Origin of the sequence: Gryllotalpicola reticulitermitis (assembly GCF_042651345.1) — a bacterium.
Taxonomy (GTDB): domain Bacteria; phylum Actinomycetota; class Actinomycetes; order Actinomycetales; family Microbacteriaceae; genus Gryllotalpicola; species Gryllotalpicola reticulitermitis.
Genome location: NZ_JBHSCN010000005.1, coordinates 395,707 through 453,377 on the forward strand (window position 1 = coordinate 395,707; position 57,671 = coordinate 453,377).

Here is a 57,671-nt window from a genome sequence, read left to right on the forward strand (position 1 = left end):
GATCAGTCGCAGCTCGCCGAGCACTTTGGCGATCGATATCGCCTGACCCGACGCGATGATCTTGGTGACGGCGGGCGAGCCCGGTGCGAGCTGGGTCATCGCCTGCACGAGCTCGACGATCGTCGCCGCGGCGTCATCGACGTAGATGTAGTCGCGCAGCGTGTCCATCGGCACATAGACGCCCAGCGGGCGATTCGTGACGAGGGAGAGGCAGAGCTGAGAGATCAGGCCCTGCGGCTTGGCGAGGTTCTGCCCTGGCCCGTAGAGGTTCGCGATCCGTCCGATGGCGACCCGAGTACCGGCATCCGTCAGGCCCGCGATGATTTGCTCGAGGGCGAGCTTCGTGTGCCCGTACGGGGCGAGCGGCTCAGGAGTCGTCGCCTCGGTGAACGGCGGGTGCGCCGAGCCTGCATATGCCGCGCCGGCCGAGGATGCGAAGAAGAAGGTGCCTGTGCGCGCCGCACTCGACTGTGCAACGTGGGCGGCGAAAGCCGAGAAGACAGCGATCTCTTCGTCGAAGACGGCCTGTGGAGTCTGGGTCACGCCCGCGCCCGCCGCCCAGAACACCGCCCACGGTCCCGCCGCAGCGGTGAGGGCGTGAAAGGCGCGCTCGAGGTCGCCCCGCGCGTCGGGCCCGCGCCACCGGATCGCCGGGCGCAGGGTGTGGAAGCCGCGCCGGTTCAGCTCGCGCGAGAGCGCCTTGCCGAGCAGCCCATGACTTCCTACGACCAGCGCCGGCGACGAGCTCACTTCGGGTGTTCCTCGTCTTCCGCCGTGGGGGTCGGCTGTTCTTCCCGGCCGAGGGGGCCGCGTGCCGGGTCGGAGATGATCAGGTACGGAGGTCTGCCCATCGCCTGGTTGACGGCGACGCCGACGTATTCGGCGATGACGCCGAGGAACAGGAGGATCACGCCGCCGATGACGAGCTCGGTGACGATCAGCGACGCCCAGCCCTGTGGCCACGAGCCGCCCATGATGTGCCTGACGATAAGGACGATCGCCGTGATCACACCCGCCGCGGCGATGATCGCTCCGGCGACGCTGACGACGCGCAGGCCGCGCGTTCCGCTGGTGAGGACGAGCCGCCAGAAGTGTGAGAGCAGGCGCCGCAAGTTGTACCCGGACGGCCGGTCGCCCTCATCGCGCAGCTCGATCGGCGCGGTGGCGATGCGCCCGGCGACCCAGCCCAGCGCGACGTCGAGGTACACGCCATGACCGGCATAGGCGGCTACGGAGCGACCGGTCTCGCCGAGCATGAGGCGGAACGAATGGTAGCGTCGCGCGTCCCGGCTGCCGCTCAACAGGTCGACGACCCGTTTCGAGCCGCGCGACGTGACGTTCCGGAAGGCGGAGTGCGGCGCCTCATTCGTCGGCTGGGCGTATACCAGGCTGGCCCGCTGATTGAGGGCGACATCAAGCATGATGCCGAGCTGACCGGGGTCGTACTGGCCGTCTTCGTCGATGGTCGCGACCCATTCCTCACCCGACGAAGCGATGCCTGCGAGGGTCGCCGCATGCTGCCCGAAATTGCGGCTCAGCCAGATCGCACGAACGAACGGGTACAGCCCTTCGAGCTCGCGCATCACGAGATCGGATGCGTCGGGGCCGTTGTCGTGGACCAGGATGACTTCGCCGACCCGCGCCGCCCGGCCGCCCGGCGTTGTGAAGCCCTCGGCGAGGGGCTGGATCTCGGCGACCAGGGCAGCCAGAGTGTCTGCGCCCCGGTACACGGGCACCACCACCGAGATCGAATGCGGCGTCAGGGCATTGGTCACCTCGCGACACTACATTAGGAACGATGTCACGAGCCGAACGCGCCGCCCGAGTGGTCAGTCGCGACGAAGTGTCGCCGGAAACCGAGGTTCCGGCGAACCGTCGCGGGCTGCTTTTTCGTGTCGTCACAGACCAGCGCGTCGCCTTCATGATGGTCGGCGGGGTCAACACCCTTCTCGGCATCGCCTGGTTCGCGCTCTTCCAGACCCTGTTCGGTCAGCACCTCGGCCGCTACGGCTACATGGTCTCGCTGCTGTGCGGGTACGCGGCATCGATCATCTGCGCTTTCTTCCTGCACCGGTACCTCGTGTTCCGCGTGCGCGGGCACTTCTGGCTCGATCTCGGCCGCTTCACACTGGTCAACTGCGCAGGGCTCGGCGTGAACGCGGTGCTGCTGCCCGTCGTCGTGGAGACCACGCACTGGCATCCGATCATCGCCCAGGCGGTCGTCGCGATCGGCGTAGCCGTGATCAGTTATGCCGGCCACAAGTACTTCTCGTTCCGCCGCGACAGGAATCACGGCGTCGACGAAGTCCGGTGACGCTGAGGCGCCGACCCGGGCGCTCTCGCCGTGGTTCAGATGCGACTCTTGCGCAGCGCAGCCACGATGTCGGTGACGAGATGCAGCAGCGCGCTGGGCACCGAGAGCCGCTCTTCCGTGCGGAGCACCTGCCAGACGGCGCGCACGGCCCGTTGGCGCTGGGCCGAGTGCGACCCCGGGGATGCCGCGCGGTACAGGGCGAGCGGTTCCGTGATGCCCACGGCGAGCCCGCCCTCGCGGAGGATCCGGAGCCATAGGGCCCAGTCCTCGGCACCCGGCAGGTCGGGCATCTGCACCGGCCCGGTCTGCCGTGTGTCCACCACCGCCGTGAGGCACCCGACGACATTGGCGCGCAGCAGCTGCGCATGGGTGAGTCGCGTCGGCGCCTCGACGACGCGGCCCTCGGACCGGAACCCTGCCACCGACCCCGCGAAATCGGCGTCCACTCGGTGGTAGCTGCTGTAGAGGAGCGCCGCACCCGTGGCCGCCGCGACGTCGAGTTGCCGTTCCAGTTTCGTCGGCAGCCACAGGTCGTCTGCGTCGCAGAAGGCGAGGTATCTGCCGCGTGCCGCGGCGATGCCGTCGTTGCGGGCAGCGGCCGGCCCGCCCCGCTCCGAGCGGCGGACGAGTCTCACGCGAGAGTCGCTCGACGCGAGCTCGGCGGCGATCGCCGCAGTGCCGTCGCTCGACCGGTCGTCGATCACGATGAGTTCAAGGGAATCCACTGACTGATCAAGTACGCTTTGAGCCGACTCACGCAGGGTCTGTGCGCTGTTGAAGGCCGGCATGATCACCGTCACGACCGGCCGCGCACCCTTTTCAGTCGTCACAGGGAACGATCGTAACGAAGCCGTGAGACGGGAAGATCCGCCCGCGCTCGATGAGAGGCCTGATGTGAACACACGTAGTGAAAGAGGAATTGAGCTTGGCTGATCCGAAACCGGGGCTGGTCGTCTCGCCGCGCCTGAGCTCAGAGGCGGCGGCAGAACTCGCCCAGCAGTCGGGTCTGCGCGAGATGGGCGTACGTCCACCGCTCGGTCACTACATCCAGGGAGTGTGGGGGAGGCGCTCCTTCATCTGGAACCTCTCGTCATCGCGCGCCTACGTCCGCAACCAGGGTTCGTATCTTGGCCAGGCATGGGCGGTGCTGAGGCCCGCCCTCGATGCGTCCGTGATGATCATCATCTTCGGCTTCATCTTTCATGGCAGCGCGCCGGGGATCCACAACAGGGCTGCGTTCATCGTCATCGGCTCGTTCGCGTACACCCTGTTCCAGCAGATCGTCATGGCCGGTATCGGCTCGATCCCGAGCGACCTTCAGCTCATCCGCTCCCACCAATTCCCCCGTGCGGTGGTGCCTCTGGCGGCCGTGATGACCGAGTCGGTCCTCTTCGGTCCCGTCATCATCGCGATGGTGGTGCTCGTCCTATTGACGGGATTCCTGCCGCATATGGGCGGCGTGGTGATTCCGCAGTGGTCCTGGCTGCTCCTGCCGTTCGCCGGCGCCCTGCTCGCCATCTTCTCCGCGGGTGGCGCACTCTTCTTCGCCAGGGTCGGGGCGCGTACGCCGGACATCGCGAACGTCGTGCCGTTCCTCCTTTCCCTCGGGCGCTACGCGTCCGGCGCGACGTTCTCGATCGTGGGCCTGACCGGCTCGCACAGCTGGTTCCGCCCCCTGTTGGAGTACCAGCCGCTGCAGGTCTTCCTCGAACTGTTCCGTTCGTGCTTCGCCAACGAGCCGAACATTCCGATGACCGGAGCCCTGTGGGCACAGGCAGCAGCGTGGGCGGTCGGCATCTTTGCGATCGGATTCCTGTTTTTCTGGGGCGCAGAGGAGACGTACGGACGTGACTGACGAGATCGATTACGAGATCGACGCCGAGGACCTGCCGAAGCGGATGGAGAGGAGAGAGCTCGGGTCTCCCTCCGTCATCGTCGACGACGTGCACATCACCTATCGCGTCTTCGGCGCGCGTCGAGGCGGCACCACCAGCTCGAAGACCTCGCTCATCAACCGCGCAATCAACGCTGGTCGGCCCGACACCGGCCCCATCACCGAGGTGCACGCGGTTCGCGGCGTGTCATTCGTCGCGCGGCACGGCGAGTCGATCGGGATTCTCGGCACCAACGGCTCGGGCAAGTCGACGCTTCTGCGGGCGATCGCAGGCGTCCTGCCGCCGAGCAAGGGCCGGGTCTTCACGAGCGCGGAACCGGCGTTGCTCGGCGTGAACGCGGCCCTGCTGCCCAAGCTCACGGGGGAACGGAACATCACCGTCGGCGGTCTGGCCCTCGGGCTCAGCGCGAAGGAAGTGCGTGAGCGCACGTCCTCCGTCGCCGATTTCGCGGAGCTCGGCGACTTCCTGTACCTGCCGATGAGCTCCTACTCGTCGGGCATGGGCTCACGCCTGCGATTCGCGATCTCGACGATGCAGACGCCGGACATCCTGATGATCGACGAGGCCCTCGCGACCGGTGACTCGTCCTTCCGCAAGAAGAGCACCGAGCGGATCGAGGAGATCCGCGACAGCGCGGGAACCGTGTTCTTCGTCTCGCACTCGCTGGGTTCCGTGCGTGCGATGTGCAGCCGCGTGCTGTGGATCGAGAAGGGCAAGCTGGTTGCCGACGGCGACGTCGACGAGGTCTGTGACGCCTACCACGACTTCGTCGCGGGCCGCAGCAACGCCTCGGCGGGCGCCAGCCTGAGGTAGCGCGGCTCAGCCGCGGTTCGTGACGCGCGAGCGCACGTGAAGCGCTGCGCGCAGCGTGAGGCGCAAGGGCCAGAGGTACCACGCGGAGTACTTCCGCGAGAGGTAGAGGTAGGCGCTGCGGTGGTGTTCGGCGCGCATCGCCTTCGCTCGGCCCCCCGAGGTCGAGTGGGCACCCGTGTGCGTGACGACCGCCTCGGGCACGTAGAGGTTGCGCCACCCGGCTTGCGTGAGGCGACGGCCCAGATCGACGTCTTCGAAGTACATGAAGTAGGACTCGTCGAAGCCGTCGATCGAGTCGAAGGCCGAGCGCCGGACCAGCTGACACGATCCGGAGAGCCAGCCGGTCTCGCGCCAGTGGCCGTCACTCGCCCGCGCCTCGCCTCGGTAGCGGCGAGACCACGGGTTGCCGAGCCACAGATTCGCGAACAAGGCGTGCCCGATGCCGGTGCGCAGGCTGGGGAGTTCCCGCGCTGACGGATACGTGCTGCCGTCGGGCTGAAGGATGCGCGGGCCGACGGCGCCGGCGGTCGGCTGGTCGGCGCCGGCGCGCAGGAGCGTGCCCAAGGCATCCGCCTCGAGTCGCACGTCGGGGTTCGTGACCAGGACCCACTCGACCTCAGGAGGCAGCGAACGGACGCCGAGGTTGATGCCGCCGCCGTACCCGAGGTTGCCTGGTGCCGGCACTACGCGCAGACCCGCGAGCTCCGGGAGCTCGAGCTGGTCGTCGAGTGCGTTGTCGACGACGACGGTGGCAGCGGGCGCGACGCCGCTCTCTGCGAGCGACTCGATGAGGCCCTCGAGCGCTTCCTGCGAGTGGTAGCTGACCGTCACGACGGCGAGCGATGCAGCGAGGCCGGAGCGGGGCGTGCCATGCGCGCTCATCACACTCGTCCTCTCTGGGTGCATCTACGTAGTTTACGTGCGCGTCACCTGAGCGCGGCGCTGGTGCGCGGCGCGGCCGACAACGGATGCCGGTTCGCACGGGGTGCCGCCCGCCGGTGTGGTTTGATGCTCCTGACCTGCGCAGCTCGCGCCGACACCGTGAGAGGAACACCTGGTGGAAGTTGGCACCGTCGCCGTCGTAGTGAGGACGAAGGACCGGCCGGCCCTGCTCGCCCGCGCCCTCGACGACATCGCTGCGCAGACCCTGCTCGCCGAGCATCGCGCGACCGTGCGCGTCGTGATCGTGAACGACGGGGGAGACGCCGGCGGTGTCGCGGGGCTCGTGGCGAAGCATCCGATCGCCGATCTGGTGACCGTTGTCGACAACGCGAGCTCGCGCGGTCGCTGGCCGGCTGCGAACCAGGGCATCGCGGCGGTCGACTCCGACTACATCGTGCTGCACGACGATGACGACACCTGGCAGCCCGGCTTTCTGGCGTCCACGACGTCTTTCCTCGACGAGCCGGCCAACGCCGACTACGCGGGCGTCGTCACCTTCACCGAGCTTGTCCATGAGACGGGCGGCGACGACGGGTATCGCGAGCTCAGCCGCGAGCCGTTCGCCCGCGAGATCGAGCACATCTCGCTGATCGAGCTGTGCCGCCGCAACCAATTCCCGCCGATCGCGTACCTCTACCGCAGGCGAGTGCATGACACCATCGGCGGCTACAACGAGGCGATGACGGTGGTCGCCGACTGGGAGTTCAATCTGCGCACCGTGCGCCGGTTCGACCTCGCGGTCCTGACCGAGCACCTCGCGAACTGGCATCTGCGCAGCGAGACCGCAGAGGGCACCGATGGGAACGTGACCCGCGCGAGCGACTGGCAGTACGACGAGCACAAGGTGCGCCTGTTCAACCGTCTGCTGCGCGAAGAGCTCGACGCCGGCGCGCTCGGCGTGGGCTACCTGGCCAACCTGCTTCAGGTGATCGACCGTGAGGAGCAGCAGCGCGACGCGAACGTGCACCTGCACATGCAGCAGTTGTTCGACCTGCTCCGCGACCGCTCCGAGCAGGGCGAGGCGGCGATCCTGGGGCGCGTCGACGGGGCGGTCGAGCAGCTGCTCGCCAAGCCGAACAGCGTGCAGCAGCTGCGGCGCAGCATTCGTCGGCCGCGCTAGGCGACGGCGCCGCTAAGCGCAGACGCCGAGCTTGGCGACCTGCGCCGTGAGAGCGGAGGTGCCGCCGAAGAGCGTCACAGTGGTGGCGCCCATGCGCAAGATCACCTGCCCCTCGGCGCTCGGCACGCACTGCCGCTGCGTGATGAGCAGCGGGCCCTTGGTGCGACCGGCCAGCACCGCGCCGGCGAGGGCGTCGGGGTAGGTGGCGCCGCTCGCGAGGTAGACGGTCGCCGCCTTCGTGTAGAAGGCGTTCGCGATCTTCGTGCTGGTGTCGTAACGGTCCGTTCCGGCGTAGCGGGTGACCGTAGCGCCGATCGCAGACACGCCCGAGATCGACGCGGCGGACACGGCATTCGTTCCACCCGCGACGTACACGCTCTTGGCGCCCATCGACTTGAGGCGTGAGGTGAGCGCCGAATCGGTCGAGCGGGCTGCGCCGTTCACGAGCAGTACGGGGGCGCTCATGGAGCCCGCCGCGGCGCCGGCCGCCAGAGCATCGGGGTAGTCGACGCCGGTCGCGAGGAACGCCTTCGTGCCGGTCGGGAACGCCGACTGCGCGATCATGAGCGAGGTCTGGTATCGCGTCGCGCCGCCGATGCGGGTGATGGATTTCTGGACCGACTGCAGTTTCGCGTACACGCTGGAACTCACGGCGTTGGTGCCGCCGACCACGACGATGCGCGCGGGCTTGATGCGCTGCAGCTCGGCGAGTGTCGCGCTCGGAATGGCGTTCTGCTGCACGAACAGGACGGGGCCGCCCTGCTTCGCGGCAGCGGGAGCGGCCGAGAGGCCGTCCGCGAACGTCTGACCGGAAGCGATGTATGCGACGGGCACGCCGGGCGTCGGGAAGGCGGCCTTCGAGATCGCGGCTGCGGTCTCCCAGCGCTCGACTCCGGCCAGGCGGGTCGTCGTCGGAGTGGTCGATGCTGCGCCGTACAGCTGGTACTTGCAGCCGAGGCTGGTGTTGCCCGAGCTGTTGATCGGTGACGCGACGGCGGTGACGCAGAAGCCGTACTGGCCGGTCGCCGCCGCCGGCATGGTGAGCGAGAAGCCGTGCAGCGTCTGGCCGGCGGAGTTCTTCGCATAGGGGTAGACGGCGCCGACATCGGGTCGGTTCTGGTTGGCGGTGACCGTCGTCGTGGTCGTCGTGCCGGCCGGATTCGTGATGCTGATCTGCATCATGAGCGAGCGCGTCGGGTCGACCGGGTCGATCGCCCAGCCGCTGACGGAGGCCACGCCGTTCGTCACGGCGCCCTGGTCGAAGGCGCCGAACGGCGGGTTCCCTGCGCCGAACCACGTGTTGTAGAACACCCAGAAGTTGCGGTTGCCGTAGGCGGAGCAGCTGTTGCCGACGCCGTACAGGTTCGACAGGGCTGCGGCATTCGGCGTGTACGGCGTGTAGTTGTAGAGCGCCGCGGTGGCCGCGTTCTGAACCAGCACGCGCAGGCTGCCGCACGACGCGTTCGGGCTGTACTGGATGTTCGACGTGCGGTTCGCCGCGAAGTTGAAGTAGCTCGGATTCGCCCGGTAGTTCTGGAACTGGTGGGCGGCGTTGTACAGCTGGTTGAAGATGCCGTAATAGGCCGTGTTGCACGGCGCGGTGTCCGGGCAGGCGTAACCCATCGCCGTCTGCAGCGCCCCCGCGGTCGGACCCGTGCTCGACACGAGCCCCTGCTCCTTCTCAAGCGTCGCGAGCAGCACCTTCGCGCTCACGCCGCACGCGACCTGCACCTTGTACAGAATCGCCGCGGTCGTCTCATTGCTCGCGCCCTGATAGGCCTTGCAGAGGGAGTCGGCCGCCTTGCTCGTGGTCGTCGTCTTGAGGATCGAGAGGCAGGAGGAGTTGGAGCAGGTCGGCTCCTTGCTGTTCAAGAACGTCTGGATCTGCGCCTGCGTCATCGCGCTGCCGTTGAAGAACGCGGCGTCGGAGATGATCGCGCCGGGCTGGAACTGGCTGCCCGACAGAGTGGCCGCCTGCGCCCTCTCGGCCGGCGCCGTCGCGACCGTCACAACACCGACCACTGCCGCGATCGCGAGCAGCAGCGCAAGAAAACGGGTGTAACAGTGTTGGTCGGACACCTGGGAACCCTAACAGGGCTGTTGTCCGGGCGCGCGGCTATCATTCCCGTGATGTCAGAAACGACCCGCGCAGTCCGTCTATCCCGGCTCGCGCACGAGGACCTGGTGACGGTGTCCGGCACGGGCGCGGCAGGCGGTACTTGGCATGCGATCGGCGAGATCTTCCGCCACCGCGAGATGCTCGACCTGCTGATCCGCCGTGACCTCAAGTCGCGCTACAAGGACAGTGTGCTGGGTTTCGCGTGGACTCTGGTGCGCCCGATCGTGCAGCTCGTCATCTATTTCGTGATCATCGGAAAGGTGCTGGGCGCCGCGCAGTCCGTGCACGACTACGCGGTCTACGTGTTCTCGGGCCTGATCCTGTACAGCTTCTTCAGCGAGATGATCACGGGCACCACGGGTTCCATCGTCGGCAACTCCGGCCTGATCAAGAAGATCTATCTGCCCCGGGAGGTCTTCCCGCTCGCCTCCATCGGCTCCGCGATCTTCAACTTCCTGATGCAGTTCGTGATCCTGATCGCCGCGACGCTGATCTCGCGCGCCTTCCCCATCTCCGCCGGCCTCATCTATCTGATCCCGTCGCTGCTGCTGATCCTGGTCTACGGCACCGCGTTCGGCCTGCTGCTCGCGGCCGTCAACGTCTACCTGCGCGACATCCAGTACCTCGTGGAAGTCGCCATGCTGCTGCTGCTGTGGGCCTCCCCGATCGTGTACTCATACACGATGGTGCACCAGCTCGTCACCAAGTCCTTCGGCGCCGATTCGTGGGTCATGCAGCTGTACACCGACAACCCGATCACGCTCGCCGTGCTCGGTTTCCGCAAGGCGATGTGGACGGCCGGTGCGCACCTTGGCGGCAGCGAGTACCCGGACCACCTCCTGCTGCGCACCGGAATCGCGATCGTGATCGGACTCATTCTCATCGTCGTGTTCCAGCGCGTGTTCGCGCGCCTGCAGGGCAACTTTGCGCAGGAGATCTGAGGTGGAGGAAGACGCACCCGTCGTCGTGAGGGTCGACGACGTCTCGAAGCGATTCATCATCCGCAAGGACAACTCGCTGAAAGAACGCCTCGTGACGCTCGGGCGCACAGGGCGCCGTCACCGCGAAGACTTCTGGGCCCTGAAAGACGTCTCGATCGAGATCCGCGCCGGGCAGACCGTCGCGCTCATCGGGCACAACGGCTCGGGCAAGTCGACGCTGCTCAAGGTGATCGGCGGCATCATCGACCCGTCGAGCGGCAGCGTCGCCCGCCGCGGCCGCATCGCCGCGCTGCTCGAGCTCGGCGCTGGTTTTCACCCCGATCTCACCGGCCGCGAGAACGTCTTCCTCAACGCGTCGATCCTCGGGCTGTCGCGTGAAGAGACGGAGGAACGCTTCGACGACATCGTCGCGTTCTCGGGCATCGTCGACTTCATCGACACCCAGGTCAAGTTCTATTCGTCCGGCATGTACGTGCGGCTCGCGTTCGCCGTCGCCGTGCACACCGACCCCGACGTGCTGCTCGTCGATGAGGTGCTCGCGGTCGGCGACGAGGCGTTCCAGCGCAAGTGCCTCGACAAGATCCGGTCCTTCCAGCAGGAGGGCCGCACGATCGTGCTCGTCACACACAGCCTCAGCCAGGTGCAGGAGCTCGCCGACCGCGCCATCCTGCTCAATCACGGCGAGGTCGTGGTCGACGGCGACCCGAACAAGGCCGTCTCGGCCTTCCGCGACATCCTCGAAGTGCGCCGCCAGAACGAGGCCGAGGCGCAGGCGGCGGTGCACGGCGTCGCTACCGACGAGCTGAGCCGCGTCCGCGACGGCCATGTGCACTCGGCCGTCGCCCACGCCGTCGGCCGGGAGCCGGGCGAGGAAGTGCACCCGGGCGACGACCTGCTCATCTCGGTCGTCGTGTCGCACGACACGGGCATCGACGACTGGGTGTGCGCTGTGCAGATCGACAACACCCTTGGCGCCGTCGTCTACGGCACCACGACGAAGCGCGTGGGCATCGCCCTCCCGCACCTCGCCGCGCCCCGCCGCGTCGACTTCCTGCTGAAGAACGTGGCGTTCGGCGGCGGCAAGTACTTCGTGCACGCCTCGCTGATGGACATGGCGGGGCGCCACCTGTTCGACCTGCCGCAGGCGACGAACTTCGACGCGCCGTCGCATCCCGACTACGTCGGCATCGTGCATGCCGAGCCGGTCCTCAGCGACGCGGGCGAGGTCGCGCTGCCGGTCGTCGTGTCGTGACGCTGCGCACGCAGCTCGCGCGGCTGCGGCCGGGGCGCATCGCGGCGGCGGCCGAGTGGCGGCGGGCGATGGCTCGCGGCCGGCGCGGGCAGTTCGCTCTCGAGACACTGTTCGAACGCCCGGGCGCCCCAGTGCGCACTGCCCAGCCCGCGCACACGCCGGCCGAGGCATCCGCCGTGCCGCTCATCATGTGCCTCTGGAACAGGCCCAGCCGCATCGACGATGTGCTGCGCATGCTCGACGGCCAGCAGGGGCCGATCGATCTCGTGCTGTGGAACAACCAGAAGGCCGACGACGCGCACTATCGGTCGCGGATCGCCGCGTTCGCCGCTGCTGCCGCCGCCGCTGCGCCAGGTGGGGCCGAAGCGGATGCGCCGAGCACGGGTGCCCTGCGCTCCATCCGCTTCCACACGAGCGCGGTGAACATGCGCGGCATCTGCCGCTTCTTCGTCGCCCGGCAGCTGTGGGAGGGCGGCTACCGCGGGCCGTTCATCATGCTCGACGACGACCAGGACGTCACCGGTCACTTCCTCGCCGACGCGCTCGCCGCGGCCGCCCCGCACGGCCTCGCGGGCTGGTGGGCCTGGCAGATGCACGGGGGCGGCTACTGGGACAGGCGTGCCGCGAGCGTCGGTGAGCGCGTCGACTACGCGGGCACGGGCGGATGCGTGTGCGACATCGACATCGTCGCCGACCCGGCGTTCTTCACGGAACTGCCGAGGTACTTCGCGCATCTCGAGGACCTGTGGATGTGCAGCTGGGCCAAGCGCCACGGCTGGGCGATCGGCAAGCTCGACACCCCGATCGAGTTCGTGCTCGACGAGACGAACCAGCACCACGGTCAGTACGACCTGAAGGCCGAGTTCTGGGACTATCTCGCACGGCTTGAGGCGGGCGCAGCCGCGTAGCTGCGGCTCAAGTGAATCATCGGGCGGTGCGCTACATTGACTCGCCGTTGCCCGCAGACTGAGGGGGAGTGAGCATGGCCGCCGGAGAGATGATCCAGCGAGTGGCCCGCGGAGGGATTCTGCGAGGTGCTCGGGTGCTGCCCGAGCCGATCAGGGAAGCGGGCCGGCGTGCCGTCGGCCGGCTGCACTATGCACGCCATACTCGCGGCCTCGGAGAGAACCCGCGGTGGCGCCAGTGGACGGCCGCGCACGGTCGGCCTGTGACGATCGTCATCCCCAGTTACAACGACTACGAGCTGTTGCGCACCTGTCTCGAGAGCATCGAGAACACCGCGAGCCACCTCGATTACCGGGTCATCGTGGTCGACGACTTCGCGGACGAGGCCAACGGCCAGAGACTCCAGACCCTCGCGAACGATCGCGTCGAGGTGATCCTGAAGCCCGAGCGCGAGGGCTTCGCGAAGGCGGTCAACCGCGGCATGAGCGCCGTGCCGACCGATCGCGACATCGTGGTCCTCAACAGCGACATCGTGACGCTGCCCGGCTGGCTCGACGCGCTGATGGCGAGCGCGTACGCGATCGACCCGAAGATCGGCATGGTCTCGGGGCGCCTGATCTACCCCAACGGCACGATTCAGTACGGCGGCACGTACTACGCGCGCGTGCTCGCGCCGCAGTGGTTCGGCCACCTCTACGTCGGTCGCAGCCCTCTCGATCCCGTCACCGGCGTCGGCGGCTACAACCGCTCGGTCTCGGGCGCGTGCACGTACGTGACGCGCGAGGCGTTCGACCGAGTCGGCGGTCTGCATGAGGGGTACTGGCTCGGCTTCGAAGACGTCGACTGGGGGCTCACAGCCTGGCAGCGTGGCATCCGCTGCTACTACCAGCCCGACGCGCTCGCGATCCATCACGAATCCGCGTCGCGCGGGTACAGCCAGGGCACTCGCGAGCTCGCGTCGATGCGGCTGTTCTGGCGTCGCTGGGAATCGCAGTTCCTGCGCCGCGAGATCGCGACGCCGTTCGAGGTCGACTTCCTCGTCTCCGAGCGCGCGGATGCCGTCTGGCGGCGCTATGTCGAGACGGTCGTCGCGCGGCTGGGGGAGCGTGGCATCACCGCCATGCTGCACGACGTGCCCGCGGAGCTCGTGAACGAGCGGGTGGTGGCCGAACTCGAGGGCCGCGACAGCATCAAGGTGTGCTGCGACTGGGGAGCGCAGCCGACCGCGTGGCTCGCGAGTCTCGCTCACGGCAAGCCGATCTACCTGCTGCCCGGTGTCGAGACCGCCCGGTACGCGCCGACCGCCCCCGAGCGGGCCCGGATCATCGCCGGGTATCGTCCCGAGTTCGACTACATCGCCTCTGATCGGCTCACGGCGCGCACGGTCACCGCGCAGAGCGCGTGGGAGGTGCAGCATCGCATCGTTCCGGCGCTCGCGCCCGCTCGCGACGGGGCACCGGCCGGCCCCGATGCTCCCGTCGTCGTTCTCGGCGGAACGCCCGCGCAGGCGGCCGCGGTGACGGCGGTCGCGCAGAAACACGCGCGCGAAGTCGTCCACCTTGACGACCCGCGCGGCAGCGTGGCGGCGCTCGACGCGCTCGCGGCCGCGGCGCCCGTCGCGGTCGTGTCGTTCGTGACGGATGCCACGAGCGCGGTCCCGCTGCTCGCGATGTCCCGCGGCGCCGTGTTCGTCGGGCCGGCCGAAGAGCAGACGAGGTACGACGTGCTCGACGGGCTCAACGCCATCACCTTCGACAAGAAGGCCGACCCGGCCGCTCTGCTCGACGGCGTGCTGTCCGACCCGCGGATCGTCAGTGAGCTCGCCGACAACGCCCTGCGCACGGCCGCACAGCTCTACGAGCGCGGCATCGCCGACTTGCTGGCTGCGTTCATCCATGCGGCGCGCACCGCGGTCTGAGCCGGGCCGCACAGGTGCCCGCCGATAGACTCGGGCGCATGCCAGCGGTCGCACCGGGAGTCGTGTCGGTCGTTCTCGTGAACTTCCGCGGCACCGATGACACGCTCGAGGCGATCACCCGCCTGCGCGAGGTCGATTGGCCGGCCGAGCGCCTCGAGATCGTTGTCGTCGAGAACGCGTCGGGCGACGGGAGCCTCGAACGGCTCCGCGCCGAGGCATCCGATATCGTGCTCGTCGAGTCGCGCGAGAACCTCGGTTTCGCCGGCGGCTGCAACCTCGGCGTCGCCCACGCGCGCGGCGAGTACCTTGCGTTCCTCAACAACGACGCCAAACCCGAGGGGGGCTGGGTGCGCGGGGCCGTCGCGCGGTTCGAGCAGCCGGGCGTCGGCGCGGTCGCGTCCCGAGTTCTCGACTGGGACGGCGAGCGGGTCGACTTCATCGGCGCCGCGATGACGTGGTTCGGCATGGGCTACAAGCCGCTCACCGCGCAACGGCTGCCGCGCGCGGAACCGGCCGCGCATGACGTGCTGTTCGGCACGGGCAGCGCCATGTTCGTGCGCCGCAGCGTGTTCGAGTCGCTCGGCGGTTTCGACGAGCGCTTCTTCATGTTCTTCGAGGACGTCGACTTCGGCTGGCGCCTCAACCTGGCCGGGTGGCGCTTCGTCTATGAGCCGGCCTCGACCGCGTACCACAAGCACCACGCATCGATGTCGTCGTACGGTGCGTTCAAGGAGCAGTACCTGCTCGAGCGCAACGCCCTCTACACGCTCTACAAGAACCTCGGCGACGAGCAGCTGGCGCACGCGCTGCCTGCGGCGATGGCACTCGCCGTGCGCCGAGCGACGGCCCGCGCCGGCGTCGACTCCGACCAGTTCGATCTGCGCCGCGGCGCGGACGACGGGGCCGACATCACGGTCCCGAAGGACCTGCTGGTCGGCACTTTCGCGATCGATCAGTTCGTCGAGCAGCTGCCCAGCCTGGTCGAGTCACGCGTCGAGATCCAGCACGCGCGCGTCGTACCGGATCACCTCATCTGGCCGCTGTTCGGCGAGACGGATGCCCCGAGCTTCGGGGCCGAGAACTACCTGAAAGGCTATGACGCGATCATGAGCGCCTTCCCCGTCGGGGGCCCTACGACGACCCGAGTGCTGATCGTCACGGGCGACCCCATCGGCAGCAAGATGGCCGGGCCGGCCATCCGCGCATTCAACATGGGCGAAGCGCTGAGCGCCGTCGCGCAGGTCACGCTCGCCTCGTTCGGCGGAGTGGAAGCCGGTTACGCGGCGCCGTTCCAGCTGGAGTACGTGCGCCTCGGCGACCAGGCGCACATGCGCAGGCTCGAGGAGCAGGCCGACGTCATCATCTTCCAGGGCCTCGCGATGGCGCTCTTCGAGGCGATCGAGAAGACGTCGAAGATCGTCGTCGCGGACGTCTACGACCCGATGCACCTCGAGCAGCTCGAACAGGCGAAGGGGCAGGGCGAAGAGGCGTGGAGCCGCGCGGTCTCGGACGCAACGAACGTGCTCAACCAGCAGCTCGCCCGAGGCGACTTCTTCCTTGCGGCGTCGGAGCGCCAGCGCCACCTCTTCATCGGGCAGCTCGCCGCGCTCGGCCGCATCAACCCGCTCAATTACCGCGGCAACCCCGACCTGTCGAAGCTCATCGCGACGGTGCCGTTCGGCCTCTCGAGCGAGCCGCCGGTGCACGAGAAGCAGGTGCTCAAGGGCGTGCTGCCCGGCATCGGCGAGGACGACAAGGTACTGCTCTGGTCGGGTGGCCTGTACAACTGGTTCGATCCGCACACCCTGATCCGTGCGGTCGCCGAGCTGGCGAAGACGCATCCCGATGTCCGGCTGTTCTTCCAGGGCACGAAGCATCCGCACCCGGGCGTGCCCGAGATGGAGATCGTGGCGACGTCGCGCGCGCTCGCGTCCGAACTGGGTGTCGCTGACAAGAACGTGTTCTTCAACGCGTCGTGGGTCGACTATGCGCAGCGGCAGAACTATCTGCTCGAGGCGGATGCCGGGGTGAGCACCCACTACGAGCACATCGAGACGACGTTCTCGTTCCGCACTCGGATCCTCGACTACCTCTGGGCCGGTCTGCCCATGGTCGTGACGGCGGGGGACCACTTCGCCGAGCTCATCGAGAAGGAGAAGCTCGGCGTCGTCGTCGGCGCGGAGGACGTCGAGGGTCTGGTGGCCGCGCTCGAGAAGGTGCTGTACGACGAGAGGTTCGCGGCCGCGGCGCGCCGCAATGTCGCGCGCGTGGCGAAGCGATTCCGGTGGCAGACCGTGCTGCAGCCGCTGGTCGATTTCGTGGCGGATGCTCGGCACGCGCCTGACCTGGTCGCGGCGGGTGATCTCACCGCCGGTCGTCCGGCGTCGGCACCGGTCGTCCACGTGCGCAAGCGGGGTCTGCGGCACGACCTGGAGCGTGCGGTGTACTACGTGCGCAACGGCGGTGTGCGCACTGTCGCCGACAAGGTGCTCACGCGCTTCGGCCGCAACTGAGCGGCCCTCCTCCAGGTGTTCGGGGACCGGTGACGGGTTCGTCCCCGTACCCGCGCAAGTCGAGTGTCATGTCGGGCGGCCATCACGGATGCTGCGGCCGTCGGGGTGTCTGCTCGAGTCAATCGGGTGGTAGGTCGCTGGCGCGTGCGCGAATGCGTGCAGCGGCGCCGCTGCCGGCGGGCGCCCACTCGTGCTGTTTCCCGACGGCGCCGTAGCGGGTCTGGGGTGTTCCGTCTCGCGTGCGGACGTGCCATGGCCCTGAGTCGATTTGTGCGTGGTGAAACCAGCAGAGGAGGACACCGTTATCGGTGTTCCCTAAAGCTGCCCGTTTGCGTCATCCGGCCTGCCGCGTGGGCCGGCACGCACCACTGCGCTCGGCGCGCCGCCCCACCCACGACGAACAGCAACGCAAGAGAAAGCTGCGGGCACGCCAATCGGGCCGCCGTGTTCAAATTTCCCCTACTTCATCAAGCGTGACCGCTTGAACCCTCGGTGAAGTGCGGAGCACCATCGCGCCTTCCAGCTCTCTGGAGTGGGTGCTCGGCAACTGGTCGGCAACCTGCCCCTCATACGCAGCGAAAACACCCGGGTCGCTGATCACGCGCAGTTGGTTCTCTTCGGGCGCCGACCGCACGTCGGCAAGATGTGTGGCGGCGCTGCACGCAGCCGCGAGCGTACGCGCGGAGGCGGCAGACCGTTCGTTCTCGAGTCCAAGTACCTCACGGCCCTTCTCCACTTACTCGTCCGCCCCTTCGGAGAAACCGTCCGCCACGCCCAAAGCGGCAGCCGCCGACACTCCGACTCGCGCGAGCGGAAAGGCAACTCGGACGCCCTCGAGGTCGACAAGCAGGCGAGGTCCGTCGACCGTCAGCCGAAGTGATCGACGCCCGTCTTTGGAGACGAGGTCGTCGGTACCGTCCGAGCAGAAGGCTGAGCGCTGACTAATTTCGCTGGCGACCGCACAGGCAGACAACGTCGGCGCTGTCCGCCCGTGCCACCAACCGGTCAACTCGATTGGGCCGGCCCACCCCTGTTCGCGCACTAAATTTCGCGTCTGCAACCAGGCGAGGATGTATGCCGCACACTCTTCGACGTCGTCGCCCTTTACCCAGTCGCCATACCCCTGCTCCACGATTACATACGCGCCATAGATTTTCCGCCCCGAGCGCGCGACAGTTAGCGGCTCCGCTTCCGCGTCGGCAACTAACAACGCTGTGAAGCGCCCCGGGTTCGGTGGGGGCTCTTGAACCTGTGAAGGATGAGAGTCATGGCAGCACCGAGGAAGTACAGCGTTGAGTTGAAGGAGCGGGCGACGNCGCTAGCCACTGAAGCCATGACAGCTGACTTGCGACCGATCGTGCCCGGGCACGTGTCCTGGCGCTGAATTTGCCAGTCAGATCCGTGTTGTCGATCGGATTGGTGGGGTAGATGTAGGGGTTGGCGTTGCCGCCGTATACCGGATCAGTGGTGAGGAACCGGCCAGTTTCGGGGTTATAGAGGCGAGCGCCCATGAGGAGTAGGCCGCCAAGGCTGTCCGCGGAGCGCTGGGCGGCTCCTTCCCACCCGTAGCCGGCGCTCGCTGCCGCGATCGCATCGGTCGCGGTGCCGAAGGGGCCGTAACTGGCGTAGCTGTTGGTGATGATGCCGGTGTCAGTCGTGGCGTCCGCGGCGGTGGCGACCTCGCTGCCGTCCAGGTTCGAGAGGTCTAGAGTCACGGTTCCGGATTGGCTGACGGTCCCATCCAGCTGCCCGTCCGGGCCGGTGATGTCTCTCGTCCAACTGCTGCCGGTGGTCGACCACGCGGGGCTGTCGCTGCTGTCGCCGTAGTCGTTGACGGTTTGCGTCGAGGTTGACCCGGTGGTCGCCGTCGCCGTCGCTACGCGGTCCTGCAGCGGGTCCAGCGTGTACTTCATCGACCAGGAGCCCTGTGCTTCGGTCGCGGCCATGTCGTTGTCGAAATACGTCAGCGATAGCGTGCCTGTCGCGCCTGGGAACGCCGTAGACGACGTCGCGTCCGTGGAAGGCACTGTCAGCGTGCGGCCGAGCGCGTCATACGTGTACCCGGTGTTCGTGATCCGGTCCGCGCTGTCGAACGTGCTCGACATGCTGCTCGCGGTCTGCGCGGTACCGCACCCGCCCGACGTCGGGGTTGAGGTGGTCAGCCCGGTGCGATTGCTGTCGGCATCAAAGCTGTACTGCGTCGTCGTGCACACCGGCGAAGATCCGCTGCTGTCCCCGGTCGTGGATTGTTCTTGCTTCAGCCGTCCATCCGCGTCGTAGCTGTAGGTGTCGGCCCCGCCCGGACTCGTCTCCGCGACCGTCTGGCCGCCCTCGCCCTTGGTCGCGGTGAACGTCATCCACGTCGAGGAGCCGAGTGTGTACGCCAGAGAGGTCGCCTGGTCGTTCTCGTCAAAGCTGGTGGCCGCCACGAGGCCGTTCGGGTAGGTCTCGCTGGTGAGGTTCCCGTTCCCGTCGTAGGAGGCGGTGAATGCGGAAGGTTGCCCGGACACGTTGATGTTCTCGCCCGTGACGACGTCCCGGTACTCCGCCGCGCCGCTGGAAGTGGTATCAGTGCCATAGGTGTACGTCGTGGTGCCGACTGGGCTGGTCACCGTCGTCGGGTTCCCGTCCACGTCATAGGCGGTCGTCGTCGTTTGCCCGTTCGCGTCGGTATAGCCGGTCTGCTCACCGAGCTTGTTATAGGCCTGGGTGATGGTCTGCGCGGTGCTGCCGCTCCCGGTCGTCGCGGCCGATGGCGCGCCGGTCGCGCTGTCGTACGCGTATGCGACGGCCGGCAGCGCGGCGCCGTCCTCCGGGGTCACCGACGTCTGCGACTTCGTGATCCGTCCCGCCGCGTCGTAGGTATCGGTCACGGTCCGGGTGATGGAGCCGGATACCTGCTTCTGGGTGAGCACGTTGCCGAGTTGGTCGTAGGTGTAGGTCGTCACCGGCAGCGACTGCCCCGTAGACGGCTGACTGGAAGGGGTGGTCTGGCATGCCTCACCGGCCTCGGCGGCGTTCACGCATGCCCCTGAGCCGGTGGCCGTGTAGTACGTCGTCAGCTGGGTCTGGGGTCCGGTACGTGCGGTGTCCGCTGGCAGGCTCGAGGCGATCTCCTCGCCTTGCGCGTTGTATTGGTCGGTCGTCACCAGATCTGCGGAGCTCGGAGCCGCACCCATCTGGACCGTCGTAGTGGTCGACTGGTTCAGCTCGTACCCTGACACGGTCATCGACCCGATGGCCGCGTACCCGTAGGTGGTGGTCGTGGTGTCCGGGTAGGCGAACGTGGTCGTGGGGCTCGACGGCTCGTATGCGGTGGCCGTCACGATCTGCGGCAGGTCGTAGGTGTACGAGTCGCCGGTCGTGGCATCCGTGCCGGACCCGGTCACATAGGTCGTCTGGGTCTCGTCCTGCCCCTCGATCTGCGTGCCGTCCGGCAACGTCATCGGGTGCAACGGGCCGAGCGTCTGAAGCTCCTCCGACGGGTCCTGCGCGTTATACAGATTCTGCGACGCCAGCACCGCAGCCCGCGCGCTCCCTGCGGCGTATCCGCTGGTGAGGGACGTATCCGTGGTGGATTGGGTGCCGAGAGCGATAGCCCGGTTACCGGCAGTGAGGGACCAGACCTCGTTGCCGCTGGAGTCGTACTGATCGGTGTCGACGAGCCACTGCGAGTCCCCATAGTTGGCGTCGTTGACCTGCTGGCCATTGATGTCCAGGTAGTCGAGGTCCGCCCACCGCCAGTCGGTGGCGGACACGCTCGATGACGTCTGCCCCGCCGGTACATGCGACGGCGGGAAGACTGCTGCAGCGGTCACCGGCACGTCCTGCGTCTCATCCCACGTCGGCGCCCCAGTCGACGTGTTCGTCGTCAGATCCGGCAGACTTGATCCCGACAGGGGCACCCCGTAAACCGCCGTCGTCGTGTCGGTGCCCCCCGCTGGGTCCGCGCGTGAGGCCGTGACGGCCTGGCCTGCCGCGTTGTAGCCGATCGTCCACGCGCTCTGCCCCGGCGGAGTCACCGTCAAAAGCCGGTTCGTGCCCGACAGGTACGTGTAGCTCATCGTCAGGCCCGTGCGGGGGTCCGTCGCGGACGCGAGTTGCCCGGCCGCGTTGTACGTGTATGTCTCCACCGGCACCTGGGATGCGCCGCTGGTCTGCGGGGCGGCAAGGGCCACCGAGGTGAGCACCTTCTCCGTGCCCGACCCGGCAGGCTCGGTGGAGTAAGTGAGTTCCAGGCTGCGGCACCCCACCGTCGTCGCCGCCGAAGCGGCGGCGCAGGTAATCCCGGCCGGCGCGGGCGCGGTGATCTGCGAGACCAGGACGCCGGAATAGTCGTAGGTCGTGTCGGCAGACGAGGATGCCGCCTGCACCGTTTGGACTGACCACGAGCCGGTCGTGCTGCTGTAGTCCCACACAGTCAGTGACCCGTCTGGGTCCTGCATCTGCACGCTGGTCGACGTGAGCAGTGTCACTATGTCGCCGCTGCTGGCCGCGCTGCCGACCGGAGCGAGCTTGGTTGGGTAGGTGATCGAGGATGTGCTGCCGACGACCTCGTACGCCGAGTCATCGCCGGAGGAATCCGTGAAATCGAGCGTCCCTGCAGCCGGCGTGCCCGTCACCGTTAAACTCGCATCGCCTACGGACGGTCCCTGCAGCGAGGCCGTCCAGCCGGGACCAAAGACTCCTGTCGCATCGCCGGTGGCCGCCGCGGGATGCAGCGTGGTGGCGGTACGTCCCAAACTCAGATCCCCTGTGCCGCCACTGACGCTCACGTCAGATGCGGGCACGGTGAGGTCGCCATCGCCGAGATCAACCGATCCCGGCCCGAACGCCGAGGACGCATCCCCGCCCGGCGAGTACGTCAGGTTTTGCGGCAGCGAGCACACTGTGCCGGGCGCGGTGGCCGAGGAGCCGAAGCACGCCTCCACCTGCACGGTCCCTGCCGTGTAGTCGAGCATCTCGCCGACGTTCCACTCATACGGCGCGAACGCGTACGCCGGTCCCGAGTTGATCGCCGCCACCGGCCACGAGGACGGCACCGGATCCGCAGAGTTGCCCGCCGAGACATCCGCCACCGGCACCGGCGCCCACGAACTGCCGGACGACCCGACCTCGTACTCATACGTCACATACTGACCGCCGCCGGATGCCTCGGTGCCTTGCAGCGTGACGGTGCCGTTGGTGGTGGTCTGGGCTGCGGGGATCGCGCCGCCGGCGTCCGTGTACCAGCCTTGGAGGTCGACGGTGTAGTCGGCGGCGGCGTTCGAGTTGTTGTAGATGTCGATCGCGCCATCCGTGCCGAGCTTCGTGACCTGCATGTTCGAGCGCACATCATTGTCGTAGCTCAGGTCATCCCCGGCCGGCATCGTCTGCCCGTCCGGCCACGCGATCGCCGCACCCGCCGCGGTCGAGTCCTGCACCGTTAAGGAGTACGCCAGGGCCGAGACGCCGGAGCCGAGCGGCGGGATGCCGGCCGCGCCGTCCACTTGCACCTTCACGCTGGAGTGCGCGCCCACGTGCGCGGGTGTCGTCGTGCGGGTGTCCAGCAGGCGCCCGGAAGCAGGCGTGAACGACCCGGCCGAGGTTCCCGGGATCGTGTACCCCTCCACCCACGCGCGCAGCAGCACCGACTGCGAACTGCTGGCCGAGACGGCGATGTCCATCTGCCCGGACGCACTCAGCTGCACGTCCGCCGCGTACGCAGTGACCTCACCCGAGCTCACCGGCTCGAAATACTCGACCCCCGGAGGCAGCGTGGTGGCATCGGCCGCATACGCCTTCAGCCCCACATTCGCGGACGTGGAGTTCCCGACCGTGAAGTCGATGAACACGTCCGTCGCATCCGCGGGGATCCCGTTCGTTCCGCCCACGTTCAGCGTGTAGGTCTTCCCGCCCACCAGATTGCCGGCCGGGATTCCCGATCCGGCGACCGGCGTCTCGGTGTCCGCGACCTTCACCTGGTTCATCGGCACGTACCCGCCCGGCGCCGTCGTCCCGTCACCGGCGGTGAAATACCCCTCCACGGACACCGTCAGATCCGTCTGCACCGTGGCCCGGAACTGGATCTTCCCATCCGACCCCACCGGGATGATCGCCGAGTTCGTCGCATCCGGAATCCCGCCCCCGTCATACGTCATCACCACCGTCAGCGACCCGTTCGAGGCCGCCGCGTCCAACCAGCCCGTGGACGTCGAGTTGTACGCGACGATCGACACCTCGACAGCCTCAACCCCCGACGACGGCAAACCCGCCGCACCCTCCACAGGCACCGTGCGGGCCGTGCTCGCCGGCATCGGCGTCGAATACCCGCCCGTGCCGTTCGTCGTGTTCAACAGACTGCCCGACGCGGGCACGAACAACCCCGCCGTACCGGTCACATGCGCCGTCGTGGCATGCGCCCTTTCCGGCGCGAAGACGCTCAAGAACCCCGGACCCGACGGCGCCACAGCCACCAGCAACCCGGCAACAAGAGCCACAACCAGTGGCACAGCCGCCCACCGAGCTCGCCGTCCCAGCGTGCGCAAGACGGAACCGAGCCGCCGCCGTGTCTTCGAGCGCACAACGCCCCCGCCCTGGAACTAGCCGAGCCCCGCTCAGTGCCACGTGCAACCACGCGCCGAGGCGAAGCTATCTTTTATCGAATTCTCAAAAACACTCCCCCAAACTGGGGTAGACGATCGTCTATCATCTTTCCTGGCGCGGACTATTCGGAAGCTATGCAACTGGGGCTGCTTCCGAACCGGTTCCTGCGGCCGTCTGGACATGGACGCATCCGCCAGCGCGACCCTGGATGCCTACGCCGACTCTGGCACCTGGGGTCATCGTTGCCGACTCGCAACTCACGATGAGGCGTGGTCGGACACGGAGTCAGCGCAACCTGCCTGCGCCGTCGGCGACGGGGGCGTCTTTACTGTGGAGCACCCAATGTACCCGCGGGGGTGCGACTGGCGGCAAAACACCGTACATTTGACCTATGAGCAAAAGCGAGCGGCTGGACCTTCGATTGACCGCCGAGCAGAAGGCGACCATCGAGCAGGCTGCCTCGCTTGAAGGCACCACGGCATCTGGTTTCACGGTGACCGCGGTCATGGAGCGGGCGTCGGAGGCGATCTATCGCTCTAAGACGCTGAGCTTGTCGCCCGAAGCATGGGACGAGTTCCTCACGGCTCTTGATACCCCCACGCCGGTGCCCGCACCGATCCTTGAGCTGCTGAGCGAGCCTTCGGTTCTCGAGCGTTGAATTTCGAGGGTCCGCGCCCCCTGCAACCCGGCGACGACGTCGCTGGGTTCAGTAGCGGCAAGCGCGCGCTCGACGAGTGGCTCAGCGAGCGAGCGGCAAAGTCGGAGCACGGCAAGACGGCACGCACGTACGTGGTCGTCGACACGCAGCCGGGCGCGGTGGCCGGCTACTACTGCCTATCGGCCCATTCGGTCGCCCAAGCTGAGATAGGAGGGGGCAGGCTCGGCAGGAACGCCCCAAATCCCGTGCCTGTGATCCTGCTCGGTCGCCTGGCGATCGACCAGCGATACCAAGGCGAGGGCCTCGGCGCAGCGCTCCTTAAAGACGCGCTGCAGCGCACCATCAGCGCCGCCCAGGTGGTCGGAGCCAGGGCGCTCATCGTGCACACGATCGACGATGATGTGGCCGGGTTTTACCTGAGATACGGCTTCCGAGCGATGCCCGCGAATCCGCGCACCCTCTACTTGCCGCTCGACGCTCTGGTCAATCAGGCGGGTTGACGGGTGTCGCGACGGCGACGAGATCGTCGCAATTAATCGCAACACCCGCTATCCCAACCTTCGTGTTCGTAGGGCGCACAACATCCCCGCTGCGCCCGACCGATGAATATCTTCATCTCTCGCAGCCCAACTCGATGGCCATGGCGCAAGCTTCGAAGCGACTGAGCCGATCTGCTCGGACAATGTGTGCGGATATGTGCCGAGAGCGAAACGCTACGACCTGGATGCCGTGGCGGAGCGCCTTAGATGAGGCAAGAGCCGGATCCATTGTTCTGAAATCCGTTGTGAAGTCGCATTTGTAGCAGGCAAAACAAAACCCCCGATGCCGGTAGAATCAAGACAATCGAGGGTTTTGTACCAACGCGGTACCGGTGGGATTTGAACCCACGGATGGCTTGCACCATCACATGTTTTCGAGACATGCTCCTTCGGCCGCTCGGACACGGTACCGGGGTCGAGTTTACGTGACGGATGCCTGAGAGCGCCAATCGGCCGTAGCCTCAGCCCGGGCCAACCTGTACGGCCCGGAAATGTCACGTTTAGGTAACGCTCAGGTCGGCACGTTTGGCTCGATCGAATGCAGCTTGCAACTGAGGAGCGAACTTCCGAGGCGGTGCCCCAGGCATCCGCTCAGCCCGCACCCCGGCCGGCCGGCCGCAGCCACCGCCCGCGTCTGTCGCCGCGAGCCCGCGCCGGACTCGACGCGGCACGTGCGTGCAGTGCGATCTACGTCATGCTGCACCACACGTCGACGACGCTGCCGATGCCGGCGCCCCTCACGTGGGTGCTGTCGTTCGGCGAAGAGGCCGTCATGGTGTTCTTCCTGCTCAGCGGATTCGTCATCTTCGCCAACGAGTCCGATCGCGTGGGCGACCTGCGCTCCTTCTATCTGCGCCGGCTGCGGCGGATCTACCCGCTCGTGCTCATCGCGATGGGCGTCTCGACGGCGGTGTGGGCCGTGGGCGTCGTGAGCAGGCCGCCGAATTGGCGCAGCGCGCTCGCGACCGTCTTGAGCCTCGACGACCTCACCGCGAAGCCGGGGATCGTCAGCGGAGCCTATCTGGGCAACGCTCCGCTGTGGTCGCTGTCGTACGAGGTGTTCTTCTACGCGATCTTCCCGCTCGTCATGGTGCTGTGGCGCCGCACGCCGCAGCTCACGCGGCATCTGGTCGGCGCAGTCGCGGTGGCGGCGTACCTCAGCTACATCGCGGCGCCGAATCACTTCTCCCTCGTGACCGCCTACTTCGCGCTGTGGTGGGCGGGAGCTGCGGCGGCGAAGGCGCACCTCGACGGCGGAATCCGGCTGGGTCGCATTCGGGTCGAAGCGGTGTGGCTCGGGGCCCTGACGCTCGCCGCGGTCGGCAGCTGGGTCGTCGAGGGCTGGCAGGGGCCGACCAACTATCCGTTCCTGATGGTGCGCCACTTCGGCGTCGCGCTCGGGCTGCTGCTCGTGCTGGCGACCCCTGTGCGCACGCGGCTCGCCACACTTGCCCTGCGCGGGGCGCCGGTCTGGGCCTGGGTCGCGTCGATCTCGTACGGCATCTATGCGCTGCACTACCCCATCGTCATCCAGACGTCGCGGGTGTTCGGGTGGGAGGCGTTCGCGCCGATGGTGGCGCTCACGGTTGCGTGCGCGTGGGTCGTCGAACGGCGCCTGATGCCGCTGATCCCCCGGCCGAAAGCGCGGGCTCGGGCGAACGCGCAGCCCCAGCTCGCACTGAGTGCTCGCGCATAGCCCACACCGTCGCGAGCGCGGCTCACCGCGAATGTCGGTGGCGCCTCATAGCCTTTCCGCATGCCCAAGACCGCGACTTCTTTTTCCTGCACCGAGTGCGGCTGGGCGACGTCGAAGTGGGTCGGCCGCTGTGCGGAGTGCGGCGAGTGGAACACCGTCGTCGAGGCCGCAGCTCCCACGGGCGCGCTACGAGCACTCAATCCGGTCGCGATCGGCGACGCGCGGCGCGCGCGACCGATCAGCGAGGTCGAGGCGGATGCGGCGAGCCACTGGCCGAGCGGCATCGCCGAGTTCGATCGGGTGTTGGGCGGGGGCATCGTGCCCGGGGCCGCGATCCTGCTGTCGGGCGAGCCCGGCGTCGGGAAGTCGACCCTGCTGCTCGAAGTCGCCTCGAAGGCCGCGGCGGCGTACGAGCGGGTGCTCTACGTCTCGGCGGAAGAGAGCGCGAGCCAGGTGCGGTTGCGCGCCGAGCGCACCGGTGCGCTGAACGACAACCTCTATCTCGCCGCCGAGACCGACCTCGGCGCCATCGTCGGCCAGCTCGACGCCGTGAAGCCGGGGCTCGTTATCGTCGACTCAGTGCAGACCGTGTCGAGCGCGCAGGTCGGCGGGCTCGCCGGCGGCCCGGCGCAGGTGCGTGAGGTCGCGGTCACGCTGATCCGGGTCGCGAAAGAGCGCAACGTTCCGGTGCTGCTCGTCGGCCACGTCACGAAAGACGGCAACGTCGCGGGGCCGCGGCTGCTTGAGCACCTCGTCGACGTGGTCTGCCAGTTCGAGGGCGACCGGCAGACGCCGTTGAGGTTCGTCCGCGCGCTCAAGAACCGCTTCGGCCCGACCGATGAGGTGGGCTGCTTCGAGATGACGGTCGACGGCATCGCTGAAGTACCCGACCCGAGCGGGCTGTTCCTGTCTCGCTCCGTGCTTCCCGTCTCCGGCACCTGCGTCACCATCGCGATGGAGGGCAGGCGCCCTCTGCCCGTCGAGGTGCAGGCGCTCGTCGTTCCGAATGAGGGCTCCAACCCGCGGCGCATCACGAGCGGCGTCGACTCCGCGCGCGTGGCGATGCTCATCGCCGTGCTCGATCGCCGCTACAAACTCGAAGAGCTGCGCAAGAGCGACGTCTACGTTTCGACGGTGGGCGGCGTCCGGGTCACCGAGCCGGCCGCCGACCTCGCGATCGCGCTCGCCATCGCGAGCGCAGTGACGGGCGGCACCGTGGCCAACGAGACCGCCGCGTTCGGCGAGATCAGTCTGGCGGGCGACATCCGACCCGCTCCTGCCGCACGACAACGCGCGAGCGAGGCGAGACGGCTCGGCTTCACGACACTGATCGATGCGGATGCCTTGCACGTGAGTTTCGCCGTGCCCCGCGCTCTGCACTTCGACGAGAAGGGCGGCGGGCCGACGGGCGTGCCGCCGTTCTGAGGCGATCACAGCGAAGAGCGCGTCACTCGTGCCCGATACGATGCGTAGAAATTTGCGCGGGGAGGCAAGCAGATGGCACAACGACTTGAGGTGAGCGCTCACACCGAGACCGGTCGCGTGCGGGCGATCAATGAAGACTCGTTCCTCGCCGCCGACCCGATGTTCTTCGTCGCCGACGGTATGGGCGGCCACTCCTTCGGCGACCGCGCGAGCCAGGCGGCCATCGCGGCCCTCGCCGCGCGCGTGCCTGCGGGAAGCGATCCGAGCCCTGACGACGTGCGCGAGGCCGTGGCATCCGCCAACTACGCAGTGCGCGATCTCTCGGAACCCGAAGACAGGGGCGCCGCTCGCGCCGGCACCACGCTCACCGGCGTCGCTCGGGTCGCCACCGACACCGGCCCTCATTGGATGGTCGTGAACATCGGCGATTCCCGCGTCTACAGCTGGGACGGTCGGGCCCTCGAGCAGGTGACCGTCGACCATTCCGCCGTGCAAGAGCTGCTCGACACCGGCGCGATCACTCCCGAGCAGGCGATGTACCACCCTGAGCGCAACGTCATCACTCGTGCGCTCGGGGCTGACGACATCGTCGAACCCGACGTGTGGGTGCTGCCCGCCACCGGCACGCGCACCTTCATGATCTGCTCAGACGGCCTCACGAAGGAGCTCAGCGATCAGCTCATCGCCAGCATTCTCGCGGGTGACGTCATCTTCGGCGACGAGCCGGAAGGATCGATCGCGCCGCAACTCGTCGAAGCGGCCGACGTGGCCGGCGGTCATGACAACATCACGGTCATCGTGCTGTCGGTGCACGCCGACCGCACCACCACGAACGGCGACGCCAACGACGCAGACGACGCCGAGGGCGACACCGACGACACCATCGAGCGCCCGTCTCAGCCCGCGCTCCGCTGACCGGTCGCCAGCACAGGTACGCGGCGGCTCAGTTCAGAAGGAACTGCTTCGTCGTCTTCGACGCGATGCCGTCGACGGCGACCGACAGGTGATACGCGGCGCCCCCGGCCGGCGCCTGCGGTCGCGTCGAGCTCTTGCACGTCGACTTCGACGAACGAGTGCGATCCCACGCGATCGGCACCGAAGTGAGCGTCTTCCGCGGCTCGAGCTTGATGACCGTGTGCACCGGGTCGGTCTGACAGTCGGTGGAGGTCCAGTACTGGTCCCGGCCGCTTGAGATCGTGAACACCATCGCGGCCGTGCCCGCGTCGATCGTGCACATCTGCGACCCGTCGTTCGTGAGCGAGAGCGACAGCAGCGGGCGCTGGGTCGCGCCGTAGCTCGAGGCATCCGTGATCGCCTCGACATCGATACTCGCCGGAGCGCACGGCTTGCCGGCCGCAACCACCGTCGCGCTCGGAGTCGGCGTAGCCGCCGCAGTCGGCCGAGCCGACGCACTGGGGGTGGCCGAGGCGGCGGGGCTGGCCGCGGCGCCTGTGCGCTGCGCGGCCGGCGACGATGACGCGGGTACGGATGCCGGTGCCGCAGCCGGCTTCCCCGAGCCGCGCCACGGCCGCACGATCGTGAGCACGACCAGCACGACGATGGCGACCAGTATCAGCAGCACCATGAGGCGACGGCGCCGGTACACGGCGGGCGAACGGCGGCCGACGGGGTGCTGAGGCGTCGACATGCATGCAGATTAAGGGGCGCCTCCGACCGTGGATTCGAGGCGCGCCGCGTGGTCGGCGCGGTCCCGGCTTGTCACGGGCGCGCGGCGCGGGCTAGGGTGTCGGCATGCACGCGCGTCTTGGCCAGAACTGGTGGCCCGCCTCCTAGGCGGGTCGACGCGCACACGTACAACGACCGCCTCACGGGCGGTCGTTTCGCGTATGCGGGGCGCTCCCCCGCCGGGCGGCAGACAGCTGAGGACCGCCATGAACTCCCTGCTCGACCGCATCGTCGCCTCCGCCGGCGCGCTTCCCTTCGCCTTGCTGCGCCGCCACGACGGCGCCGGCATCGAGGTGCTGAGCGGTGACGTCGTCGACGTCGACGTGCTCGCCGACATCCCGCTCGACGGCCGCCCCGTGCTCGCCGCCGTCCCGTTCCGGCAGGTGCGCGAGCGCGGGTTCGCCGTCCATGACGACGGCGCACCACTGCGCTGCCTGATCGTGAGCGAACGCGGGACCGTGCCCCTCACCGAGGCGCTCGTCGCATTCCCCAGCGAGCCGGCTCATGTCGAGCCGCAGGGCTTCGACACACCGGACGACGAGTACGCAGGCATCGTCCGCCGTGTCATCGACGACGAGATCGGCCGGGGCGAAGGCGCGAACTTCGTGATCGCGCGGTCCTTCCTCGGCCAGACGGATGCCCCGACCGTACCCGCCCTGCTGTCCTGGTTCCGTGCCCTGCTCACCGACGAGTCCGGCGCCTACTGGACGTTCGCCGTGCACCTTCCCACGCCGAACACCCCTCCGCTCTCCATGGTTGGCGCGACCCCCGAGCGGCACCTCTCGGTGCACGGCGGCGTGGCGCTCATGAATCCGATCAGCGGCACCTACCGCCACCCCGCGACGGGCCCGACGCGGGACGGCGTGCTCGACTTCCTCGCCGACGTCAAGGAGAGCGAGGAGCTCTTCATGGTCGTCGATGAGGAGATGAAGATGATGAGCGCCGTCTGCCCCGACGGCGGCCGCATCCTCGGCCCGTACCTCAAGCAGATGTCACGGCTCAGCCACACCGAGTTCCTGCTCGAGGGCCGCACCTCGCTCGACGTGCGCGAGGCGCTGCGCCTCACCATGTTCGCGCCGACCGTCACCGGATCGCCCATGCAGAACGCGTGCACCGTGATCGCCCGGCACGAGCCGCGGCCCCGCGGCTACTACGCAGGCGTGCTGGCTCTCTTCGAGCCGGACTCCGTGGGATACGAGCTGGATGCCCCGATCCTGATCCGCACCGCGTACCTGGAGGCCGGCGGACGGCTCTCGGTGCCTGCGGGCGCGACGCTGGTGCGGCACTCCACGCCCGAGGGCGAGGTCGCCGAGACGCGTGCGAAGGCGTCCGGCGTGCTGGCCGCGCTCGGACTGCTGCCGCGCCAGGCATCCGCCAGCCGCATCGACCTCAACGCGCAGACCGGCGTCGGCGAGTCGCTGGCAGCGCGCAACGAGCGGCTCGCGTCGTTCTGGCGTCTGGCGCAGAACAGCGGGGACCCAGTGGGTCGCCGCGCGCCAGACGCCGGTCGGGTCATGCCCGACCGGGCGCAGGCCGCAGACGATACGGATGCCTCGAGCTCGCAGCTCACGGGCAGAAGCGCCCTCGTCATCGACAACGAGGACCAGTTCACGACCATGCTCGCCCATCAGCTGCGACACCTGGGGCTCGAGGTGCGCCGCGCGCACTGGGCCGAGGTCGAGTCGGTCGCCGACGACGAGCTCGTGGTGTTCGGCCCCGGCCCCGGCGACCCGCGGGACCTCTCGCAGCGCCGCATCGCCCGACTGCGCGCCCTCATGCTCGAGCGTCTGCGCGCCAAGCGCCCCGCGCTCGCGGTGTGCCTCAGCCACCAGGTGCTCGCACAGCTCGCGGGTTACGAGATCGTCAGCCTGCCCGCGCCACGGCAGGGCGTCCGGCTCGATGTCGACGTCTTCGGCGAACGCGCAGCCATCGGCTTCTACAACACGTTCGGTGCGACGGCACGGCTCCGTGGCGCACGGTCCCCGCGAACCGAGTTCGAGCTCGAGGCATCCGTTGACGACGACGGCATCGTCACGGCCCTGCGCGGGCCCGGCGTCGCGTCGATTCAGGGCCACCTCGAGTCGGTGCTCTCCTCAGACGGCCTCGCGACGCTGCGCCGCCTGACGGAGTTCGCCCTGCACGAGGCTCAGCTCACAACTGCTTGATCATGCGCGTGTTGCCCAAGGTGTTCGGCTTGACGCGGGCCAGGTCGAGGAACTCGGCGACGCCCTCGTCGCTCGAACGCAGCAGCTCCTCGTAGACGACGGGGTCGACCGTCTCGGTGCCCATGTCGACGAAACCGTGCCGACCGAAAAAACCCGTCTCGAACGTGAGGCAGAACAGGCGCGAGAGGCCGAGCTGACGGGCATCCGTCTCGAGCCGCTCGAGGAGCGAGTGGCCGACGCCGCGCCCGCGCCACTCGCGCGCCGTCGCGAGCGTGCGCACCTCGCCCAGGTCTTCCCACATGACGTGAAGCGCGCCGCAGCCGATCAGCTCACCCGCGCCGGTCTCGGCGACGCGAAACTCCTGCACCGCTTCGAACAGCGTCACGGGCTGCTTGCCGAGCAGGATCCGCTCCTCGACGAGCGGTTCCATCAGTTCGCGGATGCCGCGCACATCGCTCGTGCGGGCGCGGCGGACCTGGAATGAACCCATTCGTCAATCCTAGGGACGCAGCGTGCGCGGCTCGGATCCGCCGCCTGCGCGTCGCGCGAGGCATCCGTGCGGCGCGCCGCACGCACACCCCCTGACGCCAGGCTCAGGGACTGGTTCTTGTCGAAGCGCTCGAGCGGGGCCGGAACTACTCCCAATCCGCAGGGAGCTTCAACGTTCGCGCGTCAGCGTGATCGCCCCAACGACGATCGACCGAACGACGCCGGCGGCAGCGGCGAGCACCCAGATCGCGCTGCCGGCGAAGATCCAGAGAAAGACCTCGGTCGCACTTATGTAAAAACGCGCGAGCGTGGTGGCCGCGACGATCCCCGCCGTGGCAAACACGGACGCGGTGAGCAGCGCTTCACACGTGAGGATGGTGGCAAGCGCCGCTCTTCGGGTTCCGGAGAGCCGGTACGCAGCCATCTCTCCGGACCTGGTCCACGTGAGCAGTGTCACGCAGAGGCCACCAGCGAGCCCGAGCGCGGGCGCGACGTACTGACCGGGCCGAGCTCGCCACTGCGCCACTGGATCCAAAGTGGGGGTGAGCCGGCGGATCGGCATGATGTCACCGCCGGTGACGACGAGTTCCGCCGCGAGGCTGCTGGCAAGCACGTGGGGTGAAGCGAACTGGTCAAGGACCACCGTGCAGGCAGAGGCTGCCGTTGTGCCGGCCGGAAGCGGGAAGATAACGCCAGTGTTGGTCGGGATGCCTTCTGGCTGCGCCAACCCCGCAACGAGAAGCCGTGTACCTGCACCTTCGATCGTGATTCGACGCGGCTCGTTGGAGCTGCCCAGAGCCACACCGAGGACGCCGTCAGCTGACCGAAGGCGGGGGAACAGGCTCGGGCTCGCTGAATAGGTACTGACGCGGGCGCCGAGCTCGGGGACATCGCGAATGCCGTCATCGATGAGGAGCCCGGCGCGCTGCACCCCGCCGTCTTGAGCCAGCGCCTCGCATGAGCTCCTCGTGATCAGGACTGTGGTATTCGGCGACGCTGATTCGAAGGAGACTACATTGCTGCCCATTGCCTGCAACTGCTGCAGCTGGCGATTGAACGCGTGCGCATCAAGCGCCGAGAATGCCGCCGTTGCAGAGCCGAACACTGTGGCGAGCAGGACCGAGCTAAACATGCGAGAACGCACATTCAAGACGTTGCGCGTCGCCTCCCGGAGCAGCAAAGGTAGCGCCCACCGTGCAGCTGTCGTCACAGGTCGCCCCGAAGTCGGACAACCGCGGACGCGGCTTCCACGATAACCGGGTCGTGCGTAGCAACGATGACGGTAGCGCGACCTGCGATCGTCGACAAAAGGCGCGCGATGCTGCGAGTGCTCGACTCATCCAAGCTTGCGCTGGGTTCATCGGCCACGATGAGCGGGCGATCCGATGCGAGCGAGCGGGCAATAGCGACGCGCTGTTTCTCACCACCCGACATGGTCCGGCAACGCTCGTTCATCAGGTGTGCCAGGCCGACATCCCGGAGGGCAGTGAGGGCGCGCTCTGAGGCCGCCGAGAACGGTGACCCGTCGCTGAGCGCGCCAACCAGGACATTGTCAAGCGCGGTCCGCGCTGCGAGAACGTTCGCGTCCTGCGCAATCCACGTCACTTGCTCAACGGACGGCCGCTTCCGCTGCCCGTCGGGATCGGCAAACCAGACGTGGCCGGCCTGAGGGCGCGTATACCCCGCGATCGCAGCCAAAAGGGTCGACTTACCACTGCCGGACGGCCCTACAAGCGCGGTCACGCGATTGCTCTCGAACCGCGCGTCAAACTGGTCAAGGACTTGACGGTTCCGGTACGAGAATCCCACACCTTCAACGATTACCTGCATCTTGCGAGCTCCGCAGCTTTGAGAACCGTCGGGTCACGAACGACGTGTTTGCCGATGAGCGACGCATCGACAAGTGCCTGTCCGACGCCCGCCGAATCAACCGAGACGGCCGACAACTGGACAGCCGACACCCTTCGATCCGACCGCTCGCGCCATTCGAAGACGCAGGAATGACCAGAGATAGCGGTGTAGACGGCAGTGGACGGGACAGAGCCGCGCTCCGTCGAGTGCCTCGCCTCGAGAAGAGCGCCTGTGAAGCGGCGGGTCAAGGTGCCGGAATCGCTTGAATCGACCGCAGTAATGATGCCGTTGCCCACACCCTCCTTCAGCGCGTCAACGAGGGGCCTGGCGTCGACGACTGCGGGCGTCACGGACGACAGACCGATCCGCTTCCGTCCGATGACGACGATTACCTCGCCGTTGACGCTGTGAAGCGCCCCGGGTTCGGTGGGGGCTCTTGAACCTGTGAAGGATGAGAGTCATGGCAGCACCGAGGAAGTACAGCGTTGAGTTGAAGGAGCGGGCGACGCGTCTGGCGGTCGAGGCGCGGCGGGACCCGGCGAGCAAGGTTGGGGCGATCAAGCGGATCGCTGACCAGTTGGGCATCAACCCGGAGGCGCTGCGGGGGTGGGTGCGGCAGGCGGAGGTCGATGCGGGTGAGGCGCCCGGGGTGACCACGGCCGATGCGCAGCGGATCGCGCAGTTGGAGCGGGAGAACCGGGAGCTGCGGCGGGCGAACGAGATCCTGAAGACGGCGTCGGCGTTTTTCGCCGCGGCGGAGCTCGACCGCAAGATCAAGTAGCCCAGGTGCCCGCCCGGGTGGCTGTCGAGTACATCGACGGCCACCGCGGCCGGTTCGGGGTCGAGCCGATCTGCACGGTCCTGCGGGAGGCAGGCGTGCGGATCGCCCCGAGCACCTACTACGCCGCCAAGACGCGCCCGCCATCGGCGCGGGCTGTGCAGGACGGGCAGCTGAGCGAGGAGATCGCGGCGGCGCATCGCGCGAACCTCGGCGTGTACGGCGCCCGGAAGATCCATGCGGCGCTGAACCGGGCCGGCACCCAGGTGGCGCGCTGCACGGTGGAGCGGCTGATGCGCGCCGCCGGCCTGCAGGGCGTGCGGCGTGACAAGACGCGGCGCACGACGATCGCTGCCGGCGCCGAGACGCCCCGGCCCGAGGACCTCGTGAAGCGCGAGTTCGGGGCGATGGCACCGAACCGGCTGTGGGTCGCGGACTTCACGTACATCCGCACGCATGCCGGCTGGGTGTACGCCGCGTTCGTCCTCGACGTGCACTCGAGGCGCGTGGTCGGCTGGCAGACCTCGACGAGCATGCGCACCGACCTCGCCCTCGACGCGCTCGATATGGGCCTGTGGGAGCGGCGCAAGGTCGGGCAGGACACCACCGGTCTGGTCCACCACAGCGATGCCGGAGTGCAGTACCGGGCCATTCGCTACACCGAGCGTCTCGCGGAGGCCGAGGCCGTCGCTTCGATCGGAACGGTCGGGGATAGCTATGACAACGCGATGGCCGAGGCGCTGAACTCGCTGTTCAAAGCCGAATGCATCCGCAACCCGATGATGCGTCCCAAGGGCGGCTGGGCCTCGATCAGAGACGTGGAGATCGCGACCGCCGAGTGGGTCGACTGGTACAACCACCGACGACTGCACGGCGAGATCGGGCTCGTCCCACCCGCCGAGTATGAAACCGCGTACTGGGCCGAGTATCCGGTAGCCAGCTACGCTCGGGACGAGGTCACGGCAACAGCCGCAACCAACTAACCGAGCCTCCACGAAACCCGGGGCGCTTCACTGAGCATGACCCGAACGCGAGCGGGAGACTCAGGCGCCGCCCCTCAACGGTCGCGCTCTCCCAAGTAGACAGCCCCGGGGCAGCTGACAGTTTCGCAAGCAAGGTAGAGAGGGTTGAATTCATCGGAAGAACTTTCCGCGGTAGATGTCGTGATGCTCGCCCGATGGGTCCTTGTAGCGAAACATCACCCGTGCTCGCCCGTCGGGCAGCCTATGGACGGAGCAACCCAAGGCCCGTCGTCCCGAATTCCTTGGCGAGCTGTTGACCCAGCCTGGCCGCGCAGCACCGACGCCGAGCCCGACGCCGTCGCGGCCGAACTCAACGACCGGCCCCGGAAACGCTTGGAGTTCCAAACCCCGAACGACGTCCTCCGGGACGCCCGGTTGCGCTGACCGCCAGCGTGTGCCGGCCGGGGGCTGCGGCATTTCGGCGCTGAGCCACCCGTAGGCCGTCGGTGCGCCGCGAGGGTTACGCGAGGCGCCCATCAGTTCTGCCTTTCGCGGGCCTCAGACGCGCGCTCGCGAGGCGACGTGGTTCCGTCCTCATCGGGATAGAGGTACTGGGTGATGGTGACATCGGCACCGGCCGTGGCGAGCCAGCGAACCGTATCCTGTGAGAAGTAAAAGTTGGAAGTGTGTTCATCAAGGGGATCATCCTCTACGGACTGGACGATTTGGAGGACAACTTCAGCGCCAGGATCAGGGATCGCACCGAGCCGGGCCGCGAAGTCAAGACCAAGGACACTCAGAGCGTCATTTATTCCGTCCAGGCCCATGTGGACTCCCGTCGGAGCGTGCAGGGTTAGCTGCCATATAGTTGCGCGCCGGACGCGTCCCGCGCCGACCTCGCCGCCCTTACGTGAGCCCCGACTCGGCTCTCGGCCAAGGTGGCGCACCAGTTCCTCCATGGCCAATGCCGACGTCTGAACTATAAGGGTCACGTCAATCATGCACTCTCCCGCCGTTAGAACACCCGGCGGAAGTACTGCGTACCGTCGCCCCAGTGCGTGCCTTTGCGCACGACCCATATCCGGCCGTCGTCGTCGTACCCCATGTCGTACCTACTCACCGCTCTCAGGGCGCCGAGGTGTTCTTCCGTAAAGTCTTCGGCTCCTTCAAACCCATGCTCTCGCGCCTCCTCATTAGCTCGAGAGTTACCTTTGACTATTTTGCCGCGAAACTCTCGTTCGCCATATCGTCCATTGCCGTCGCCACCGAAGTCGCCTTCGCCGCGGTCCTCGGCGCCCCATTCTTCGCCTGGACCGCAGTCGCAGATCCATTTGCCGGTGAGGTCGAGGCCGGTGATGGGGTCGGCGGGGTAGATGTAGGGGTTGGCGTTGCCGTAGACGGGGTCGGTACTCATGAGCCGGCCGGTAGCGGGGTCGTAGAGCCACACACCCATTTGGATGAGGCCGCCTCACCGCAACCAGTATAGTGGTTCCGGATCGGCTCATAGCTAATCCAGGTTAGTTATTTCCCGACAGTTCTAGATTATCCTTCTCAGGATAAAGGTACTGGGTGATCATTATCCGAGCCCTCGCCGTCGCCAGCCACTGGATCGACTCCTCCGAAAAGATGAAGTTTGACGTGTTCACGTCATCGGGATCATCCTCGACGGCCTGTACGATCTCGAGACCCACGCCGCGGTCCGGATCCGGGATACTTCCGAGGCGGCGAGCAAAATCTACCCCGAGTTCATGTAACTGGCGATTTATACCACTCAGCCCGAAGCGTTCACCCGGCTCACCGTGCAGGTCAAGCTCCCAATAGCTCCAGCGCCACCGCCGCGGCGGCCCTGCCGGAGTGAAGTCGCCTCTCCGAGTGAAGCGGCTTGGTTCCCGCCCTAAGTGCGAGGTAAGCCCCTCAATGGACAACGTCGACGTGCTCACGTGCAGCTTTACTTCAATCACTATTTCAAACTCTAACGTTCACCGCGGTACATACCCGTAGCGTGGCCGTACCGTGTGTATTTCCGGACGACCCAGAGTTGGTCGTATCGGTCATGGCCGATGTCATAATAGGCACCTTCGCGGCCAACCCAGTCTCTCTTCAATGCTTCCGCGCCGCTATAGCCGTGAGAGTGCGCTACCTCGTTTGCGTGTTTGCTCTTCTCGATGATCTTGCCATCAAGATATTCGCCGAAGTCGCCTTCGCCGCGGTCGGGCTCGTCGCACGCGTGTCGAGCAATCGACCGGATGCCGGCGTGAATGAGCCGCCGGAGCTCCCGGGAGTCCAATCTCCCTTACTCCATCGAGGGAGAGGTGATGCTGCCCTCTCTTTGGGAGCGCCTCGATCTCCTTACGCAAGCGCCGGCGGCGACTCGGACATGCGCCGAAGTCGAGTTTCCGCTGGCTCATTGGGGTGGCCCTCAGCGAGATAGTGCGCTATCGCCTCAGTCAGCGCCGACGGATCGAGAGAACTCACATAGATCTCGCCGCCGCCATGGTGCCAGCACCGCCGAGTAACTGGACGAGCATCCTCAGCGTCCTACTACTGAAGTACAGCGACAGGCTCGTCATCAGCTGAACAGATCACCAAGCCGATGACCACTTACACAGAAAAACAGATATACCCCCGGGAAGACCTCATGCAGCTACACGGGGCGTAAAGGACTGTAACGACCTGCGCCACTTAATACCGCAGACGACGGCTGATATGCGCCGAATAGACAGCCGTGCCCTCGCTAGCTCGGCTTGTTTAGGTAGTTACGCCTTCCGCGTGGACGCCGGGAGGGAGCACTGCGCGCGTGGGCGATCGGGGGACCGCTTCTCCTCAGCGGGCTTCCTTCCGGAGCCTGAGCCCCACGCTCCTGGCAACGTCCTCCTCCTCGTCCGAGAGAGTCAGCCACGCGTAGTGATCACACGGGACAGTGCCGAGCAGCACAGAATCGTCGGCCCGGAGCGCATGCAAATCACGCGGAAGGTCAGGTGCGACCCAATCGAATAGCGATCTAGAGAACTGAAGCAGGAGCCGGGTAGTGATCTGGTCGGCGCGGTACAAAACGCGCGTCCGCTCTCCGTATATGGTCCCTCCCGGCCATTTGCTTACTGAATCCCTGCCGACCGACTGCCCCTCGAGCACCGCAAGCACCTCTCGCGCGGCATCACCCGTGGGCCATGGGTTTGGCTCCTCAATAAGGGCGAAACGGTTTCCGAATTGACAGACTAAATCGAGGATTGCCTCGTAGCCAGTATTCGCGTCTCTCCTGCTGATGACGTATCTCGATCGCGGGGTCATTCTGGTCGCATAACTTCGATGTGCCGAATAGGGCCGATGCTTATGTGTAGGTGGGTGGCTGACCAGCTGCCCGGCCTACTTTCTTCGTGCGTCTCTGGACCATGACCTCGGAGCCCGGCGCGTTGGGCTCGGCTCCACAACTCTTCGCCGTAGTCGTATCGAATAGGGTGGCCAGTCCGGGCGGCGGTTCTGGCTTCCTTAGCCTCGCGCACCACCTGGGCCTGCTCTTCAGTATGCCGGAGTGGGCGCCAATAGTCCCCTCCGCCGCCACCGAAGTCGCCTTCGCCGCGGTCCTCGGCGCCCCATTCTTCGCCTGGACCGCAGTCGCAGATCCATTTGCCGGTGAGGTCGAGGCCGGTGATGGGGTCGGCGGGGTAGATGTAGGGGTTGGCGTTGCCGCCGTAGACGGGGTCGACGGAGAGGAAGCGGCCGGTGGCGGGGTCGTAGAGCCGGACGCCCATTTGGATGAGTCCGCCGAGGTTGTCGGCGGAGCGTTGTTTCCCGCCGAGCCACCCGTAGGTTGCGGGTGCCGATGCGGGGTTGCGGGGTGCGCCGTATTCGGTGGATTCGCTGTAGCTGCCGGCGGTGATTCCTGTGTCGCTGGCCGAGTCGGCTGCGGTGGCGACCTCGTCGCCTTGCAGGTTGACCAGGTCGAGCGTCACGATCCCGGCCTGGGTGATGGTGGCGTCGAGGTCGCCGTCCGGGCCCGTGGCGTACCGGGTCCAGGAGCCGCTGGTGGTGGAGGAGCTCGGGCTGTCCGTGTCGTCGCCGTAGTCGTTGGTGGTGACCGTGCTGCCGTTGGTAGTGCTGACGACGCGGTCCAGCAGCGGGTCCAGGCCGAAGCTGACGCTCTGGCCGTCTTGGCTTTCGCTGGCGGTCATGTCGTTGGCGTAATATCCGAGCGTCAGTGCCCCGGTCGCGGTGGCGAATGAGCCGATGCCTGATGCGTCTGCTGCCGGGACCGTGGTGGTGCGGCCCAGCGTGTCGTAGGCGTATCCGGGGTTGGTGATCCGGTCGGCTTGATCGAACGTGGAGCTGGTGCCCGTGTCGGTGGACTGGGTGGTGCACGTCCCGTCGCTGGCGGCCGCGTAATTATCGAGCTTCACGCGGTTGGAGTCGGCGTCGAACGTGTATGCCCGGGTGGTGCACGTCGCCGAGCTGTTGCCGGTTGCCGCGATCGTGTCCTGAACGGTGGTCAGGCGCCCGTCCGGGTCGTAGCCGAAGACCTGCGAGCTGACCGGGCTGGACTGCGTGACCACCCGACCGCCGAGCCCGTGGGTCTGCGTGAACGTCATCCAGGTGCTGGAACCCATCGCGTAGGCCAGCCGCGTGGCCTCCCCGGCGTTGTCCTGCGTCGTCGTGGCGGTGAGGCCGTTGGGGTAGGTCTCGGTGGTGAGGCTGCCGTCCGGGTCGTAGGAGGCTTGGAACGTCGAGGGTTGGCCAGACACGTTGATGTTCTCGCTCGTGACGAGCCCGCGATGCTCGCTCGAGGAGTCGTACGTGTACGTCGTTGTTCCGGCGGGACTAGTGACGGTAACCGGGTTTCCGTCCAGGTCGTAAGCGGTGGTCGTCGTCTTTCCGTTCGCGTCGGTGTAGCTGGTTTCCCGCCCGAGCGCGTCGTAGCCTGCGGTGACTGTCTGCCCGGTCGGCGCGGCACCGCTCGACGTTGCCGTCGGCAGGCCGGTGGCCGGGTCGTAGCCGTCAGTGATGGTCGGCACCGCGGTGCCGCCGGCGCCGGCCGGGGTGACGGTGATGGCCTCGCTCGTGAGCCGCTCGATCGCGTCGTACGTGTCGATTGTGGTGCGTACCGTGCTGCCGGCGGTCTCGGTTGTGGTCAGCGGGTTGCCGTCACTGTCGTACCTGTACGTCGTCACCGGCAGCGGGTTACCCGTTGACGGTTGCGCGGCCGGTCCGACCGAGCAGGTCAGGCCCGCCCATGCCGGGTTCACGCAGGCGCCGGAACCGCCGGCGGTGTAGTAGCTCGTGTTCTGCGTCTCGGCGGCGGTACCTGAGGTGTCTGCGGGCAGGCGGTGCTGGATGGTGCGGCCCTGCGCGTCATACACCGTGGTGGTGGTCAGGTCGGAGCTGCCACCTGCAGCCGTTATCTGCACGGTGCTGGTCGTCGGCTCGCGCAGCGTCCACCCGTCGATACCGGCTGCGGTCATGGATCCGACGGCGGCGTACCCGTTGGTGGTGACCTGCTCATCCGGCCACGCGGAATCGGTGCCGGCGGCGTCTTCGTACACCGTGTTCGTGACCGTGGTGGGCAGGCCCGGCTGCTCGCCGGCCGGGGCAGCCTGGTCGTAGTCGGTGTGCGTGTGGTCCTGGCCGTCGACAACCGTGCCGCTGCTGAGCGTGGTCGGGTGGGTGGGCCCGTACGTATCGGTCACCTCGGACGGCTCCTGCGGGTTGTAGGCGGTCGTCGAGGCCAGCAGGTTCGCCCGCGTTGCGCTGCTGGTTTGTGCGGCCACGAGCGGGTCGGTGGCGGATGTCGGTGAGAGGGCTTGGGCGCGGTTTCCGGCCGCCAGGTCCCACACGTCGTTACCGTTCGCATCAAATTGCGTGGTCGTGACCTGCCAACCGCCGTTGTCGTACTCGGCCGTGTTGACCTCGCGCCCCGTCGCATCCAGGTAGTGGACCGTGGCGTACGGCCAGTCCGCGCTCGTGATAGCGGAGGCAGTCGTGGAGGCGGGGGTGTGCGTGGCGGGGAAGACCGCCGTTCCCGTCGCGGGCAGGTCCGAGGTCTCCCCCCACCCGGCCGCGGCCGCGGCGCTCAAGTCGAGCTGGCTGCCGCTTCCTGCCGACGGGGCGGAGGCTCCGGTGTACGGCACCCCGTAGACGACGGTGGTCGCCGCGGTCTGCCCGGAGTCCTGCCGGGAGACGGATTGCACGCGGCCCTGGCCGTCGTAACTGAACACCCACGGGGTTTGGCCTGGCGGCGTCAGGCTCGCCAGGCGGCCGTTCGCGCCGTAGGTGTACGCGGTCTTCAGCGGGGCCGCCAGCCGCGGGTCGTACGCGTCAGCGAGCAGGCCCGTCGAGGTGTAGTCGTACGCCGCGACGTCCACGGCGTGGGCCGTGCCCGCGGCCTGCGGGGCCGAAAGGGTGACCTTCTGTAGCCGCTCGATCGGGGACGACGTGGTGCCGAGGTTCTCGTACGCGAGCTTCAGGCTCCGGCACCCCAGCGTCGTGTCGGCGGTCGAGTCCGTGCAGGACAGCGCCGTCGTGTCGTACGGGGCGATGATCCGCGTCACCAGTCCATACGTTGCGTCGCTCGAATTCGAGTCCACGACGTAGGAGGCCGTCGTACTGCTGCCCGTCTCGGCCACGGACGTCGCCTGCCAGGTCGAGGCCGGCTTCGTCCACGTCGTGACCGTCCCGTCCGGATCGGTCATCGTGATGGTCGACGGTCCCGTCTTCGTCACCGTCACCCCGTCGGCCGCGTTCGCATCCACGCCGACGAACGTGGTCGGGTAGACCCCAACCGGAGTGGTGCTCTCGTACATGCTCGTCGAGCCGTCGGTGTCCGTGAACACGATGTACCCAGAGCTGGCGTCGTCCGCCGGCGTCAGCGTCGCATCCCCAGCGTCCGGACCCGACAGGTCGGTCGTCCAGCCCGGCCCGAAGACCCCGACGGCGCCTGTCGAAGACGCTGGCGTGAGGGTCGTAAGGGTGCGGCCGATCGACAGGTGATCCAAGCTCGACGACACCGCCGCGTCAGAGGCAGAAACCTCGAAATCACCGGTCAGCAGCGACAGAGAGCCCGGACCGAGTGGCGTCGTCGCATACGCGTCACCGAAGTCACCGGGCGAATAGGTGATGTTCTGCGGAGCCGCGCACGCCAAAGTGGTCGCCGTTGACGTCGTGCCGTAGCACGCCTCCACTTGCACCAGCTGTGCCGCAGTCGACCCGAGCGTCGCCGCCACATCCCACACATACGGGGTGAACGTGGTGCCGCTCTCCTGCTGAGGCCAAGACGACGGAGACGTGCTCGTGCCCTGCGCCACGGTGTCGTCCGCCGGTATCTGCGTGAAGCCACCCGCAGTTCCGACACGGTAGGAATAGGTCACCCACGAGCCGCCACCAATGTCGGAACCCTGCAGAGTGACGTCCTTCAGTGTCTGCGTCTGCCCGCTCGAAATGGCCCCGCCGGCGTCCGTGTACCAGCCTTGGAGGTAGACGGTGAAGTCGGCGGCGGCGTCTGAGTTGTTGTAGATGTCGATCGCGCCGTCGGTGCCGAGCTGCGTGACCTGCAGGTTCGAGCGCACGGTGTTGTCGTAGCTCAGGTCATCCACGGCCGGCATTGCTGCGCCGTCCGGCCACGCGATCGCCTCGCCCGAGGTCGTGGATGCCTGCGCGGTCAACGAGTAGGAGATGGCGCTGATACCCGAGCCGACGGGTGGGACACCAGCCACGCCGTCCACCTGCACCTTCACGTGGGCTTTCGCAGCCACGTGGGCCGGCGTCGTCGTACGAGTATCCAGCAACCGGCCGCTGGCGGGCGTGAACGAGCCGCCCGTCGCCCCGGGCACCCAGTACCCCTCCACATACGCGCGCAGACTGATCGAGTACGAGCTGCCCGCGTAGACGTAGATGTCGAACTTGCCAGCCGCGCTCAGCGGCACTTCCGCCGAATACACGGTCGCTTCGCTGCTGGTCGGCTCGAAGTATGCCAGCCCCGACGGCACGGTAGTCGCATCCGCCGCGTAGAACTTGAGCCCGACGTTCGACGTGGACGCATTGGTGACCATGAAGTCCACGAACACCTCTTGCGCGTCCGCGGGGATCGTGTTCGTCCCACCGTCTGACGCATTCACGGTGTACGTGCTGCCGCCCACCAAGTTGCCAGCCGGAATGCCCGACCCGGCCACCGGGGAAACCGTATCGGCGACCTTCACCTGATTCATCGGCACATACCCGCCCGGCGCGGTCGTTCCGTTGCCAGCGGTGTAATACCCCTCGACATCAACGATCAAGTCCGTCTGGGTCGTGGCGCGGAACTGAATCTTGCCATCCGAGCCGACCGGGATGATCGCGGAGTTCGTCGCGTCGTTCAGGCCCCCGCCGTCGTAGGTCATGACGACCGAGAGCGACCCGTCCGAGGCCGCGGCATCCAGATAGCCGGTCGACGTCGCGTTGTGCGCGACCAACGACACCTCGACCGCTGAGATGCCCGAGGACGGCAACCCCGCCGCACCCTCGACCGTCACCGTGCGGACCGTGCTCGCCGGCATCGGCGTCGAATACCCACCCGTACCGTTCGTCGTGTTCAACAGACTGCCCGTCGCGGGCAGGAACAGGCCCGCCGTACCGGTCACGTGCGCCGTCGTGGCATGCGCCCTTTCCGGCGCGAAGACGCTCAAGAACCCCGGCCCCGACGGCGCCACAGCCACCAACAAACCGGCAACAAGCATCAACACCAACGGCGCGGCCAGCCAACGCCCGCGGCGCCCCAAACCACCCAGCACAGACCCGAACCGCCAGGATGACCTCAAGCGCACGAGAACCCCCACCCCGGGACACCCCGGCTCCACCAATGCCGGGTGCAGCCACGCGACAAGCAGAAGCTATCTTTTATCGAATTCTCAGAAACACTCCCCGAACAGGGGTAAACGAGCGTATTCGTGCCAGCAATCAAGAGCCGAGTAAGCAGTCAGAAATCGCTAGACCTGCTTCCGGTGGCCGTAGCCCACAAAAAAGGACTGTCGTAGGACTTGTGCCGTTCCCGACATTGGCTTGGCCGTTCCGATTACGCGGAGAACGGACCGAGCTATGTTGAGACGTTCGATCAATGGCTCAACGTGGTTCGGAGTCCTGGGGAAGGTGCTGACCTAATGCGGCGGCCAGCGGCTTCAGGTCGCGATCGAGCGTTGAGGTCACAATGCTGGTATCCACGCCAAAATACCCGTGGACGACGATATTGCGCATCTCCACAATCGCCGCCCAGGGGATCTCCGGATGCTAATCCGTGATCGACGGCGGCAGATGGTTCGCCGCCTCGCCAATGACGCCGATGTAACGGATGGCCGCGCCGAACGCCATCTCCACAACCTCGGGATCCTCGTCATCGAACCTGCCGCGATAACGCGTGCAGCGCTCGATCGCGTCAAGGATGTCCGTGATGAGGTCGCCGGCAGAACGGCTCATAAGGGAACGGCGTCCTTCAACGCGGTTGCGGAGACGCGCGCCCTCAACAACTGCGGCGCCAGGACATCGACGTCCTGGTCAAGCACCCGGCGGAGGCCTGCGCGAAGACCGCCGACGCGGATCAAGTCGCTGTGCCTGGCGTCCGGGAGCAGATCGACGAGCAGATCAATGTCACTGTCCGGCCCCGCCTCACCGCGGGCAACTGACCCGAATATGCGAGGATTGACCGCGCGGTACTCGTCGAGGACCAGCTGCAATTGGTCGCGGTTCGCACGCAGCAACTCGCGCAAGTCCAGCGACTCGGGCGTGGCATCCGTGGCGGTCACCTTCCAAGGCTAGCGGCGACGCTCGCACATGTGCTTAATCACGCAAGACTCGAGCACCGCAAGCCGCGCACCGCTCTGCGTAACGGATGGACTTCCTCAACCTGCGACAGACGCCGAATCCGGCCAAGGACGGGTTCCGACTTGCGTTGCTTATTCAAGTGGAGCCGGCGGCTGCGCCGCCGCACAGTCGATGCCCGACTTATCGATCAGCTCCAACCATGGCCCCATGAGGTCGCGTCCCTCCACGAGTCTGGTTAGACTCACCCGAAGGTCTCGAATCGGGGCGCGAAGATCTCGCGACAGCTTTTCGACGGGGCTGTCGAGTCGATAAGCCCTTGAACGCTGCCTAGCCCGGCCTCCGCGTTGGTAACAAGCTCCCTGATTTGATCAAAGAACGTGCAAAATTCGTGAGCGCTCTCGGGTTCTTCGGGCGTTCGCTCAATGATCGCTCGGACTCCGAGGTCAACATCAGGAGCTGACGAGTGAAATCGTCGCCGAGCGACTTGATACGGGCCACAGGTTCGGCAAGATTCTTGGCGAATCTACGTACGAGGTTCAGCCCCTTCGCGAAGGTCTGATTCGCTGGTTTCTGAATCTCTTCGCCCGACTCCTCAGCGAGTGCGCCGATTTCAACAATGACGCTACCTATCTCTTGCGTCGTGGCAGAAACGTCGGGCAGAGTAACTTCAAATCGTGCGAGTAACTCAATGACGCCTTCATCTTCATCATCGGCACGCTGAATCGCCAGGTCAACGATCTCGGCATGCTCCGCAACGCGATTCGCCTCGACGAGACGAGCCGCCATCTCTGCCACGCCGAGTCGGTACTCTCGACTACCAACGTCGGCAAACCGGTTGTCCCTCCAATCGACCCAATGAAAGCGTTTTACGAGCGAAACTGCCTCGTCCGCGGGTTCCTCCTCATCGACTCCCGGAAAGTCCAGGTACAGGATCGGCATGAGCAGCTCGCCGTGCCCGAGTTATCCGCACCACACTCGCATACACATCCGGGCCGCGAGCGCCCGGCACCCGCTACCGTGTGAGGTGCGCCTCCTGGCGCGGCTCCTCGGCGGCGGCGACGTCGGCGGCGAACGGCACAGCCGGGGTCCGCACGACCGCGATCGCGAGTGCGGCGGCGAAGGCGAGGCTGCCGATGGCCCAGACGGCCATCGGGCTCGGAATGAGGGCCCCCCACCACCAGGCGATGAAGTGATTGAGATCGAACGTCTGCGCTGTCTCGATGTGCACGTAGCGCGCCATATTGGCGTACAGCGCCGCGCAGTTCGAGACGGCGATGCACACGATGAGCACGTTGCGCTGCAGCGGCGTCAGTGAGAGCGTCTTGCCCGCGACCGGCAACGTCGCGACGCCCGCGAGCACGATGAGGAGCGGCAGCAGATAGCGCGGCTGCACGCTGTTGCCGACGAGCCGGCCTGCGATCTGCAGCTCGTAGAGCGGGATCACGATGAGGAGCACGGCCAATGCGACGATGGCGGTCGTCTTGCGCCAGTCGAGATGACGCAGCCCGAGGAACACGATCGCGCCGAATGCGAAGGTGCCGACGGCGGCGACGAGCGCAGGCATCGGGGTGTCGAGCCAGCCGAGCGGTCCACTGCCGAGGGCGCCGGTCCACAGGTACGGGAGCTGGATCGCGTTCCGGAAGAGCAGTCCGATGCCGCCGTTGTCACCCGGGGTCGCCGCGGCCGTCACGACGCTGGCGAGAGCGACGTGATCTGACCCGATGCTCGCCCCGCCCGTTCCGCTGCCGAGGCCGAGCGCCAGTCGTGTCGCGCCGATCACCGCGCGGCTCTGCTGCGCCGACAGCAGACCGACCACCCCGAGTACGAGAACCACGATGGGCAGCCACAGCGTGCGCGGCCGCCAGAACCGGCCTCGGCGCGTCAGGCCGATGACGACGGCGACGCCCACGCCGATCACGCAGTAGATCGCGGCGTCACCGCGCGACCCTGCAGCCATGATCGTGGCGATCAGGGTGACGATGGCGAGACCGACCCGGCGTCTGCCCGTGCTCTCGAAGAATCCGAGCGCGGCCAGCCACGCCGTGCCGCAGCCGGCGATGGCCCAGCTGCTCGGGTTCACCGCGGCGATGAGGAAGGCGGTGAGCGGCACGATCGTGACGACCCAGGACATCACCATCGTGAAGCGACGCGGTGGCGGTAGCAGGGCATAGAGGGCGGCGCCGAGGCCGAGGAAGAGCAGAACATTGACGAGCCGCATGAGGAGCACGGACCGCACGATGTGGTCGGTGTCGGCGAAGACGCTCATCGCGGCATAGAAGAGCGGCGGGTAGATGCCGGTGACGTTGAGCCGGCTCGTGGGCGTCATGGTGCGGTCCCACAGCCACTGGCAGGCGCCGGTCTGAGTCAGCTGGCCCGAGTAGCACGCGATGTGCGACAGCACGAACGGCGTATCGCGCTCATTGGGGGTGGGGCCCGCCTCGCAGAGACCCGGCCGCTCGCCGAGCCCGCACCACACGCTGTTGAGGTGGAAATCCTCGTCGGGCGACGAGCCGATGGGCGACGAAGCAGCCCACGCGATCAGCGCGACGAAGAGGAACACCGGCACGAGCAGCAGCGCGCCGTTGCGTCGCCACCATTCCTTACGCGAAGGGGCGGCGACGGCATTGCTCATGTGCTGTGGAACCTCTGGCTGTCTTCGTGAAGGGCGTGCGGCGTGGGCTCAATCGTATCGGGGCGCGGATAGAATCCTTCTCCGAAGGAGAGTCTTATCAGCGCCCCAGCAGAAGAACGAACCTGGCTCGTCGTGCCCTTGTTCAATGAAGCCACGGTCATCGCCTCGGTCGTCGAAGACGCCCTGACTGTCTTCCCGCACATCGTGTGCGTCGACGACGGCTCGAGTGACGACTCTGCTTCCCGGGCATCGGCTGCCGGTGCTGTGGTGGTGCAGCATCCGATCAATCTCGGTCAGGGCGCAGCGCTGCAGACGGGCATCGACTACGCGGTCGCACAGCCGAGCTGCGACTTCGTGGTCACCTTCGACGCGGACGGGCAACATCTGGTGACGGATGCCCAGGCCATGGTCGCGCGCCTCGCAGCCGAGCCTCTCGACGTCGTGCTCGGCTCGCGCTTCCTCGACGGCCGCACCGACGTGACCGGACTCAAGCGGCTCGTGCTGCGCCTCGCCGTGTTCTTCGAGCGCGCGAGCGCCGGCATCCGCCTCACTGACGCCCATAATGGGCTGCGTGCGTTCACCCGCGACGCGGCCGCGGCGATCGAGATCAACCAGAACCGCATGGCGCACGCATCCGAGATCGTCGGTGAGATCGGGAAGAAGAAGCTGCGCTACGCGGAGCAGCCGGTTCACGTCGTCTACACCGACTACTCGCGGGCGAAGGGCCAGTCGATCTGGAACTCGATCAACATCCTGAGCGACCTGTTCCTGAACTGAGGAAACCGTGGAGAGTCAGCCTGTCATCAAAGTGATCCTGATCATCGTCTTCGTGGCGTTCGGGGTGTTCCTCATGCTGCCGGGCCGCGGGGCGCGCCACCTCGCCATCCGCCGCTTGCTGATGGTGCTCGTGCTGGCGCTCACTGTGCTGGCGGTCATCTTCCCCAACGCCCTGAACCAGGTGGCGCACGCCGTCGGCGTCGGGCGCGGGGCGGACCTGCTGCTCTACGGCCTGATCGTGGTGTTCGTCGGGAACGCCCTGGTTCAGCAGCGGCGCAGCCGCCACACGGAACGACAGATCACCCTGATCGCGCGCCGGCTCGCGCTCGCTGAGGCGAGGCTCGCCGCCGGCCCGACCGCCGAGATCGCCGGCCCCGCCGCCGAGTCCCGTACCGCAGGCAATGCCGCCGCAGCCGCCGCCACGACTGGTGCCACGATCGGCGCCGACGCGGCGGCCCCGGCGGTGCGCACAGCTTCGACCGGGGCGGGCACGGCAGACTAGGACCATGCGTGTCCTGGTCACCGGCGGAGCCGGCTATATCGGCTCGCACGTCGTGACGTCGCTGCACGCCGCCGGCCATGATGTGGTCGTGGTCGACGACCTGCTGAGGTGCCGCGTCGATGAGGTCGACGGCGCTCCGGTCGAGCGCATCGACCTCGCCTCCGACCTCGCGCCCGACGCGCTGGCGCACGCGCTCGCCGCGCACGGCACCGAGGCCGTCATGCACTTCGCGGCCCGCAAGCAGGTCGGCGAATCCGTGAGACGGCCGGCGTGGTACTACCAGCAGAACGTGGGCGGCCTCGCCAATCTGCTGCTGGGCATGGAACGCGCATCCGTCACTCAGCTCGTGTTCTCCTCATCGGCCGCCGTGTACGGCTCCGCGGAGGGTTCCGCCATCGACGAGTCCGTCGAGCCGCGCCCCATCAATCCGTACGGCGCGACGAAGCTCGTCGGCGAGCAGCTCATCACGGCCGCCGCCACCGGCTTCGGCCTCACGGCCGTCAGCCTGCGCTACTTCAACGTCGCGGGTGCGGCGACCCCCGAGCTCGGCGATCCGGCGGCACTCAACCTCATTCCGATGGTCTTCGAGCGACTCGACCGCGGTGAGGCGCCCCGCATCTTCGGTGACGACTACGAGACCGACGACGGCACGTGCGTTCGGGACTTCATCCACGTTGCCGACCTCGCGCAGGCGCACACCTCGGCGCTCTCACTGCTCGACGGCTCCGCGCCGGGCAATGTCGTGCTGAACGTCGGCAGCGGAGAGGGCACGAGCGTGCGGGAGATCGTGCGCCGCATCCTCGAGGTCACGGGTTCCGAGCTCGAGCCGGTCATCGAGGCGCGACGACTCGGGGACCCCGCGTACATCGTCGCGTCGCCGGCGCGCATCGCCGAGGCCCTGGGCTGGCATGCGACCCACACGGTCGACGACATGATCACCTCCGCGTGGGCGGCGCATCTCGCCCGCGTCAAACTGTGAGCCCTGCCGCGGCCCCGAGGATCTCGGTGGCGCTGTGCACGCGCAACGGCGCGAGCTATCTGACCGAGCAGCTGCACAGCGTATTCACGCAGACCGTGCCCGTCGCGGAGCTGATCGTCTCGGACGACGACTCGAGCGACGGCACCGTCGCGCTCGCCGGGCGCCTCGCGGCCGACGCCGGCGTCCGCATGACCCTGCTCGAGAACCGGCCACCGCTCGGGGTGACCAAGAACTTCGAGCAGGCCGTGCGGCACGCGACCGGCGACCTCGTGGCGCTCGCTGACCAGGACGACATCTGGCATCCCGACAAGCTCGAGCGCGCCACTGCGGTCTTCGATGATCCTTCCGCGCTGCTCGTGCATTCGGATGCCCGACTCGTCGGCCCCGACGGCGAACCGCTCGGCTCGACGATGTTCGAGCAGCTCGAGGTGCCTGACGAGGAGCTGCGGCTCGAGGAATCCGGTCGTGGATTCGACGCCGTGCTGCGCCGCAATCTGGCGACGGGCGCGACGGTGCTGTTCCGCCGCTCGCTGCTCGAGCGCGCGCTGCCCTTCCCCGAGACGTGGGTGCACGACGAGTGGCTGGCCGCCATCGCGGCGAGCTACGGCGGCCTGCGCGTGCTGCGCGAGCCCACCGTCGACTACCGCCTGCACGGGGCGAATCAGATCGGCGTCGAGGCACCGACGCTGCGGCGCAAGGTCAACCGGGTCGTCGGCGAGCCGCGCGGCGACCGGAATCGCGTGCTGGCCTTGAAGTTCGCGGAACTGGCCGCCCGACTCGCGGCGCTCGACGACGTGCCCGACGCGCTCAAGGCGGCGGCCAACGACAAGGCGCAGTTCGAGCGGGTGCGCGCACGGATGCCTCGGGCCAGGGCACTGCGCACGGCATCCGTCACCCGTCTCATGATCGCGGGCGGCTACGGCCGGTTCGCGAGCCGCGGGAGGTTCGACATCCTCCGCGACCTCCTGCAGCGCGCCTAGCGACCTTCCGTGGCGGGCCTAGTCGAGCTGTCAGCGACAGGCGTACAGCCGGTTGATCGTGTCGTTGAGTGCGTTCTCGCCCCCGACGATGACCACCTTGGTCGCCCCGAGTCGCGCGATCGCGTCGATGACCGCAGTCGGCACGCAGTCCCCGATAACGAACAGCGGTCCGCCGGCACGGGCTGCTGCCGCTGAGCCGGCGAGCCCGTCGGGGAAGGCGGTGTCGCTCGCGAGATACACGGTCGCGGCGTGGGTGAAGGCGTTCGAGCCGATCGCCTGGGAGGTCGTGTCGCGGTTGGCCCCGGCGAGCCGGGTCACCCGCGTCGAGGCCGCCAGAGCGCCCTGCACCGACGATGACACGGCGCTCGTGCCGCCGACGATCGTGACGTGCGTGGCACCGAGTTCGCGAAGCGTGGTGGTGAGCGCTGTCACCGCTGGGGACGAACCGGGCGTGGTGAGGAGCACCGGCTCGTGAGCGTGCCCGGCCGCAGCGCCGGCTGAGAGGGCGTCGGGGAATGTCGCGCCGCTTGCGACATATGCGCCGTTCGCGCCATGAGGGAACGCGTATGCCGCAACGGCGCGCGAGGTGGCATAGCGGTCCGCTCCGGCGAGGCGTGTCACCGGTGCGATGCGCCCTGCGGCAGTCGCCACCGCGGGCGAGACGGCGCTGGTGCCCCCGACGATGACGATTCTGCTGGGATGCAGCCGCTTGAGCTCGGTTGCGACGACTGCGGGGAGCGAGGACGGGTTGGTGAGCAGCAGGGGCCCGCCCGCCACGGCCGCCGCCGGCGCCGCCGATAGGGCGTCGGCGAAGCCGGTGCCTGACGCGAGGTACGCCGTTCGCGCTCCGCTCGCCGAGTCGGGGAAGCTCTGCTTCGAGAGCTCGACGGCCGTCGCGAACCGATCGGAACCGGCGGCCCGTGCGGTGCTGACCCCGGGCATGGAGACAACGCCCGCGGCGAGCTGCTCCGCGGCGCTGACGTAGCCCGGCCTCGCTGCCCATTCCACGCCGTCGAGGTAGTGGCCGACCGTTGACGAGGAGAGCGTCAGTCGTGAGCCTGTCGAGATCACCTCACCGTCGAGCTGCCACTGGGTGCCGGTCGACGTCGGAGCCGGAGTGAACGGGAGGGCCGGTGAGATCACAGTGGCTCCTCGCTGCGGAGCGCTCTGCGGCGGCACGGTGACGGCGCCGAACGTCAGCAGGTGGACGGAAGAACATGCGATCGTCTGCAACGGGGCGGTCCCCAGCTGCGCGTTCACGGACACGCACAGCCGATACGTCCCGGCCACATTGCTCGAGTCGTCACCGGGGATCACGCCGCTGAAATTCTGCGCCGGCTGCTGAGGCGCGAAGGCGCGGGTCGAGGTGCCCGTGAAGTCGCTGGTCTCGGTGATGGCTGGGCCGCCGGCGTCCGGGGAGATCGTCAGCGTGGCGCGGCCTGTGTACGTCCCGGTGGGGTGCCCGTAATTGGAGGCCGTCCAGCCGGAGTAGGAGACCCCGGGACCTGCAGGGTTGGGGCCGAAACTGAGGAGCGCACCGCTGACCATCTGCTTCGGCACGGTCACCGTTCGGCAGCCGAGCGGCTTCTCGAAGTATTTGTCGTGACCGGCGCCCGTGTAGATGCCTTCCTGGGACGCAGCGGCGATGCAGTAGGTGTATGTCCCGGGGGAGGGGAACCCGAGATCCCAGTCGAACCCGTGGTCCGCCCCGGCACTCGGATGTGCTTTGGCGACGTCAGGGCGCGCGGCGTTCACGTGGAAGTCTTCATTGAAATGATCGAGTGTGACGCCGCCGACCGTCTGGCTTAGGTCGATGTAGTTGTCGGTCGCGGTCGGGTCATCGGTGTCGATCACCCATCCCGTGAGTACGACACCCTCGCCCGCAATGAAGCGCGCGCTGTCGAACGACCCGATGAGGTTGATGGGTCCGGTGCCTTCCGCGTGCGCCGCGACGCCCGGCACGATCACCGCCGCGATCGCGATCAGGACCGTTGTCGCGATGGTCATCCACCGTTGCATCCGCACGTGCCCCCTGTTGTCCGCAGCATGCAGCCGCCCAGCCCATGGTGGCAGCGTGCAACCCGGCTGTGCGGCCCCAAACCGGGGGCGATGCTGCGTCAGCGCGCGCGCAGTGGCCGCGTCGCACGCGGCAGGGCGCTGCGCCAGCTCATGTTCTGCGCCGCATTGACGGTGCAGATGACGAGCAGCACCCACCCGTAGTCCACGAGGATCGACGACTCGGCCGCCGAGGTCGCGAGCAGGGTGATGAGCACGAGCGGCGTCCAGATGTGGATCACGTGCGGCAGGTTCGACGCGACGAGCCACGACCGGCCGAGGGCGAGCACGGTGAGCACTCCGAAGATCAGCACCCCCGCGATGCCGAGCTGCAGCAGCACGTCGAGGTAGGCGTTGAGGCCATTCGGGTGCGGCACGGTCGAGAGCGCATTGATGATGTTGTACGGCAGTTCCTGGCCGTGCCACAGGCCGGTCCAACCCCAACCGGTCAGCGGCCGCTCCTTGCTGAGCACCCACATGTGGATCCACAGCTCGTGCCGGACGAGCAGGGTGCTGCGCGCGTCGAGCAGCGCGATGATGCTGTCGCGCAGGATCCAGGCGGCGATACCCGCCGCGACCGTGACACCCGCGAGCACGATCTGCACGCTGAACCGCGCGCGCTCGTGCCTGATGCTGCGCAGCAGCCAGAGGAACAGCGCACTGGCGGCCACCAGCACGAGCACGACGACCGCTACGGGCGACTTCGACAGCGCCGCGCTCGCCGCGGCAATGACGAGCGAGTAGGCGGCGGTGCCGCGTCGAACCGAGCGGGTGCGCCACTCGACGAAGAAGGTCACGAGCGCGATGACCGAGACGAGCGCGAGCGCGTTGCGCGTGCCGAAGATGCCCTCGATCGGGCCGCCGTGCGCAATCGTCCCGCTCACTCCGAGGTAGTGCACCGGCTGAGTGGACAGGAGGCCGCTGAACACCTCGAGCGCCATCGAGAAGCTGAGCAGGAACCGCAGGACATCGCCGACGGTGCGCACGAGCTGGCCCGTGTCACGCACGAGCGCGAGGTAGATCGCGAGGAACGCCCACGACCACTGATACAGGGCGGAGGCGAGCGTGGTGCCGGGGTTGGCGCTCCACAGTCCGCTCACGGCGCACCAGCCGACGAACACGATCAGCGAGATCGGCAGCAGGCCGTGCCATTCGACGCGATCGCGCCGGCCGACGAACGACACGGATGCGAGGACCACCAGCGCGCCGAGCGCGCCGACGAGTCCCGGCCAGCCGATCACCTGGATGATCGCGAAGGCGCCGAAGGCGGTCCCCATGATGGCGAGCGCGAGAGCGTCCGCGAACTGCTCGGAGCCGGCGAAGCGGCGCAGAGGCTCGTCGAAGGCGCGCCAGGGCCCGCCATCGGTCATGGTCGCTGCGCTTTGGTCGTCACTGACCACAGCACGAGCATCGCGAAGCCGCTCTCGATGAGCATGCGGCTCTCGGCGAGCGACTGGACGAGCTGTGCCGTGAACACGAGCAGGGGGAGCAGGGCGACGGCGGTGAACGGATGCTTCGTCGACGCATCCGTCAGCGGCCGGTCGACCGCCAGGAACCACGCGCGCCCGAGCGTGGTGAGCACAAGGCAGGCGAACACGACGACACCGACGATGCCGAGCTGCAGCCACATGTCGAGCCAGGCGTTGTGGGCCTGCAGGTACTCGACGCCGCTGCGGATCGCGAGGCCCGAGAACGGCTTCGCCCACGGCACCCAGTAGCCGAGCCAGCCCCAGCCGAACACGGGGTGCTCCTGCGCGAGGGGGATCACCTGCTGCCAGATGTCCGTGCGCCCGGTGAGCGTGGGCGTCTTGCCGAACAGCGCCGTGAATTCGTTCCACGCGACGAGGACGCCGCCCACGACCGCAACGAGCAGCAGCGCCCCGGTGAGGTACAGCTTGCCGCGGCCGCGCTGGCCGATGCGCCTCGCCCACATCGCGAAGGCGAACATCACGGCGGTCGCGACGGTGGCGACCCAGACCGTCGAGGAGCGCGCGAGCACGAGCTCGATTCCGGAGAGCACGATCCAGAAGGTTCCCCAGAAGGGCCGCGAGACGCCGTCGGCGCGCTGCAGGGCGAACACGATGAGCCCGACGAGCACGACCATCGCCAGCAGGTCGCCGTTGCCGACGATGCCCTGGATCTGGCCGCCGTGGAAGAGCAGGTCCCGGCTCCAGTAGAACGGCGCAGGCAGGTGCTTCTGGTGGTAGTCGATGCCCGCGACGCGCACGACGGGGAGGATCGGATGCCTGACGACGAGCGACACGAACAGCTCGAAGAGGATCGAGAGGCCGATCACCCAGCGCAATGCGGCGCCCAGCACTTTGAGCAGCTGCGTGGGCGTGAGGATCAGCCCGGGCGCCAGCGCGCCGATGGCCGCCGACAGCATCGCGAGCACGCCGAGCAGCACATCGACGTGGCCGCCCGGGCCGCTGACCCCCGTGTAGCGCGCCCAGGCGATCGACGCGATCGCGAGCGCCATGAGCAGCAGCAGCATCTTCGGCCACTTGCGGAACCGCAGCGACGGCCGCGCGACGACGAGCCAGATCGCGTTGCCGATCGCGAGCACGCCCGCGAGCACGAGGTACGCCGGCCAGCCGATCAGGTCGCGCCAGAAGTCGCCCGCGAAGAGGGTGAAGAAGCTGAGGGTGGCGAGGATTCCGGCAACGGGGTGAACAACGCGCACCGGTTTCGTCATGCGTTCAGGCTAGCGATGCTCCCTAGATGAACGCGGCTTGACCTGTGATCGCCCGTCCGACGATCAGCGTGTTCATCTCGCGCGTGCCCTCGTACGAATAGATGGCCTCCGCGTCGGCGAAGAACCGGGCGGCGTCGTACTCGAGCACGATTCCGTTGCCGCCGAGCACCTCGCGGCACCAGCCCACGGTCTCGCGCATCTTGCTCGTGGCGAAGGCCTTCGCGAGGGCGGAGTGCTCGTCGCGCTGGGCCCCTCGGTCGAGCATTCGGGACACCTGCACGACGAGTGCGAGCGACGCCGTGATGTTTCCCAGCGACTTGACCAGCAGGTCCTGGACGAGCTGATGCGAGGCGATCGGCTTGCCGAACTGGGCGCGCTGCGTCGAGTAGGCGAGCGCCGCCTCGTACGCTCCGACCGCGATGCCGACGGCCTCCCACGCGACCTCGGCGCGGGTGTGCCGGAGCACGCGCCCGGTGTCGCGGAAGGAGTTCGCGTTCTCGAGCTTGTTCTCGTCGGGCACGATCACGTCGGTGAGCGTGATGTCGGCGTTCTGCACGATGCGCAGTGAGATCTTGTTCTCGATCTTGGTCGCGACGAAGCCGGGGGCGTCGTTCGGCACGATGAACCCCTTGACCTGGCCGTCCGCCTCGTCCTTCGCCCAGATGATGGTGATGTCGCCCCAGGTCGCGTTGCCGATCCAGCGCTTCGCGCCGTTGAGCACCCAGTGGTCGCCCTCGTGCCGCGCGGTGGTGCGCAGACCCTGGGCCGCGTCGGAACCGGACAGCGGCTCGGTGAGGCCGAAGGATCCGATCACCTCGCCCGATGCGAGCTTCGGCAGCCACTGCGCGCGCTGCGCGGCCGACCCGCACAGCGACACCGACCCTGCGACGAGGCCGTTCTGCACGCCGATGTAAGTGGCGACGGATGCGTCGACCCGGCCCAGCTCGAGCGCCGTGAAGCCCCGGAACACGGCGGAGTTCGGGAACGGTCGGGTCTCTTCCCACCCGAACGCCGCGACCCCCGTGCGGTGCAGGCCCGCGACGATCTCGCGGGGGAACGTCGCCTTCTCCCAGTGCTCGGTGACGACCGGCTTCACCTCCGCCTCGAGGAACGCCCTGAGGTTTGCGAGGGCGGTCTTCTCGTCGTCGCTCAGCTCGTCTGCGAAGCCGTAGAAGTCGGCGGCGAGCGGCTCGAACACGGTGGCGGTCTCGATGGTCATGGTCATGCTCCGTTGCGAGTGGGGGACGCGGGCAACGCTACGGTCGTGTCGGCGCCTCTTGGTAGCGTGGTGTCGCTTTGCTGACGAGTTGACGCGGGGAGATCGACGGATGTTTGTGCGGATCGACAACACGCCCCGCGACTACGCGTGGGGCGACCCCACCGCGATCGCGCGCCTACTCGGGCGCGTGCCGTCCGGGGCGCCGGAGGCCGAGCTGTGGCTCGGTGCGCATCCCGGCTCACCGGCCCGCATCGAGGGCGCATCGCCCGCCCCCGACCTCGCCGCGTGGATCGCCGCCGATCCCGTCACGGCGCTCGGCCCCGATCTCGTCGCCGCCGACCACTCGGCCGGCCGGGCCCCACACCTGCCGTTCCTTCTCAAGGTGCTCGCAGCGGCGGCTCCGCTGTCGTTGCAGGCGCACCCGTCGCCCGAGCAGGCGGCCGAGGGCTTCGCCCGCGAGGACGCGGCGGGCATTCCGCGCGATGCTC

At 67.6% G+C, this 57,671-nt stretch carries 47 protein-coding genes, 1 tRNA gene and 1 other annotated feature (2 of these 49 only partly in view); of the genes, 22 read left to right on the forward strand and 26 right to left on the reverse strand.

Features of this window, described 5'->3' with window-relative positions; all coding sequences use genetic code 11:
• Together ACFOYW_RS09020 and ACFOYW_RS09025 are read right to left on the reverse strand one after the other, a co-directional pair.
• Positions 1-750 carry the 5' portion of an NAD-dependent epimerase/dehydratase family protein gene (locus ACFOYW_RS09020; protein WP_390228578.1) on the reverse strand. It extends 180 nt beyond the left edge of the window, so only the first 750 of its 930 coding nucleotides appear in the window; it begins with the start codon at positions 748-750; its stop codon lies off the left edge, out of view.
• Complete coding sequence (locus ACFOYW_RS09025; RefSeq protein ID WP_390228579.1) at positions 747-1,775, reverse strand: glycosyltransferase; 1,029 nt, start codon at positions 1,773-1,775, stop codon at positions 747-749. The genes ACFOYW_RS09020 and ACFOYW_RS09025 overlap by 4 nt, the downstream gene beginning before the upstream one ends.
• Positions 1,776-1,798: 23 nt before the next feature.
• Between ACFOYW_RS09025 and ACFOYW_RS09030 the strand changes: the two genes are divergently transcribed.
• The gene (locus tag ACFOYW_RS09030; RefSeq protein ID WP_390228580.1) at positions 1,799-2,314 is read left to right on the forward strand and encodes a GtrA family protein; all 516 of its coding nucleotides are present in this window, start codon (positions 1,799-1,801) and stop codon (positions 2,312-2,314) included.
• Positions 2,315-2,349: 35 nt separating this feature from the next.
• On the opposite strand, the gene ACFOYW_RS09035 is transcribed toward ACFOYW_RS09030, so the two are convergent.
• Positions 2,350-3,144, reverse strand: coding sequence for a glycosyltransferase family 2 protein (locus ACFOYW_RS09035; protein WP_390228582.1), 795 nt, complete (start codon positions 3,142-3,144; stop codon positions 2,350-2,352).
• A gap of 95 nt (positions 3,145-3,239) precedes the next feature.
• Between ACFOYW_RS09035 and ACFOYW_RS09040 the strand changes: the two genes are divergently transcribed.
• Both ACFOYW_RS09040 and ACFOYW_RS09045 read left to right on the forward strand, forming a co-directional pair.
• On the forward strand, positions 3,240-4,169 hold the full coding sequence (locus ACFOYW_RS09040) for an ABC transporter permease (protein WP_390228583.1): 930 nt from the start codon (positions 3,240-3,242) through the stop codon (positions 4,167-4,169).
• Positions 4,162-5,022 carry an ABC transporter ATP-binding protein gene (locus ACFOYW_RS09045; protein WP_390228584.1) on the forward strand — a complete coding sequence of 287 codons (861 nt, stop codon included), beginning with the start codon at positions 4,162-4,164 and terminating at the stop codon, positions 5,020-5,022. The genes ACFOYW_RS09040 and ACFOYW_RS09045 overlap by 8 nt, the downstream gene beginning before the upstream one ends.
• 6 nt (positions 5,023-5,028) lie before the next feature.
• Here ACFOYW_RS09045 and ACFOYW_RS09050 read toward each other — a convergent pair whose 3' ends face one another.
• Positions 5,029-5,928 carry a glycosyltransferase family 2 protein gene (locus tag ACFOYW_RS09050; protein WP_390228586.1) on the reverse strand — a complete coding sequence of 300 codons (900 nt, stop codon included), beginning with the start codon at positions 5,926-5,928 and terminating at the stop codon, positions 5,029-5,031.
• A 151-nt stretch (positions 5,929-6,079) separates the two neighbouring features.
• Between ACFOYW_RS09050 and ACFOYW_RS09055 the strand changes: the two genes are divergently transcribed.
• Positions 6,080-7,084 (forward strand): glycosyltransferase family A protein, encoded by a 1,005-nt coding sequence (locus ACFOYW_RS09055; protein WP_390228588.1) that lies wholly within the window; start codon positions 6,080-6,082, stop codon positions 7,082-7,084.
• A gap of 12 nt (positions 7,085-7,096) precedes the next feature.
• Here ACFOYW_RS09055 and ACFOYW_RS09060 read toward each other — a convergent pair whose 3' ends face one another.
• The gene (locus ACFOYW_RS09060; protein WP_390228589.1) at positions 7,097-9,163 is read right to left on the reverse strand and encodes a cell wall-binding repeat-containing protein; all 2,067 of its coding nucleotides are present in this window, start codon (positions 9,161-9,163) and stop codon (positions 7,097-7,099) included.
• Between the two features lie 51 nt (positions 9,164-9,214).
• Here ACFOYW_RS09060 and ACFOYW_RS09065 point away from each other — a divergent pair, with 51 nt between their 5' ends.
• The 5 genes from ACFOYW_RS09065 (at position 9,215) to ACFOYW_RS09085 (ending at position 16,733) form a co-directional block, all read left to right on the forward strand.
• Positions 9,215-10,144 (forward strand): ABC transporter permease, encoded by a 930-nt coding sequence (locus ACFOYW_RS09065; RefSeq protein WP_390228591.1) that lies wholly within the window; start codon positions 9,215-9,217, stop codon positions 10,142-10,144.
• A 1-nt stretch (position 10,145) separates the two neighbouring features.
• Positions 10,146-11,396, forward strand: coding sequence for an ABC transporter ATP-binding protein (locus ACFOYW_RS09070; protein ID WP_390228593.1), 1,251 nt, complete (start codon positions 10,146-10,148; stop codon positions 11,394-11,396).
• Positions 11,393-12,304, forward strand: a complete 912-nt coding sequence (locus ACFOYW_RS09075) for a hypothetical protein (RefSeq protein WP_390228595.1) — start codon at positions 11,393-11,395, stop codon at positions 12,302-12,304. The genes ACFOYW_RS09070 and ACFOYW_RS09075 overlap by 4 nt, the downstream gene beginning before the upstream one ends.
• Positions 12,305-12,378: 74 nt before the next feature.
• Entirely contained in the window at positions 12,379-14,220 is a 1,842-nt protein-coding gene (locus ACFOYW_RS09080) for a glycosyltransferase family 2 protein (RefSeq protein WP_390228596.1), read from the forward strand.
• 38 nt (positions 14,221-14,258) lie between these two features.
• Positions 14,259-16,733, forward strand: coding sequence for a glycosyltransferase (locus ACFOYW_RS09085; protein ID WP_390228597.1), 2,475 nt, complete (start codon positions 14,259-14,261; stop codon positions 16,731-16,733).
• Between the two features lie 448 nt (positions 16,734-17,181).
• Here the strand turns inward: ACFOYW_RS09085 and ACFOYW_RS09090 are convergent, their stop codons facing one another.
• Positions 17,182-17,469, reverse strand: a complete 288-nt coding sequence (locus ACFOYW_RS09090; protein WP_390228598.1) for a hypothetical protein — start codon at positions 17,467-17,469, stop codon at positions 17,182-17,184.
• A gap of 529 nt (positions 17,470-17,998) precedes the next feature.
• The gene (locus tag ACFOYW_RS09095) at positions 17,999-23,029 is read right to left on the reverse strand and encodes an RHS repeat-associated core domain-containing protein (protein WP_449267385.1); all 5,031 of its coding nucleotides are present in this window, start codon (positions 23,027-23,029) and stop codon (positions 17,999-18,001) included.
• On the opposite strand from ACFOYW_RS09095, the gene ACFOYW_RS09100 reads away from it, so the two are divergent.
• From ACFOYW_RS09100 to ACFOYW_RS09110, 3 genes are all read left to right on the forward strand, one after another.
• Complete coding sequence (locus ACFOYW_RS09100; RefSeq protein WP_390228600.1) at positions 22,920-23,318, forward strand: hypothetical protein; 399 nt, start codon at positions 22,920-22,922, stop codon at positions 23,316-23,318. The genes ACFOYW_RS09095 and ACFOYW_RS09100 overlap by 110 nt on opposite strands.
• 391 nt (positions 23,319-23,709) lie before the next feature.
• Entirely contained in the window at positions 23,710-23,976 is a 267-nt protein-coding gene (locus tag ACFOYW_RS09105; protein ID WP_390228601.1) for a type II toxin-antitoxin system TacA family antitoxin, read from the forward strand.
• Positions 23,973-24,476: a GNAT family N-acetyltransferase gene (locus ACFOYW_RS09110; protein ID WP_390228603.1), complete on the forward strand. Its 504-nt coding sequence runs from the start codon at positions 23,973-23,975 to the stop codon at positions 24,474-24,476. Before ACFOYW_RS09105 ends, ACFOYW_RS09110 begins: the two co-directional genes overlap by 4 nt.
• A gap of 363 nt (positions 24,477-24,839) precedes the next feature.
• Here ACFOYW_RS09110 and ACFOYW_RS09115 read toward each other — a convergent pair.
• Positions 24,840-24,926: transfer RNA gene (locus ACFOYW_RS09115), tRNA-Ser, on the reverse strand.
• A gap of 127 nt (positions 24,927-25,053) precedes the next feature.
• Here ACFOYW_RS09115 and ACFOYW_RS09120 point away from each other — a divergent pair.
• From ACFOYW_RS09120 to ACFOYW_RS09130, 3 genes are all read left to right on the forward strand, one after another.
• On the forward strand, positions 25,054-26,211 hold the full coding sequence (locus ACFOYW_RS09120; RefSeq protein WP_390228604.1) for an acyltransferase family protein: 1,158 nt from the start codon (positions 25,054-25,056) through the stop codon (positions 26,209-26,211).
• Positions 26,212-26,271: 60 nt separating this feature from the next.
• Positions 26,272-27,636, forward strand: a complete 1,365-nt coding sequence (radA, locus tag ACFOYW_RS09125; protein ID WP_390228605.1) for a DNA repair protein RadA — start codon at positions 26,272-26,274, stop codon at positions 27,634-27,636.
• A 72-nt stretch (positions 27,637-27,708) separates the two neighbouring features.
• Positions 27,709-28,551 (forward strand): PP2C family protein-serine/threonine phosphatase, encoded by an 843-nt coding sequence (locus ACFOYW_RS09130; RefSeq protein WP_390228606.1) that lies wholly within the window; start codon positions 27,709-27,711, stop codon positions 28,549-28,551.
• Between the two features lie 28 nt (positions 28,552-28,579).
• Here ACFOYW_RS09130 and ACFOYW_RS09135 read toward each other — a convergent pair whose 3' ends face one another.
• Positions 28,580-29,284: a hypothetical protein gene (locus tag ACFOYW_RS09135; protein WP_390228607.1), complete on the reverse strand. Its 705-nt coding sequence runs from the start codon at positions 29,282-29,284 to the stop codon at positions 28,580-28,582.
• Positions 29,285-29,528: 244 nt separating this feature from the next.
• On the opposite strand from ACFOYW_RS09135, the gene ACFOYW_RS09140 reads away from it, so the two are divergent.
• Complete coding sequence (locus ACFOYW_RS09140) at positions 29,529-31,487, forward strand: anthranilate synthase family protein (RefSeq protein ID WP_390228608.1); 1,959 nt, start codon at positions 29,529-29,531, stop codon at positions 31,485-31,487.
• On the opposite strand, the gene ACFOYW_RS09145 is transcribed toward ACFOYW_RS09140, so the two are convergent.
• The 4 genes from ACFOYW_RS09145 to ACFOYW_RS09160 form a co-directional block, all read right to left on the reverse strand.
• Entirely contained in the window at positions 31,474-31,977 is a 504-nt protein-coding gene (locus ACFOYW_RS09145; RefSeq protein WP_390228609.1) for an amino-acid N-acetyltransferase, read from the reverse strand. The two genes, ACFOYW_RS09140 and ACFOYW_RS09145, sit on opposite strands and share 14 nt — an antisense overlap.
• Positions 31,978-32,145: 168 nt before the next feature.
• The gene (locus tag ACFOYW_RS09150; RefSeq protein ID WP_390228610.1) at positions 32,146-33,186 is read right to left on the reverse strand and encodes a hypothetical protein; all 1,041 of its coding nucleotides are present in this window, start codon (positions 33,184-33,186) and stop codon (positions 32,146-32,148) included.
• Positions 33,183-33,806: an ABC transporter ATP-binding protein gene (locus ACFOYW_RS09155; RefSeq protein ID WP_390228611.1), complete on the reverse strand. Its 624-nt coding sequence runs from the start codon at positions 33,804-33,806 to the stop codon at positions 33,183-33,185. The genes ACFOYW_RS09150 and ACFOYW_RS09155 overlap by 4 nt, the downstream gene beginning before the upstream one ends.
• On the reverse strand, positions 33,797-34,177 hold the full coding sequence (locus ACFOYW_RS09160) for a hypothetical protein (protein WP_390228612.1): 381 nt from the start codon (positions 34,175-34,177) through the stop codon (positions 33,797-33,799). The genes ACFOYW_RS09155 and ACFOYW_RS09160 overlap by 10 nt, the downstream gene beginning before the upstream one ends.
• 110 nt (positions 34,178-34,287) lie before the next feature.
• Between ACFOYW_RS09160 and ACFOYW_RS09165 the strand changes: the two genes are divergently transcribed.
• Positions 34,288-35,588 (forward strand): IS3 family transposase gene (locus ACFOYW_RS09165; protein WP_449267384.1). Its coding sequence is split into 2 segments (ribosomal slippage): positions 34,288-34,570 and positions 34,570-35,588, totalling 1,302 coding nucleotides; the frame shifts between segments, so codons are not numbered across the junction.
• Positions 34,566-34,718 (forward strand) — a sequence feature (AL1L pseudoknot). It overlaps the preceding gene by 153 nt.
• 515 nt (positions 35,589-36,103) lie before the next feature.
• On the opposite strand, the gene ACFOYW_RS09170 is transcribed toward ACFOYW_RS09165, so the two are convergent.
• The 9 genes from ACFOYW_RS09170 to ACFOYW_RS09210 all read right to left on the reverse strand — a co-directional run bounded on the left by ACFOYW_RS09170 (position 36,104) and on the right by ACFOYW_RS09210 (position 47,976).
• Positions 36,104-36,568 (reverse strand): DUF4279 domain-containing protein, encoded by a 465-nt coding sequence (locus ACFOYW_RS09170; RefSeq protein ID WP_390228615.1) that lies wholly within the window; start codon positions 36,566-36,568, stop codon positions 36,104-36,106.
• A 14-nt stretch (positions 36,569-36,582) separates the two neighbouring features.
• On the reverse strand, positions 36,583-36,981 hold the full coding sequence (locus tag ACFOYW_RS09175; RefSeq protein WP_390228617.1) for a hypothetical protein: 399 nt from the start codon (positions 36,979-36,981) through the stop codon (positions 36,583-36,585).
• Positions 36,982-37,084: 103 nt separating this feature from the next.
• Positions 37,085-37,528, reverse strand: coding sequence for a hypothetical protein (locus ACFOYW_RS09180; protein ID WP_390228618.1), 444 nt, complete (start codon positions 37,526-37,528; stop codon positions 37,085-37,087).
• Positions 37,529-38,851: 1,323 nt separating this feature from the next.
• Positions 38,852-44,215: an RHS repeat-associated core domain-containing protein gene (locus ACFOYW_RS09185; RefSeq protein WP_390228620.1), complete on the reverse strand. Its 5,364-nt coding sequence runs from the start codon at positions 44,213-44,215 to the stop codon at positions 38,852-38,854.
• A 433-nt stretch (positions 44,216-44,648) separates the two neighbouring features.
• Positions 44,649-44,804 (reverse strand): HepT-like ribonuclease domain-containing protein, encoded by a 156-nt coding sequence (locus ACFOYW_RS09190; RefSeq protein WP_390229596.1) that lies wholly within the window; start codon positions 44,802-44,804, stop codon positions 44,649-44,651.
• 9 nt (positions 44,805-44,813) lie between these two features.
• The gene (locus ACFOYW_RS09195) at positions 44,814-44,999 is read right to left on the reverse strand and encodes a hypothetical protein (RefSeq protein WP_390228622.1); all 186 of its coding nucleotides are present in this window, start codon (positions 44,997-44,999) and stop codon (positions 44,814-44,816) included.
• Entirely contained in the window at positions 44,996-45,325 is a 330-nt protein-coding gene (locus ACFOYW_RS09200) for a nucleotidyltransferase family protein (RefSeq protein WP_390228624.1), read from the reverse strand. The genes ACFOYW_RS09195 and ACFOYW_RS09200 overlap by 4 nt, the downstream gene beginning before the upstream one ends.
• Positions 45,326-45,671: 346 nt before the next feature.
• Positions 45,672-46,283 (reverse strand): hypothetical protein, encoded by a 612-nt coding sequence (locus ACFOYW_RS09205; RefSeq protein WP_390228626.1) that lies wholly within the window; start codon positions 46,281-46,283, stop codon positions 45,672-45,674.
• A gap of 73 nt (positions 46,284-46,356) precedes the next feature.
• Positions 46,357-47,976 (reverse strand): DUF2142 domain-containing protein, encoded by a 1,620-nt coding sequence (locus tag ACFOYW_RS09210; RefSeq protein ID WP_390228628.1) that lies wholly within the window; start codon positions 47,974-47,976, stop codon positions 46,357-46,359.
• Between the two features lie 132 nt (positions 47,977-48,108).
• Here ACFOYW_RS09210 and ACFOYW_RS09215 point away from each other — a divergent pair, with 132 nt between their 5' ends.
• Genes ACFOYW_RS09215 through ACFOYW_RS09230 form a run of 4 tightly spaced genes read left to right on the forward strand, consistent with a single transcriptional unit; the run spans position 48,109 to position 51,214 of the window.
• Positions 48,109-48,753 (forward strand): glycosyltransferase family 2 protein, encoded by a 645-nt coding sequence (locus tag ACFOYW_RS09215; RefSeq protein WP_390228629.1) that lies wholly within the window; start codon positions 48,109-48,111, stop codon positions 48,751-48,753.
• Between the two features lie 7 nt (positions 48,754-48,760).
• Positions 48,761-49,255: a DUF2304 domain-containing protein gene (locus tag ACFOYW_RS09220; protein WP_390228630.1), complete on the forward strand. Its 495-nt coding sequence runs from the start codon at positions 48,761-48,763 to the stop codon at positions 49,253-49,255.
• Positions 49,256-49,259: 4 nt separating this feature from the next.
• The gene (galE, locus tag ACFOYW_RS09225) at positions 49,260-50,234 is read left to right on the forward strand and encodes a UDP-glucose 4-epimerase GalE (RefSeq protein WP_390228632.1); all 975 of its coding nucleotides are present in this window, start codon (positions 49,260-49,262) and stop codon (positions 50,232-50,234) included.
• Between the two features lie 26 nt (positions 50,235-50,260).
• Positions 50,261-51,214, forward strand: coding sequence for a glycosyltransferase family 2 protein (locus ACFOYW_RS09230; RefSeq protein WP_390228634.1), 954 nt, complete (start codon positions 50,261-50,263; stop codon positions 51,212-51,214).
• Positions 51,215-51,244: 30 nt separating this feature from the next.
• Here ACFOYW_RS09230 and ACFOYW_RS09235 read toward each other — a convergent pair whose 3' ends face one another.
• The 4 genes from ACFOYW_RS09235 to ACFOYW_RS09250 all read right to left on the reverse strand — a co-directional run bounded on the left by ACFOYW_RS09235 (position 51,245) and on the right by ACFOYW_RS09250 (position 57,183).
• Positions 51,245-53,221 carry a cell wall-binding repeat-containing protein gene (locus tag ACFOYW_RS09235; protein WP_390228636.1) on the reverse strand — a complete coding sequence of 659 codons (1,977 nt, stop codon included), beginning with the start codon at positions 53,219-53,221 and terminating at the stop codon, positions 51,245-51,247.
• 110 nt (positions 53,222-53,331) lie between these two features.
• Entirely contained in the window at positions 53,332-54,639 is a 1,308-nt protein-coding gene (locus ACFOYW_RS09240) for an O-antigen ligase family protein (RefSeq protein WP_390228637.1), read from the reverse strand.
• Positions 54,636-55,964 carry an O-antigen ligase family protein gene (locus ACFOYW_RS09245; RefSeq protein ID WP_390228638.1) on the reverse strand — a complete coding sequence of 443 codons (1,329 nt, stop codon included), beginning with the start codon at positions 55,962-55,964 and terminating at the stop codon, positions 54,636-54,638. The genes ACFOYW_RS09240 and ACFOYW_RS09245 overlap by 4 nt, the downstream gene beginning before the upstream one ends.
• A gap of 22 nt (positions 55,965-55,986) precedes the next feature.
• Positions 55,987-57,183: an acyl-CoA dehydrogenase family protein gene (locus tag ACFOYW_RS09250; protein ID WP_390228640.1), complete on the reverse strand. Its 1,197-nt coding sequence runs from the start codon at positions 57,181-57,183 to the stop codon at positions 55,987-55,989.
• A gap of 109 nt (positions 57,184-57,292) precedes the next feature.
• On the opposite strand from ACFOYW_RS09250, the gene manA reads away from it, so the two are divergent.
• Positions 57,293-57,671, forward strand: partial view of a mannose-6-phosphate isomerase, class I gene (gene manA / locus ACFOYW_RS09255; protein WP_390228642.1) — the beginning only. 950 nt of this gene lie beyond the right edge of the window; the window shows 379 of its 1,329 coding nt (coding positions 1-379); the start codon lies at positions 57,293-57,295; its stop codon lies off the right edge, out of view.

Bases quoted from the DNA above. Each gene is read 5' to 3' on its own strand.
- ACFOYW_RS09030 (WP_390228580.1), top strand. From the start codon at position 1,799: ATGTCACGAGCCGAACGCGCCGCCCGAGTGGTCAGTCGCGACGAAGTG.
- ACFOYW_RS09145 (WP_390228609.1), bottom strand. From the start codon at position 31,977: ATGGGTTCATTCCAGGTCCGCCGCGCCCGCACGAGCGATGTGCGCGGC.
- galE (WP_390228632.1), top strand. From the start codon at position 49,260: ATGCGTGTCCTGGTCACCGGCGGAGCCGGCTATATCGGCTCGCACGTC.
- ACFOYW_RS09050 (WP_390228586.1), bottom strand. From the start codon at position 5,928: ATGCACCCAGAGAGGACGAGTGTGATGAGCGCGCATGGCACGCCCCGC.
- ACFOYW_RS09250 (WP_390228640.1), bottom strand. From the start codon at position 57,183: ATGACCATCGAGACCGCCACCGTGTTCGAGCCGCTCGCCGCCGACTTC.
- ACFOYW_RS09140 (WP_390228608.1), top strand. From the start codon at position 29,529: ATGAACTCCCTGCTCGACCGCATCGTCGCCTCCGCCGGCGCGCTTCCC.
- ACFOYW_RS09195 (WP_390228622.1), bottom strand. From the start codon at position 44,999: ATGAGCCGTTCTGCCGGCGACCTCATCACGGACATCCTTGACGCGATC.
- ACFOYW_RS09240 (WP_390228637.1), bottom strand. From the start codon at position 54,639: ATGACCGATGGCGGGCCCTGGCGCGCCTTCGACGAGCCTCTGCGCCGC.
- ACFOYW_RS09130 (WP_390228606.1), top strand. From the start codon at position 27,709: ATGGCACAACGACTTGAGGTGAGCGCTCACACCGAGACCGGTCGCGTG.
- ACFOYW_RS09085 (WP_390228597.1), top strand. From the start codon at position 14,259: ATGCCAGCGGTCGCACCGGGAGTCGTGTCGGTCGTTCTCGTGAACTTC.
- ACFOYW_RS09065 (WP_390228591.1), top strand. From the start codon at position 9,215: ATGTCAGAAACGACCCGCGCAGTCCGTCTATCCCGGCTCGCGCACGAG.
- ACFOYW_RS09235 (WP_390228636.1), bottom strand. From the start codon at position 53,221: ATGACCATCGCGACAACGGTCCTGATCGCGATCGCGGCGGTGATCGTG.
- ACFOYW_RS09105 (WP_390228601.1), top strand. From the start codon at position 23,710: ATGAGCAAAAGCGAGCGGCTGGACCTTCGATTGACCGCCGAGCAGAAG.
- ACFOYW_RS09170 (WP_390228615.1), bottom strand. From the start codon at position 36,568: ATGATTGACGTGACCCTTATAGTTCAGACGTCGGCATTGGCCATGGAG.
- ACFOYW_RS09155 (WP_390228611.1), bottom strand. From the start codon at position 33,806: ATGCAGGTAATCGTTGAAGGTGTGGGATTCTCGTACCGGAACCGTCAA.
- ACFOYW_RS09175 (WP_390228617.1), bottom strand. From the start codon at position 36,981: ATGAGTACCGACCCCGTCTACGGCAACGCCAACCCCTACATCTACCCC.
- ACFOYW_RS09080 (WP_390228596.1), top strand. From the start codon at position 12,379: ATGGCCGCCGGAGAGATGATCCAGCGAGTGGCCCGCGGAGGGATTCTG.
- ACFOYW_RS09205 (WP_390228626.1), bottom strand. From the start codon at position 46,283: ATGCCGATCCTGTACCTGGACTTTCCGGGAGTCGATGAGGAGGAACCC.
- radA (WP_390228605.1), top strand. From the start codon at position 26,272: ATGCCCAAGACCGCGACTTCTTTTTCCTGCACCGAGTGCGGCTGGGCG.
- ACFOYW_RS09245 (WP_390228638.1), bottom strand. From the start codon at position 55,964: ATGACGAAACCGGTGCGCGTTGTTCACCCCGTTGCCGGAATCCTCGCC.
- ACFOYW_RS09120 (WP_390228604.1), top strand. From the start codon at position 25,054: ATGCAGCTTGCAACTGAGGAGCGAACTTCCGAGGCGGTGCCCCAGGCA.
- ACFOYW_RS09210 (WP_390228628.1), bottom strand. From the start codon at position 47,976: ATGAGCAATGCCGTCGCCGCCCCTTCGCGTAAGGAATGGTGGCGACGC.
- ACFOYW_RS09135 (WP_390228607.1), bottom strand. From the start codon at position 29,284: ATGTCGACGCCTCAGCACCCCGTCGGCCGCCGTTCGCCCGCCGTGTAC.